A 57671-nucleotide genomic window follows, 5' to 3' on the forward strand; every position below is an offset into this window, starting at 1 on the left:
GATTTACTCGTCTCCGAGCATCGCATCCACCTGATCGCGGTTTTCTTCGATCCAGTTTTCAGCAAGCTCGTCAAACGGCGTTTCCTCTTCTTCGTATTCAAGCATCATTTCTTCCAGATCTCCCACCTCGATGCTCCATTCAGACAGAATCTCATGGGCCCGTGGATGGGTCTCGGCAATTCCGTCGTAAGACAGCACGTACACGTTATCGAGGTTGAAAATCCCTTCCTCGTCTTCAAGGAACTTCAAATCGTACTCCGCGAACATCGAATGCGGTCGCCAGCCGGTAATGATGACCGGTTCTTCGTTGTTTACGCTGTCTTCCAGCTCGGCCACCATCGCGAATTCACTGGAGGTCGTCAGCGTGTATTCCTCGTGGAAGTCGTACACATCCATAACTTCTTCAGAAAGGGAGACAATCCCCGCCCCGGGGTCAATCGAATAGATTTCCCCGTCGAACATGTCAGCATTGCCTTCGAGTTCACCAATCGTGTCGATATCGACATACTCCGGCACGACCCAGCCGAGCGGCACTTCTTCATAGCTCGTAGCGACTTGGACGAGGTCCTCTTCATATTCGGACCAGAGCTGTTCTTCCGTATACGGAAGCCAGGCGTCCATGAAGAAATCGATGTCTTCGTTGGCCATGCCTTCAAAAATGATCGGCTGGTCCAGCATGGAGAATTCCGTCTCGTAGCCGGCTTCTTCGAGGATCTGCGCAGCAATGTTTGTCGGGACCTCGGTGCTCGTCCAGCTGGTCATCCCGAAGACGATCGTCTCTCCATCCGAGTCTTCCACTGTTTCGCCGCTGTCGTCGTCCTGATTCTCCTCGTTGTCGACTTCATTCACAATGTCGTTGTTGTTCTGATCATTGTTTTCCGCGTTGTTTTCGACGTTCTGGTTCGTATCATTCCCATCCGTGTTCGTACCGGATGTTTCGTTGGTTCCATCAGCATCGTTATTTCCACAGGCGGCAAGCGTCATGGCTGTCATCACAGTGATGGATACTGCAGTGAACTTTTTCACTTGTTCAGTGCCCCTCTCTTGGTCGACTCGATCAGTCGGTTGTAAGTTTCCCGGAGTGTCTCCGGTGTGAACTGGCAGGTATCCGGACCTGCCGCGTGCCAGGCTTCATACGGCCGTCCCTCGACCCAGTTGAGTACTTCCTCTGTGCGGAAAACGGACATGTTGTAAATCCAGTTGCACATCGTCAGCACGGCGGACATGTGGGCTCCTTCGTTGGAAGCCCCGCACATATCTTCGACGAGGTTGATGTTATAATCGTAAAAATACGCGTCAAAAACGGAGGTCATGAGGCAGCCGTCGGTTACAAAGCCGCCGATCACGAGGTTTTCGATGCCGTCCCGCTGCAGCTGGTCGTGCAGCGTCGTCTGGAAAAAGCTGCTCCAGCGGAATTTATCGACGACGGGTTCGTCCGGCTCCGGCTTCAAGGCGTCGAGCACTTCATGGTTGTCTTTGTAGCTGGAGTAAAAGACCGGCTCGCCGTTATGATCCAGTGGTTCTTTGTCTGAGAGGCCGGAAGCATCGCCGCGGTTGATGTGGCGGGTGAAATACACCGGGATTCCTGCGTGACGAAACGCGCGCAGCAGGCTGGCGGCGTTGTTCGTCGCCGATTCCAGGCGGTCGATGCCGAACTGGCTTTCTTTCTGCATATCTATCAGTACGAGGGCTGTTTTTTGTTTATCCATGTTTTCCATCCTTTTTTTCCTTATTTGGCGGGAGGTAGTCAAAAATTTCTCCGGATTCCATCGCATTGGCGAGCCGCATCGTCCACTCAAAGTAGGACATGGAGCGCTCAATATTGGCGAGGTCCTGATCGGCCTGCTTTTTGGCTTCGCCTTCGCCATGCTCGGAGATTTCTTCGAGCACCGGCAGGGCCTGCTGGTTGCCTTTGACGATCAGGCTTCGTTCCTGGCGCAGCTGCTTGACGAAGAAATTGATAAAGTTCTTCATGAAGTCTTTTTCTGCGATGTAATAATCTTTCCGATCGCCTTTTTTCCATACTTTAATGACCATTTCGGTCTCGAGCAGTTCACGAAGTCCGTTGCTGACGCTCGCTTTGCTCATCGCGACCGCTTCCTGGATATCACCGAGGTTCATCGGTTCCTCTGAGAAGTAGAGGACGCCGTAGATTCTGCCGACGGATGGCGTGACACCATAAATCACCATCGTCTGTGCCAGGGCACTGATCATGACATCTCTTGCTTCTTCCAGGCGCTGTAAATCTTCCTGTTCCGACATGTTGGACCTCCCGTTCATTTAATTTATTTATTTCAATACAAATTAAACAATCTATAATTAATAAATTACACGTCTTTTCTGGAAAAGTCAACTAGCTGCGGCGTATTTCTCCTTGTAGGCAGCATCGAGGTCACTTACAATGTTTTTTAGAGGGGGACGACGGAATGACGATGGTGACAAAGACGGCCGCACTCATTCTAGCTGCGGGAGTAGCGGCCTTTGCTGCTTTTGTGGGCGCATTTCTGCTGAGCGTGTTCGAGCTGCATCCGGCCTGGATGACGATGCTGCTGACAGCTGCTGTGGTGTTTACAGCCGTTGTGGCACTGCTGCTTTTTGTGCAGATAGACAAGCCGGGACGAAAGAAAATCTACACCGCTTCGATGCTGCTGGTCCTGCTGGCTGGAGGCGGATCGGCGGCATGGGAATGGGCCACACCCGATCCGGAAATGGCGGAAGGGCGCGGGGTTGATCTACATACATATGAGCCGTTTGCAGGAAACGGCGCAATCGCACAACTCGAGGACAACGCGTCTCTTGAGATGGACGAACCGATTCGGCTTGATGGAGCCACGGCCCTCTATCCAATCTATGCGGCATTTACAGAGGCCGTTTTTCCAGAGGGGGAATATGATCCATATGAAACGCTGCAGTCGGACGTCGTGTCGACGCAGACGGATGAAGCCTATGAGCGTCTCGTTACGAATCAGACAGATATGATCTTCGCTGCAGGACCTTCCGAAGAGCAGCAGGCCTACGCGGAGGAATTCGGCGTGGAATTGCAAAAAACCCCAATAGGAAAAGAGGCCTTCGTGTTTTTCACCCATTCCGATAACAGTGTGGACGATCTAACGGTGGAAGAGATCCAGCAGATATATGCAGGAGAAATAACCAACTGGGAAGAGGTCGGTGGGAACGACGCAGAGATCCGCGCCTTTCAACGGCCGGAAGGGAGCGGCAGCCAGACAGCGCTGATCGATCTCATGGACGGCACACCGGTAATGGAGCCGCCGAGTGACGATGTTCAGCAGGGGATGGGCGGGGTTATTCAGGAGACGTCCAACTACCGGAATCACCAGAGTGCGCTCGGATATTCGTTCCGCTATTATACGAAGGAGATGGCGGAGAGCGGAGACATTGAGCTTCTCCAGCTGAATGGTGTCGAGCCGGATGAGGAGACGATACGCAGCGGCGCTTATCCGGTTACTGACTATTTTTACGCCGTGACCAGAAAAGCAGACCATGGAGAGAAGGAAGTAACCTTGATTGATTGGATCCTCTCGGAAGAAGGACAATATATAATAGAGGAGAGCGGGTATATTGCCGCTGCAGAAGAGGAGGAAGAATGATCATGGAGGGAATCGAACTAGGACCCGCGCTCATGCAGGTATTTGCAGCAGGCCTTGTAATTATTGCTGTTCTGCTCATGGTCACGATGATCCGCGCACTGAAGAAGAGGCAGGAGCAGCTGGATCGTCTGGAAAAGAAAATCGAAGCACTCGATGAGGAACTGAAGAAGAAATCATAATCGTACCTCTCACCATGCTGGAAATTTGCGGCATGGTTTTTATGTTCAATTTACAGGACCAACCTCTCAACAGAGCCCCGATCTGCCTATCCTTCCTCCCCATAGGTGTATGAAACAGACTTGGAATACATGTATATACACTTTTTTATACAGCCTCGAACGAGCGCAAAACCACCAGATTTTCCTCTTTCATCCAGTGAAATTGCACAAGATTAGCGTGGTAAAGCGTTTTGTCTTTTTATTCCATTTGTGAGCAAATCCGACATTAGAAGTGGAGAAATACGCTGTATTCGCTACAATGCATGAGTTATTTGTTAAATGAATCACCTGATACGAGATAAGCTATATTCACCTATATATATGATGACTCACGACGCTTTAAGCTGGTTGCCCTTTTTTCCAAAGGTACCTATCATTAAAAGTGTTGGAAAAACGGAAGCTTCTTTGCTGAAGAACATCTCTTCATGCAGCTTACCAATACAAACAAAGGTGGTTTTATTCAGATGAGTAGCACTGTGATGACAGCACCTGTTCTTGACACGTTCTCGTTGGAAGTACCGACGAAAGAAGACGGCCAGGGGATGTGGGAGCTAGCAAAGAAGACATCATTAGACCTGAACTCGGCCTACAAGTATATTATGATGGCTGAATATTTTGCGGAAACATGTGTCGTCGCAAAGGAAGACGACCAAGTCGTTGGTTTTATCACCGGCTTCATTCAACCTGAAAATCCGGACGTCGTGTTCGTATGGCAGGTTGGCGTTGACAGCTCCCAGCGCGGAAAAGGCCTCGCCTTTAAAATGCTGGAAGAGCTGATGGACCGGGAGAGCGTCAACGGCGTGAAATACTTGGAAGCAACCATTACGAAAGATAACAAAGCGTCCCAGTCTCTCTTTAAGAAGCTGGCGCGTGAAGAAGATACGTCATTTGAGGTACGGGAAACGTTCCCGGCGGACTGCTTTCCAGAGGACGGCGCAGCGGAGTACACGTACCGGATCGGACCTTTCTGGAAGTAATTTCTCCAGTCAGCGGCTGACATTCACTCACTGTAACCCGGACGCGGCCATTAACTTTTACAGGAGGATTTTTATCCATGGAAAATAAACTACAGCTGATCGAGGAACTTGAATCCAGTGTACGAAGCTACGTACGAAGCTTTCCGACTGTGTTCACGAAAGCACGAGGCTATAAAATCTGGGACGAAGACGGAAAAGAATATATCGACTTCTTTGCAGGCGCCGGTGCACTCAACTACGGACACAATGAACCGTGCATGAAGAAAAAGCTCGTGGAATATATTCTTGATGACGGCATTACGCACTCGCTGGACAAAGCGACGGATGCGAAAGTCGACTTTATCAGCAAATTTGATGAAGTCATCATGAAGCCGAGAAACATGGACTACAAAATCATGTTCCCTGGGCCAACCGGAACAAACACGGTGGAGAGTGCGCTGAAGATTGCGCGTAAAATGACGGGTCGTACCGATATCGTGAGCTTCACGAACGGATTCCACGGTATGACAATCGGTTCCCTTGCTGTTACCGGCAACTCCATGAAGCGTAAAGGAGCTGGAATTCCACTCAGCCACACGGTGACGATGCCGTATGATACGTTTATGGACGACGGCTACGACACACTTGACTATTTCGAGCGCTTTCTGCAGGACAACGGAAGCGGCGTTGCGATTCCAGCTGCCGTAATCTTTGAAACTGTTCAAGGCGAAGGCGGCATTAATGCTGCAAGCATGGAATGGATGCAGCGTCTGGAACGTATCTGCCGTGAATGGGGTATCCTGCTGATCGTCGACGATGTTCAGGCAGGTGTTGGACGTACAGGTACGTTCTTCTCCTTCGAACCAGCCGGCATCAAGCCGGATGTGATCTGCCTGTCCAAATCCATCGGCGGCTATGGCCTTCCGCTTGCGATCACGCTGATCAAACCGGAGCTGGACAAGTGGATTCCGGGCGAGCACAACGGAACGTTCCGCGGAAACAATATGGCTTTTGTGACGGCAACAGAATCCCTCTCCTACTGGGAGAATGACGAATTCGAAAAGAGCATTCAGGATAAAGCTGCCACAGTAACGGACTTCCTCAGCCGCATGGTCGAGGAGTATCCGGAAATGAAGGCGAAGCTGAAAGGACGCGGCCTGATGCAAGGAATTCATTCCGATGTGGAAGGATTCAGCGAAAAGGTAGCAGAGCATGCCTTTGAACGTCAGCTCATCATGGAAACAGCAGGCGGGAACGATGAAGTATTCAAGCTTTTCCCACCGCTGAACATCGATGAAGAAGGTCTCCAGCAGGGACTGGATATCATTGAACTGAGTATCCAGGATGCGCTCGTATCGATGAACCTGAAAGAAAAAGAAGCAGTCACACAATAAATCAATCCGGCAGTCAGCCAAGGAGGACAATACAGCATGAAGGTAGTAAAACTCGACGATATCATTGGATCCGATCAGCATATCGACGGTGGTAACTGGGAAAGCCGCCGCCTTATCCTCAAGAAGGACGGTATGGGCTACTCGGTACACGACACGGTCATCAAAGCAGGAACGGAAACACACATCTGGTACAAAAACCACTTGGAATCTGTCTACTGCATTGAAGGAGAAGGCGAAGTAGAGACGGTGAAAGACGGCAAAATCTGGCCGATTAAAGCCAATGAACTCTACGCGCTGGATGAGCACGACGAACACTATCTCCGTGCCAACAAAGGCGTGGACATGCGGATGGTGTGCGTATTCAATCCGGCAATCACCGGCCGGGAAGTGCACGACGAAGACGGCGCCTACAAGCTCGTCGACGACGAATAAGTTTGACTGGATCAGCCCTGCGGCATACTGCCGCAGGGCTTTCTTTTTCTTTCTTTGCATGGGAAATATAAAATGCTCCACGTCTGTTGATTACCCATTTATTAGGGAAATATGTATTGGGTGCAGCGGCTGCAGTATTTCTTTGCTTGCCGTGGAGAAAGCTTTCATCTTCCCTCGAAGAACGCCGGGGAGATCTTCCAGCTTTCTTTTTCCACAGGCGTCTCGAAAGAACACCTTGCCACTGCGACATGTTTGATCATAAGGAAGAAAGGATGCAGCACCCTCCTTCCTTACAAAGAAAGGCTCGTTTTTCCTAAGATTTTAGGAAAGCATACGTTTTCATACAAGGAGACGGCTGCATCGCACGCTGCGCGCCGTTCCGACCAAAGGGCGCTTTGCGCTTTTGTTCAGAGAAAAAGCATTGCAGCTTTTTTTAGAAAAAGAGCGGCGCGCAGCCGGCGACTCCGGGAGGATCAGGACGATTCGAAGATCCGGCTGCCGGAGGCAGACTAGCTGAGAGAGTCCCCTCCGGAAAGCGCCCGGCGGAAGCAGAGCGTCTCTCCGTATTCCAAATAAGAAGCTCTTTCGGAAGGGCTGGGGTAACCTGCCGTTAGGTGGTTGAAACGGCTGGGCCACCGGCGGTTGTTGAGTGACCGCCGGGCTCAACGTCTGCTCCGCTCCCAAACCACGAGCCCATACAAAGGACCTTCCATGATTTCAACCACGATTGCATTGCCACACTTCCAGGCATACCTGAGCGGATTACGCCGTAAATATCAAACTCTCTTTACAAACAAAAAAGGCCGACTCTAGTTTCTGTAGAGACGACCCTCTTTTCACGCGGTGCCTTATACTTTTTCAATCACGTATGCGCGCTTTTCGCGGAAATACTTTTCTCCGTCTTCAGATGAATGCTCGAAAAAGCCATTAAACGAACTTGCCACAAGGTACTCTCGCTCCGGCTCTGTGAAAAGTTGTTCTTCGTTCGTGGAGAGCAGCAGGACATCGGTTGTTGAAACGAAGCTGTCCAGCTCTCGTGCAGAATAATTTTTTCCTATTTCAAGTTCATTCAGACGATATTGAGTCATGAAAAAACCTCCTTTTGTAGTGATAATAGTCTGTTTCCCTAGGACATCCGTCAATAAACATCAGAACTGGGAAACTGAAGGAATTTCCTGTCGCTGCACTGCGCATGGTATGATGTCATAAGAAAGGGGGAGTGAGCGTTGGATATACCTTGGAAAGACAGGGGGACGGCGGCCGTCGGTTACCTCGTTCCAATTATCATGCCTATTCCAGGCTTGATTCTTCTCGTACTCTACATATACTGGCGGGTGATTCAAAAAGAATCTGCCTACGCTGCCGAACATACGAGAGAGCATTTGAATTTTCAGTTCACCTTGCAGCTGTTTACCTTCCTGCTGCTCGGTATCAATGCGTTTTTATTGTGGGGGCCTGCGCTGCCGGACTTCGGTATTCCGGCCTGGTCGGCTTATTTGACGCTGTTCGCCGGATTTGGTTTCTGGGTATTGGGCGGCGCAGCCGTGCTGATCGCGTACGTATTCATGCTCATCGGGCTGATCGCTTCTCTCAGTGGAAGCGCGTGGACGCCGCCGTCGCTGCAGCTGTTTGCCGATGTGGAAAAAGGTCCGCTCCCGGAGCGCCTGACCGCAGCGGCCGCCTGGCTGCTCCCGATGCTTGTTCCGGTACCGCTCCTGTCGCTTGGGCTCGTGTACGCAGGGAGTCTGGTGGTACCGCCTGCGATGCCGGAAGGAAAGGCTGCCTGGCGCAGCGCCGTTCGCTTTCAGCTTATTACGCAGCTGATGTTAGTTTCTCTTCTGACAGCGATGCTTGTCATGATGCAGCTGGTCGATCCGGCGGCGTTTTTCCCTTCTGTCATCACACTCATCCTGGTACTGCTGCTCGCCCTCGGCATGACCACCTGGTATGTACTCATGGGCACCGCTCTGCTCGGAGCAGCGTTCGGGTCCCGTGTCCAGCTGCCATTTACGAAAAACAGAAAGGAGGAGGATGCCCATGTGGCAGACTACTGACGAACTCGAACAACTGCTGCTGGAACTAACGAGGTGGGAAAGCCGCACCTTGACGCAGGGAGAGCGTGAATTTCCGCTGAAACTGCAGGAAAAAATCCGGCAGCTCCCCTATTTTCAACAGCATAAATCACGTATCCGCCTCCACGAAGCGGACCACGGCAGGCGCGCCTTAACCGCACTGTATCGGAGCCCCGAAGCAGCAGACCGGGAGACGGTCGTCCTGCTCAGCCATTTCGACACGGTCCAGACCGAAGAATATGGACAGCTCGAGCCCTTTGCCTGCGATCCGGAGGCTTTGACACAGAAGTTCCGCGACGCGCCGGATACTCTCCCGGCCGCCGCCCGCGAGGATCTTTTATCAGGAGAGTACTTGTTCGGCCGCGGCACGATGGACATGAAGATGGGCCTCGCGCTCCACATGCAGCTTCTCGCCCGGGCAGCCGCAGAACAATGGAAGCTCAACCTGCTGCTCGTCACTGTCCCCGATGAAGAAGTCGATTCGGCCGGCATGCGCGCCGTCGTTCCCGAGCTGCCGGTACTCGAGCAGGAAGAGGACCTCCACTACACCCTTTTTCTGAACAGCGAGCCCTCGTTTACGCAGCAGCCCGGCGATAACACGCACTACATCTACTCCGGCTCTATGGGCAAAATCATGCCCGGCGCGCTCTTCTTCGGCAAAGAAACGCATGCAGGAGAACCGCTCAGCGGTATTACCGCCGCCTTTATGTCATCCTACGTTTCCCAGGCGATGGAATGGAATCCGGCGTTCCGGGAACAGCACTTCGGCGAACAAACCCCGCTGCCTGTCGCCCTGCAGCTCCGGGATCTGAAATCCGGGTATTCGACCCAGACCCCGTACCGGGCCGCTGCTCTGTACAACGTTTTCACCCTCAAGCAGGACGCCTCCCAGGTGATGACTGCCTTCACCTCCATCGTGGAAAAGGCGATGCAGCGCTGCCAGCAGGAGTACGACACCATCTGCCGGCGCGAAGGGGCTGACGGGGTGCAGCCGATGCGTGTCCTTCGGTATGAAGAACTGGAGGCGTATGTGAGAGAGAAGTTTGAACCGGCGGAGCTCGAAGAAGAGATACGAACCGTCATGGAGAAAGAAAACTGGGATGAACGGGAGCAGTCGATCCGCATAGTCGGTGAATGGATGCTGCTCTGTCCGGAACTGGCACCGGCCGTCGTCCTGTTTTTTGCACCGCCGTATTATCCTCCGGTAAACGCCTCGGAAGATGAGCGGGTCCAGCGGGTGATGCAGCTGCTGGAGCATCCGGCGCAATCGAGCCGGAGGCCTGTCCGGCATGTGCACTATTTTAACGGCATTTGTGACCTGAGCTACGTTGGATACAGCCAGCCGCCAGAAGAGCTCGACAGTTACCGCAAGAACACGCCGGTGTGGGGACGAAGCTACACGATTCCGTTTGAAGCCATGCGGCAGCTGGATGCGCCTGTACTGAACGTCGGCCCGTTCGGCAAAGACCCGCACCAGCGGACCGAGCGGCTGCACCGGCGCAGCGCATTCGAAGAAACGCCCGGAATGCTCGCTTCCCTGCTGGCCACCTGGGGGGAGTGAGAGATTCTTTAACATCTTTTAGAGGATTCTTCACTTTTCTGAAACACGCACTTAATCTCTGTCTGCTATAGTAAGAATTGTACACGGAACAGCACATGGTTCCCCCTCTTCATGAAGATGACTCCCCCTTAAAGATTCTTCATGCAGTAAAGCCGGCCCTCGGGCCGGCTTTTTGTTTTGATAAGAATGTATACGTTCTAATACAGGGTGACGGCGCAGCAAGCTGCTCGGGAAGCAGGAAGAACCCGTGCCCTCAAAGAACCTGCGGTACACGCAGCTCCGATCAAAAGGCGCTCCGCTGCAAAGCAGAAGCACCCGGAGCTCGTGCCGCGGGTGCTTGGTCATTGCCGTATTTACTTGTCTTGATCAATCAATCTCCATGCCGGCAGGGGCATCTTTGACAACGACGAGCACCTTTCCTTCATCGAGCTTTTCTTCCAGCTCTTCGGCGTGGTATTCCTCGAATCCCAGTTCTTCCAGCTTCGCCCGGAGTTCTTCGCCTTTTTTGCGGAACACATTACGGGCGGCGGTTCCGAGGGTTTCTTCATCGAGGCCGATCGTATCAGCTTCCGCATGATCCGCAATCCGCTCAGTCCGGTCCTCGTCGTGGGTGAGAACATAAATGTTGTCTTCGTCGATGTTTTTGCGTCTCAGATCCTGAATGGCCTCCACGACTTCCTTATCTTTAGAAAATTCCTGATGAATCGGCTGCATCGCTCTCATCCTTTCAAACATGATATCAGCAGCATACTGCTGGATTACAGAAGGTGTACCACGTGCAGGGCGGTTAAAAACGTATTCCATCGAATTAGGAATATATGCTTACATTTTCCTTTTATCTCCTCTTTACAAATGTTGTAAGTGTCATATAGCCCTGCCAAAGAGGGCGCCACGCTTTCCGTGGATTTCTCACAAAATACCACAGCCGGAAACCTTGCTATTAGAGGGGTTCAGGGTGGATAATAGGGAGAACAGGCAAGCAGAAGGGGGTGTCGTGTATGGAATGGCGAGAAGAAACATTGATCCCAACGCACATCGAAGTTCTCTGGAATGTCTTTCAGGATGCAAACATCTCCGACATACTACCCAGTGTGGAAACGCATGAGCTGGTGGAGGGGAAGCCGGACAGTGAAGGAGCCCGGCATCGTCAGACGTATCGCTGCGGAAGAAAAGTGTCCACGCATATCGTGGAAACATTCAAGTATATCGACGAACCTTCCTATAAAGAAAAAGAAATTGCCTTTCAGCTGCAGGATGCCTATCAAATCCGGCTCCGTTTTCAGCTGAGGAAACTGAACGAAAATGAAACGATGTTTATATATGAGGGAGAATACGAAGCAGTAAACTTCGTAGCAAGAATCAAGCATAAATTCGTAGAAAAAGACACAGAGCGCCGGATGGTCCAGCGTTTTGTCCAGCGGGTTCGAGAAGAGACCGGCGCCTGAAAAGGGTGCCGGTCTCTTTTTTCGGGTTCTAAAAGAAATGTTGGGGTAGAGCTTCATTTCCGTGGCATCTTTTCTTCCGTTTCAGACGGACGCCTGCCAAGGGGCGCTGCCCTCCATGATCCTCGCGCTTCGGGAAGGATGTTCGGACGGCGCTTGATTCTCATAGCGTTGCCGTCCTTCCCTCCTGAAAAGGGTTCGTTGTTGTTTGTTCTTTTCAAAGAGGATCCTAGGTGCCATGTGAAAAGCGTCGGAGCATGCCTGAGCCTGTTCAAAAGGTGAATGAGAACCAGCAGGATGGTATTCGGAAGAAGACGGCGTCACGCGCTGCGCGCTTTCATGTGAGAGCCGGCAGGCAGCGTGTTGTTCGAGCTGAAACCTCATTTTCTTTTCTTCGTACAGATACAAAGGAGGGAGTTTCTGTGGAACAGACTCTAGTGGCTGTGCTGGTTGTGATTGTGCTGGCTGTAGCCTTGATCCGCGGCGGGCGGAGGCTGAAGGAGTGGCTGGACAACAACAAGCAGCCCGAAGAGCCGCATGAAGTTCGCGTCACGTCCAAGCGGAAAGAAACCACCCGCCGGAGAAGTCCGGGCAGACCGGGCGGGGGCATCTCAATCGGCAGAAGTCATACGTCAGAAACGTATTATGTCACGCTGGAACTGGAAGATGGACGCAGGCAGGAATTCAGGATCAAAGGACATCAATACGCGGAGATGGCGGAAGAGGACACAGGCACCGCCGTTCTGCAGGGAACTCGGCTCGTCTCATTTACGAGAGAAGGCGCCGGCTCCTAGCGTGGTCCGTGCAGCCGGACGGTCCTCGATGCAAACAGGGAAATCCGCGGCGGACGTCAGGAGAGAAGGCGGATGTCGATCCCTTCTCTGTCGAGCGCATACAGCAGCTGCTGTTCGAGATGGGCAGAGGCTGCGGCGAGGGTGGTACGAAGGTGGACGGTCTGCTCGGGGGTCTCGATCGAGAACAGGAGGATATCGTCCTGCCTGGCAGCATCGATGTGCCACCCGCACGCATCCGTCCGTCTTCTCCATCGCTGCAGCAGGGTGGTCGTCTGCTTCTCTGCCCTGCGTACCTCGGTCGTTTCAAGGTGGTGCTGGTTTTCGCTGAACATCGTGCATCACTCCTCGGATAGATTGTCAGCACACATCTCCTGAAACAACCGTATCCGCACGGTTGTTTTCCCTTGAGTCCAGGGAGGAGAAGGTTGTCCATTCCTCTATTATGACGAAAAAGCCCTTCGTTCATGATGAACGAAGGGCTGTCTTTCTGCCGTCATTCATCGTCCAGAGCACAACGCTCTGCTGGCGGAAGCACCTTGCCGGGGGCAGGCTGCTGTGGAGTCATCAAGCCAGATCTCTCGTCCACTCAGGATAAATGTATGCTGTTGTTCGTGAGTATACGCTCTTTGGCTCCTGCTGTCCAGTCTACAGCTGGAGTTCGCGCTTTTCTTCGTCACTAAAGACCCTGGAACGGGTGAAGAACCGCTTTCCTTCCGGTCCCTCCAGGGAAAACATCCCGCCCCGTCCATCAACGACATCGATGATCAGCTGCGTGTGTTTCCAGTATTCGTACTGGTCGCGTGACATGTAGAAGGGACTGCCGCCGATCGCGCCGAGGTGCACGTCCTGCTCTCCCACGCGGAGTTCTCCTGCCGGATAGCACATCGGGGAGCTGCCATCGCAGCAGCCGCCGGACTGATGGAACATCAAGTCACCATGGATGGACTGCAGCTTCTCGATCAGTGCCTCGGCCTCTTCTGTCGCTGTCACTCGTTCTGTCATCGGTAATGGCTCCTTTCCTGGTTCGTAATAAAGCAAAAGGTAGCAGCGGAGGAAGACGTCGGCTTTGTCCGCTGTAAGGGAAAAACGAAGGACTTGTTCTTCCCTCCAAGAACCTGCAGCGACGCGCGCAAGCTGTTCCGCTTTTGTACTGAAAGTTCCTGCCGCCGGCTTAGAAAAATCCTTTCGGCTCTTCACTGTAGCTGACGAGCATGTTTTTCGTCTGCTGGTAATGACTCAGCATCATGAGGTGGTTTTCGCGCCCGATGCCGGATTTCTTGTACCCGCCGAAGGCCGCGTGGGCCGGATAGTCGTGGAAACAGTTCGTCCAGACTCGTCCGGATTCAATCGCGCGGCCGAACCGGTAGGCGGTATTGATGTTCCGGGACCAGACGCCGGCGCCGAGGCCGTAGAGCGTGTCATTGGCAATCGACAGTGCTTCCTTATGGTCTTTAAACGACGTGACGGAGACGACCGGACCGAAAATTTCTTCTTGGAAGACCCGCATTTTATTATGTCCTTCAAAGATGGTCGGCTGCACATAGTAGCCGCCTTTCAGGTGGCCGTCCAGCTGGGCGCGCTCCCCGCCGGCGAGCACGTTGGCACCTTCCTGTTTGCCGATATCGAGGTAGGAGACGATTTTGTCCAGCTGTTCTTTGGATGCCTGAGCCCCCATCATCGTATCGGTGTCGAGAGGATCCCCGACGACAATTTTATTGACGCGGTCCACGGCCTTCTGCATAAAGTCATCGTAAATCGAAGCCTCAATGAGCGCACGGGATGGGCAGGTGCATACTTCCCCCTGGTTCAGGGCAAACATCGCAAAGCCTTCCAGTGCCTTTTCGAGAAAGCTGTCTTCATGCTGCATCACATCTGCGAAGAAAAGGTTCGGGGATTTACCGCCGAGCTCGAGCGTAACCGGGATGATGTTCTCGGATGCGTACTGCATGATCAGCCGGCCGGTCGTGGTCTCTCCGGTGAAGGCGACTTTGTTCACGCGCGGGTTCTGAGCGAGCGGCTTTCCGGCTTCGACGCCGAACCCGCTGACAATGTTGAGGACGCCGGGTGGCAGCAGGTCCTCAATTAGTTCCAGCCAGACGAAAATCGAAGACGGTGTCTGCTCTGCCGGTTTCAGCACGACACAGTTGCCGGCAGCGAGCGCCGGAGCGAGCTTCCAGGCGGCCATCAACAGCGGGAAGTTCCATGGAATGATCTGACCGACGACGCCGATCGGCTCGTGGAAATGGTAGGCGACAGTATCGTTGTCGATCTGACTGATGCCGCCCTCCTGAGCCCGGATGGCACCGGCAAAGTAACGGTAGTGGTCAATGGCGAGCGGGATATCGGCCATGAGCGTTTCACGCACGGCTTTTCCATTCTCCCATGATTCTGCTACTGCAAGCATTTCCAGATTTGCTTCCATCCGGTCTGCAATCTTATTCAGGATATTGGCACGCTCGGCGACCGAGGTCGTTCCCCAATCGTGCTTTGCTTTCTGAGCGGCATCGAGTGCCTTCTCAATATCTTCCTTGCCGGAACGGGCGAGCTCGGTGAAAACTTCGCCCGTAACGGACGTCGTATTCTCGAAATAAGATCCTCCGACGGGTGGGACGTACTCTCCCCCAATGTAGTTATCATAGCGCTTCTTGAACTGGACGAGACTATCAGGCGAATTCGGTACAGCATACTTCATAATACCGGCACACTCCTTTTTCTTTGTAGTCTGGTGACGATACAAGAGCTCTCGCTGACTGTTGATGTAAGCGTTTCCATCATACCATGTATGTGAGAATTTTCAAGTAATTTCGTTTTGGGCGATTGACTCGCGGGAATAGGAAAAACAGCACGGATAACCGGGAGGGATGCAGGATGACACAGGATATGCCGCAATCTGCTTCGCTTTGGCAGAAACGGCCCACACAGCGCTTTCCACAGCTTCAGGAAGACGTGACGACGAAGGTATGTGTAATCGGTGGAGGCATCGCCGGGGTGACAACGGCCTACATGCTCGCCCGGAAAGGTATTCCATCCGTCCTCATAGAGGCGGGGGAAATCGGTACAGGTACCACCGGTCACACCACGGCGAAAATTTCGTCCCAGCACGGTCTGAAGTACGCGGATTTATGGCAGTCGATCGGTGCAGAGAAAACGAAGCTGTACTACGAGGCAAACGAAGACGCCATCTCCTGGGTGGAGCGGACGTGCCGCCGGCTGGCTATCGACTGCAGCTTTTCCCGGCGGCCTGCCTATCTGTATGCAACGTCGGAAGAAGGGAAGACGAGGTTGGAGCGTGAGGCCGAGGCCTACCGGAGTCTCCACCTGGACGGCAGTCTGACCGATAAGCACGAACTGCCTTTTGCCGTCACGGCGGCATTGAAAATGCACGAACAGGCGCAGTTCCATCCGGTCTGCTTTCTGGCGAAACTGCTGCGGTATCTGGAAGTCGAACAGATGCCTGTTTTTGAACAGACGAGGGCAGTGGATGTGAAGCGGGGCCGGCAGCCAGTCGTCACGACCGACGGCGGCCGGCAGATCAAAGCAGATCATGTCGTCATGGCCACCCATTATCCATTCAAAGATCTGCAGTCGCTTTTTGCAGCCAGGCTGCACGTCGAACGATCCTACGCGATAGCCTTCCGGCTTCACGGGGAAGTACCGAAGGGGATGTATCTGCATGCGGAAAGCCCGGTGCAGTCGTTCCGCGAAGCAGAGGATATCGACGGGCGCCCGCTGCTGCTCGGCGGCGGCTTCGGTCACACGAGCGGCCAGGCCGGGAACACGGAATCCCATTATGAAAAGCTGCGCGATTTCGTCACGTCCCATTTTGATGTGAAAGCGATCCCGTACCGGTGGTCTTCGCAGGACATTCATACGTCCGATGGGGTGCCGTACGCCGGACCGTTGACACCGGGAAGCGAAGATGTGTACGTCCTGACTGGCTTCGGCAAATGGGGCATGAGCGCCGGCGTTGCAGCGGCACAGGTGACCGCGGACCGTCTGGAAGGAAAGTACAATCCGTATGCTTCTCTTTTCACCCCGTCCCGGTTTCATCCCCGTGCGGATATGAAGCAGATGGTCAAGGAGAACATGGATACAGCACGAGCGTTTGTCCGTGGCAAATTCCATCGGACGAAGGGCACCGTTGACGACCTCGACTTTGACGAAGGTGCTGTCCTGAAAGTGAACGGAAGCCGTACGGCGGTGTACAAGGATGAGAACGGCGAGATCAGCGCCGTCGATTCCAGCTGCACGCATCTCGGGTGTGAACTCGGCTGGAATCAGGCGGAGCGTTCGTGGGACTGCCCCTGCCACGGATCCCGTTTTGACGTAGACGGCAGTGTACTGGAAGGGCCCGCGGTCCATCCGTTGAAGAAGCGGGAGGATGTTTAACAGATGCGGAATGTGGAAAAAGCATGGATAGAACGAATATAAAAGGAGGATGTATCATGCCACTGATGGAAATTAGTATGGTGCCTGTAGGTACAGGAGATGAAAGCTTCCAGAAGGATATTGAGCGGGCCGTTGCCGTCATTGAGCAGAATGAGCTCAAGTATCAGGTTACCCCGACATCGACGATCATCGAAGGGGAAATCGACAAGCTTTTCGATGTGGCCCAGGTGATTCATCTGAACGAAATCAAAAACAACGCAAAACGTGTCGTGACGTCGATAAAAATTGACGACCGGACGGATAAGCCGCTGACGCTGGAAGGACAGCAGCAGAAGGTGGATCCTTCGTCATAAACGGGAAGGCTGCCCTTCAACCGAGGTTCGAAGCGGCAGCCTCTTTTTCTACCTTCCAGAAAAGGATCTCATCCGCCTGAAGGCACGCTGCACGCGGGCTTCTATAGAAAAACCGGCGCCTCCCGCGCGGGGAGGAGGAGAGGCTCCTTCTTTCCTTTCCGTCCGGCAGCGGCGCACACTGCGTTATCTAACAGGCACGGCGCGTTTTTGTTTTGAAAGGAGTTTCACATGGAAGAAGACAAACACCAGATCCGGGAGCGCGGCCGCTGGGCTGCGCAGTCGATGTCGGATCGGGAGAAAAACAGGATTATTTTTCACAGCGCCCGGCTTCTGAATCAGGGACGGACGGCAGAAGTCCAGCAGAAGTGGCGCGATATCTGCATTTCATCTGGTATTTCGATGCCGCCGGAGCTGACCGGCCCGCCGGAAACCACGCGGCTTCGTTCATTTTTGGAAGGGGCGTCCCAGCGTATGCCCCAGGAAAAAGAGGACGGTGGTCATGAATAAAGACGAGGGACAGATCCAGCATCTATATCAGCTGGCTGCTTCACTGCAGCAGGAGCTGCCGGATCTTCCCTATGTGCCCTGCGCTTCACCGGTGCTCTGGAACGGGGACCGGCGTGACGTGCGTCTGCTGACGGTGGGGACCAACCCGTCGCCGCGCGATTTTGCCGGAGAGCACTGGCCGGACCCGGGTCGCTATGCTGTGCTGCCGGCGGATCAGCCGCTGTCGTCGTGGGCAGCGGACGGAGACCGGACGACCGAGGCCTCGCGGCTGCTTGATGCCTATTTCCAGCGGGACACGGTCTACAGCGGGTGGTTCGGGAAACCGGGCGGGGCCGGCCTGGAAGCGGTAGTGAATGGCTTCGGCGCTTCCTTCTATGAAGGGTCAGCCCTCCACATGGACCTGTTTCCGTTCGCGCTGAACAAGCAGATGGGAAAGCTGCGTCGAGCGGACCGGGATGCTGTTTTTCAGCATCCACGGACAGAGCAGCTGCTGCGCGAGCGGATTGCGTGGCTGGACCCTCCGGCTGTTCTGCTTCTCGGAAGGAGGCATGCACGGTTTCTTGACGAAGGCGGAGAGAGGCTGTCCTGGCCTGCCTATCCTATGCTGCAGTGGCAGCGGGGACGTATCGGTGAGGCAGCGGCGGTGCAGCTGGATGCTAAACCGTCCGAACCCTTCCTGGCTCTTGGAAGCCGTCGGGATGCACACGGAATACATACCGGCAGTTATGCTGTGAGAGAAGTGCTGCTCGGCCTTGGCGGCCAATTGCGTCATACGCTGCATGCCTGAGGAGGTTGCTGCTCCTGCTTTTCGTTGATCCTGTGCCGTTAGTGGACAGAGCTTCTCTCCTGGTGAAATAATAGAAGGATCTCGTACAGTAGAGGTTGCTGTACGGACACGAGAAAGCAACCATGTAGAAGGAGGCAGCTGCTGTGAGTGGCGAACATCCAGAATTTGAAAAGGAACAACGCCGGCTGGAGTGGACGAAGACGTATTTGAAGCAGGTGATCGAGGCGGCGGAAATCAAACGCGGCGAATTTCAGGGGAATATCAAGCAGGCACTGGTCGACCTTGACCATCTTGACAGCTCCAACAGCTATGTGAATATTCTTGCGAACGCAAACCTGATGGACGCGGCGGACAGGGATCTGCGTCAACTGAAGGCGGTGCGGGACCGCCCGTATTTTGCCAGGCTGGATTTTCGGGCTGACGGAGAAGAACAGAAAGAATCCTTTTATATAGGTAAAACGTCGTTATTTAAAAAAGACACGAACGAACCGATCATGATCGACTGGCGCTCTCCGATGGCGAACGTCTATTATGAAGAACAGCCCGGACGCGTCTCTTATGAAGCAGAAGGAGGCACGTATCAGGGCGAAGTAGACGTGAAGCGGCAGTACCGCATCGACCAGGGCGGACTGCAGGATATCCGGGACATTGATATCACCACGAGGGATGATATGCTGCAGGCCTCGCTCGAAGAAGGGTCCGGGAATCGCCTGAAAGAGATTGTCGCGACCATTCAACAGGATCAAAACCGCATTATTCGGGCGGAACTGCAGCAGCCGCTGCTTGTGCAGGGGGCTGCCGGGAGTGGGAAAACCACCATCGCGCTGCACCGTATGGCGTATGTCATCTATACCCATGGAGAGAACTTCGATCCGGCTCAGATGATGGTGCTCGCTCCGAACCGGCTGTTTCTCGACTATATCTCCGATGTGCTGCCGGAGCTGGGAGTCGATGAAGTGAAGCAGACGACGTTCGCAGACTACGTTCAGGGAGCTCTCGGCGAGCAGATGGCCTTTGATGAGAAGGAAGACAAATTAAAAAAGCTTCTGACAGAAGACGAATGGAATGAAGACCGGGCGTTCGCCGCTGCGTGGAAAGGATCGTTCGATTTCCGGAGCGTGCTGGATTCGTGGATCAAAGCACAGCAGGCTGCGTTTCTGCCACAGGCGGATGTTCAACTCGACCGCTTTCTGATTTTTTCCGCGGAACGGATGCAGGAGCTGTATGAACAAGAGTATACGTACCTCCCGCCCTACCGGCGCGCCGAAAAAATATACGAGGTCGTAAAAGGGTACGTCAAGCCGAGGGTGAAAGAAATCCTCGATCAAGTGAAAGAGATCTATGAGAACAAAATCGAAAAAATACGTCATTCCGTCCGCGGGGAAGAAGAGCGCAGATCCCGCATTGTTCAAGTAATGGACCAGCAGGAAGCGTATACGAAGCAGCTGGAGGCAGAGGCGAAAACACTGCTGCCGGCTTTCCGTAAGCAGCTGCCGAAAACGACGCCGCTGAAACTGTATAAAAAGCTGATGACGACTTCCGAAGTGTTCCACCGCCATGCTTCGGAAGTATTGGAGGAAAAAGACCGCGAGCGCCTGCTGCGCTGGAACCGGCGCTGCCAGAAGCAGAAAGTATGGGATGCAGAAGATGCGGGAGCCATGCTGTACTTGAAACAGGCGCTGTTCGGCATTGAACCGGAGCATCAGTTCATGCATGTCTTCGTTGATGAGGCACAAGACTATTCTCCTCTGGAGATGCTCGCGCTGCGGCAGGCTGCGAATACGAACACCTTCACTGTGCTCGGAGATCTGGCACAAGGGATCTACCGCTATCGGTCGCTGCATGACTGGACGCCGCTCACAGAGGAAATCTTCTCCAAAATGGACTATGTCCCGCTTCGACAGAGCTATCGTTCCACACGGGAAATCATCCATGCCGCCAATGCCGTCCTATCCCAGCTGCCCGAAGCGCTGGAGCTGGCGGAACCGGTGGTGAGAACCGGATCTCATCCGGAGAGACTGGAAGCGGCCTCGGTCTCAGAGGCGGTGCAGACTACAGCAGATCTTCTGCATGCGGAGTGGGATACGACAGCCGTGATCAGCCGGACACCGGAAGACTGCCGCCGCCTGTACGAAGCGCTGGCAGAGGCAGTGGATGCACCGGTGACCTTGATTGATGAGAGTGTAGAAACATTTCCGGACGGCGTAGTGGTTGTCCCAGCCTACCTGGCGAAAGGATTGGAGTTTGACCAAGTCTTTCTTGTGACACTCGAGACTCCTTTTTCCCGGACTGGAATGGATATCCGCCTGCTGTATACCGGGATGACGAGGGCGCTGCATGAGCTGTACCTGATCCATCTGCCGGAACAAGCGGGAGCGATGGACGCGTTGGAGCTCCGGGGCGTGCAGGGATAACGCAGAGGAGCGGTCGTCTTTGTGCACCGCGGCTCCGGGTGCATCATAAAAGCCATGAAACTGCAGGGGGGAATGCCGTTTGTCTCGACAGCCGGATGCGGTCATGCGCCGCATCCCTTTTTACTACGGATGGGTGATTGTTGTGATGGCCGCGCTTGCGGTATTTTTATCCGGTCCGGGCCAGACCTACTCCGTCTCGATTTTTATTGATGCATACATAGAAGATTTCGGCTGGAGCCGCTCTCTCGTCTCCAGTCTGTATTCGGCAGCGACGCTGCTCTCCGCATGCCTCATGATCGTGTTCGGACGAATGATTGATCGAAAAGGTCAGCGGTCGGTGTCTATTTTTGCCGGAGTGATGCTCGCTGCAGCGTGTCTCTTTAACAGCATGCTGCTCGGACCGTGGATGCTGTTCGCCGGCTTCTTTCTGATTCGGCTGTTCGGCCAGGGACTGATGGAGATGGTGCCGAACACGCTGGTTCCGCGCTGGTTCGAGCAGAAGCAGGGCCGGGCTTTTGCCTTCATGGAAGTCGGCGGCTTCCTGAGCGCTGCTGCGCTGCCACCGTTGAATGTGTGGCTGATTGCTTCTGCAGGCTGGCAGGGGGCCTGGCAGTTCTGGGCAGCCGTGCTGTTGTTTTTCTACGTTCCGCTGGTCGTGCTGTTTGTCCGGAACAGTCCATGGACATACGGGCTGGAGCGGGATGGAGGGAGCCGCCCGGCGAGGGAGAGGAGCGAAAGCAGAAGCGAATGGGGTTGGACGCCCCGGGAAGCGCTGCGGTCCCCTCTGTTCTGGGGAGCGATCTTCTGTATCGCCGTCCCGGCCATGGTGAATACGGGACTGACGTTCCACCTTGTTTCCATTCTGAGTGAGGCCGGCTTAACCCGGGCGGAGTCTTCCTTTGTGCTGAGTCTGATAGCCATGACCGCTTTTCCCGTCTCGTTTCTGGCGGGATTTCTGTTAGAGCGGCTGTCGCTGCATCAAGTATTCGCGGCTTCGTTTCTCGTCGAGGCGGCGGCTGTGCTGGTACTGCTGCTGTTTGATTCCTATGCTGCCGGATTGTTGTTTGGACTATTGCGCGGCGTGGCAGCCGGATTAGGCACGATCTGCCTGGCTATGCTGATTCCGACGTTTTTCGGTACCGCACACCTCGGCACCCTCAAAAGCATGGGAGTTACGGCCACCGTCTTCGCCTCGGCTGTCGGTCCGCTGCCATTCGGTCTGGCCTTTGACTGGTTCGGAGGCTATACGGAAGTGCTGATCCTGATGCTTTTCTTTCCTCTCGCAGCCATGGTGACTGCCTGGTACAACCGGCCCGCCGCGCCGTTGAGCTGATGCAGCGAGTGTAATCACCTGCACCGTTTTGACTGCTGATGAACCCGTCTTCCACTTTAGGAAGGCGGGTTTTTGGATGGGGTGCACATGTAGAGATTCGTGTGTGGTGGGTAGTCTTGGTTGAAGACACGTGCAACGATAGGGCACTTAATGCAGCCGTTGTCCGGGGAAGTCCCTCATTAGTTGGAGAGAGGCTGTTCCTTTTATGAACGCAGTATTGTCGCTGTCGATGCTGAAGGCACATGGTTCCTGCATTGAAAAACCACCGAAACAGTCCACGCTCCTGGATAAAACAAAATTTCAAATAAATGTTTATCTTTCCTTTAAGCGGGTAGTGAAACTCAAAGAGGAAGGAGGAGATGGAGAAAATGGAACAATGGTTTTCTGCAGATACGATGTTTGCTGATTTGGTCGGAGCGGCGAGTGATCTCATTTGGACTTACATATTGATTGCTTTTCTTCTCGGTCTGGGACTATATTTCACGCTGAGAATGAAATTCGTCCAGTTCCGCTTGTTCCCGCTGATGGTTAAAGAGCTGATTCGCGGTATGAACCGAGATGGGTTCAAAGAAAGAAAAGGAACCTCTCCTTTCCAGGCGTTCGCGATCAGCACGGCTGCGAGGGTAGGAACAGGAAATCTCGCCGGCGTTGCGATTGCGATTTCAGCTGGCGGCCCGGGAGCGATTTTCTGGATGTGGATCGTTGCATTGATCGGGGCTGCGACAGGATTCGTCGAGAGTACGCTCGCGCAGGTGTATAAAGTGAGGGATAAGGATGGATTCCGCGGCGGACCGGCCTATTACATGCAGCGTGGAATGAATTCACGCGGGATGGGCCTGTTATTCGCGTTTCTCATGATTTTCTGCTTCGGGTTGATTTTCAACGGTGTTCAGTCCAATACGATTTCAGATGCCTTCAGCGGCGCATTCACGATTGAACCGTGGATGGTCGGTATCGTGATTGCCGTGTTGATGTCTTTCATTATCTTTGGAGGCATCCGACGAATTGCGGTGGTAGCCGAAGTAATCGTACCGGTTTTTGCTATTACTTACGTTATCGCAGCGTTGGTGATTATGGTGATGAACATAGAAGCCGTTCCCGCAGTTATGTCGCTCATTTTCCTGAGTGCTTTTGGATTGGAAGAGGCCGTTGGCGGAACGATTGGTGCAGCAATCATGCTGGGTGTACAGCGGGGGCTGTTTTCCAATGAGGCCGGTATGGGTAGTGCACCAAACGCGGCTGCTACGGTTTATGTAGACCATCCGGCTAAACAAGGACTGATTCAGTCACTGGCAGTGCTGATTGATACGATCATCATCTGTTCTGCGACCGCCTTTATCATTCTTCTTACCGATGTTTATCAGACGGGTGGGGACATGGAAGGCATTCAGCTTACACAGAATGCGCTTGCCGTCCATATGGGAGAATGGGCCGCTCCGATCATCGCCATCGCTGTCTTCTTCTTCGCGTTCAGCTCCCTGCTCGGCAACTATTACTATGGACAGGCCAACGTGGAGTTCATTTCGGAGAAGCCGCAGCTGCTGATGGCGTTCCGCATTGCTTTCCTTGCTATGGTCGTCATCGGTTCAGCTATGGACCTGGAGGTCATCTGGGCTCTTGCTGATCTGTTCATGGGATCGATGGCCATTGTCAATCTGGTTGCGATTGCTATCCTCGGACCGATCGCGTTTCGCGTGCTGCGTCATTTCCAGGACCAGCGGCGCCGTGGACTCAATCCCGTTTTTTACAAAAACAGCATCAAAGAATTAAAAAACCTGGATGGATGGGAAGATCGTCCGTAAATCGAACGTGCTTTCATCCGGTGACAGCTTCATGGAGAGAGAGTTTTTGTTATATCCCTATCCGGAGAGAGTTCCTGCTAACCGGATGCAGGCTTGAACATCGCGTCGAGAACGTTTCTTCGGCGCGATTTCTCCATGTGCGGCGTCTGCTCATTAAAAGCTGAAAACGATACTGTGACCGGGATCAGCATCTACTACTCACATGTGGCGGTGACGAGAAGGAGGATCCTTTGTTCCTGCAGCCCGTCGACCCGATACTCCAAGTGACATACCAGGTAAACAGGGTATGCTCCGCCGTTTTTTTCGGCGGCTGCAGCAGTTCCAGTGCTTTGTATGAATATTCACTTTCTATTCATTCTTTTTCATAAAATGTTTCCCTGGAAAGAATAAACCTTCATCGTAGTGTCAGTAAATTCCTTTTATTGTCGGTGAAGTGTGCGAAAATTGAATATTTTATTATTATACTTGCATCATGCAGATTTCATGATAAAATACAAAACATGAATAAAAATTAATTGTGTATTATAAACATAAAGAGAGGGAGAGACATTCATGAAAAAAGCGGGATTTTTGATTGCAGGTGCGATGCTGTTTACTGCTGCGTGCGGTGCGGAAGAGAATGCACCGGAGCTGAATGAGACAGGCGGAAACAATGGAGACAACAACGTGGAAAACAACGCCGACACCAATGAAGCGGCAGACAATGAAGACACGGACGAGAACAATAACGAAGAAAACGGCGCCGAAAACGAGGAAGACGCGTATGAAGAAGGCGACACGCTGATCATGGGCACCTCGGCTGACTATCCGCCGTTTGAATACATTGAGACCGGCGAGAGCGAAGAAATCGTCGGATTTGATATCGATCTGGCCAACCGCATCACGGAAGAGCTCGGCTATGAGCTGGAAGTAGAAGACATGGACTTCGGGAGCCTGATTCCTGCGCTGGATACAGACCGTGTCGATTTCGTCATGGCAGGGATGCGTCCGACCGAAGAGCGCCGGGAGAATGCGGACTTCTCCGATATCTACTTCCGCAGCGCCCACTCGATCGTGACAGCAGCGGACAGCGGCATTGAAGACGTCGATGATCTGGAAGGCATGACGCTCGGTGTCCAGCTTGGTTCCATTCAGGAAGGCCAGGCAGAAGAGCTGCAGGAAGATGTGGAGGGCATTGAAGTAGAAACACGCGACCGCATTCCGGAAATGATTCAGGAAATTCATACGAACCGTTTCGACGCGGTGATTCTCGCGGATACCGTAGCGGATAACTACACGGATGATAACGACGATCTGACAAGCTTCACCCTGCCGAACGAAGCAGAAGAAGACGGCAACGCGATCGCATTCCAGCTGGACAGCCAGCTGACTGAAGAGTTCAACGGTGTCCTGGCTGAGCTGGAAGAGAGTGGCGAGCTGGATGAGCTGATCCTCGAATGGTTCGACGGCGATGTCGCAGATGCCGCAGGAGCAGGCGAAGACGAGGAAGAGACAGAAGAAGACAACGATGCCGAAAACAACGAAGAAGCAGATGAGGATAACAACAACACGAACGAAGACTAAGAGAGGATGACTGCCGTTTATGGGTTTAGATTTTGCCGCCCTTGCCCCGAGTTATCCATTTATACTCCGGGGCATCTGGGTGACACTCCAAATTGTAGCCGTAGCCGCCGTGCTCGGCTTTCTTTTTGGTGTCATCCTGAGTCTTATGAAAATCGGACGATTCACCTTTCTCCGCTGGATTGCGGATGCCTATACTTCGGTTTTCCGCGGAACGCCGCTCGTCCTGCAGCTGATGATCATTTACTTCGGTCTGCCGCAGGTGCTCGGGATTGAGATTGCTCCGTTCGTCGCGGCTTTCTCGGCGTTTGCCCTTAACTCTGCCGCCTACGTTTCCGAAATTATCCGGGCCGGCATCAATGCCGTCGACCAGGGCCAGAAGGAAGCCGCCCAGGCTCTCGGCATTTCCTACGGGGAAATGATGAAAGACATTATTCTGCCGCAGGCGATGAAAAATATTCTGCCTGCGTTGATGAACGAATTTATTACATTGACGAAGGAATCCGCCATTGTCACCACGATCGGGGTTATGGATATCATGCGCCGCGCCTACATTGTCGGGGGAGAGACATTCTCTTATTTCGAACCACTTTTGTTTGCCGGCTTTATCTACTACTGCCTCGTGATGGTGCTGACAGTACTCGGACGTCTTGTTGAGAGGAGGCTGCGTCAGAGTGATTAAAGCTGAACACCTGCACAAATCGTTTGGTGATAACGAAGTGCTCTCCGATATAACGACAACGATCGAAGACGGGGAGGTCGTGACCGTCATCGGTCCGTCCGGTTCCGGTAAATCGACGTACCTCCGCTGTCTGAACCTGCTGGAAACGCCGACGAAGGGAAAGATCTGGATTGACGATGTGGAAGTAACGGATCCAAAGTCTGATATCATGAAGGTCCGCGAGAACATCGGGATGGTCTTCCAGCACTTTCATCTCTTCCCGCATTTAACGGTCCGTGAGAACATTACGTATGCTCCGATGAAAGTGAAAGGGAAATCGAAGGCGGAAGCCAATCAGATTGCAGATCGTCTGCTCGAGCAGGTAGGTCTGTCGGATAAAGCGGATGCATATCCGAGCCGTCTTTCCGGCGGCCAGAAGCAGCGTGTGGCGATCGCACGCGCACTTGCGATGGAACCGACGGCCATGCTGTTTGACGAGCCGACGTCGGCACTGGACCCGGAAATGGTCAAAGAGGTGCTGGACGTCATGAAGTCGCTCGCCGATTCCGGTATGACGATGATCATCGTCACTCATGAAATGGGCTTTGCCCGTGAAGTGGCCGACCGGGTGCTGTTTTTGGATGAAGGAAAGCTGGTGGAGGAAGCCTCTCCGGTCACATTTTTCGAAAATCCGAAAACAGAGCGGGCGCAGGACTTTCTCAGCAAAATTTTATAACAGCGGTCCGGAAACGAGCCGCTGCAGAAAAGCCCGTACAGAAGCAGCCATCTTCTGTACGGGCTTTTTAAAAGTATAAGACTGTATACGTTCTCATACAGGGTGACGGCGTAGCCGGCTGCTCGGGAAGCAGGAAGCCCCCCAGCTTCCCTCAAAGAACCTGTGGTACACGCCGTTCCGAACAAAAGGCGCTCCGCGCTTTTGTTCCGTGATCAGAATGGTAGATGTTTTCATCGAAGGAGACGGCGCCGGACGCTTTTGGTGCATGGGAAAAAGAAGAACAGCGGCGCGTGGCCCAATTTTCGGAACCAAGCGTCCCTATGGCAGGAGAAGCTTGCTCAAAGCAGCTGCGTACTGGCTCAAAACAAGCGAGGTGGCTCAAAAAAATCCGAGAGCGACCTGCCTCCGACGCCGAACGACCGTAAGCGTCAAAGAATACGTACCTGTCGAGACACGTGCGCTTTATCTATACTGAAAGCAAGCCAGTAGATAAGGTGGCATGATGTATGAGTAACGTTACTTATGGGCAGGAGGACCGGAAACCGACATCCCATTCCTATATGTAGGCCTATGCTTCGGCAGTGGAAGAGGTGCCATGCGTCGTCTTTGACTACCTGCCACGCTTCCCGAAAACACGAGGCGCCGCTCGCCTTTTTAGAAGGGTTCGAGGGAACCCTGTTCGCTGATGCCCATGTCACTTATCGAAAGGTGGCGGAGAAGCAGCCGGGGATCTCCCTTGCCGGCTGCTGGGCGCACGCCCGCCGAAAGTTTGTGGAGGCCACACACGGAAATAGCGGTTCGGGGATCAGTCATGATGGCGTTGCTTGGATTGGGAAGATCTACGATCTTCATCATGCGTACCTGCGCTATCTGTTGGAAACCCTGCCGAACCTGCCCTCCCTGGAGCCCGATGTTCTAAAGGAGTACCTGCCGTGGGCGCCGGCCATGCAGGAAGCCTTTGTGTTCAGGCCGGAATAAGCGTTACCAGCGGCCGATGGGCCGTATGCCGTTCTTCAAAAAGAGAAAGGGATACGGATTTTTGGCGTGCCCGAGCAGAAGGCGACGACTCCGACAGGATGAGCGCCGTCTGAAAATCCCTTCTTCCCCGGAGAGGGGAAGAAGTAGTTGAAGACAAGCCCTGCGGAAAGCGTTCGCCTGGAGCGGCAGGCACGCCGTGCCTGATTTCCGTAGGTATTCTTTAACGCTTACGAACGACCCGCCTGTTGCAGGAAAGCAGCTCAAACATTCAGCGGACCCGACCTGCTTCAACCATGTGTCCGTCAGAGAGGGGGCGACCGCCCCTTCCTGCAGCAGTTTTAAAAGCGGATTCGGCGGGTAGAGGATGGTAAACACGGGACGTCAGGAGGATAAACGTGAAGAAGACCCTGCTCTATGCTGCGCCGCTGCTGCTGCTTGCCGCCTGCGGTGACGAAAACAACGTGAACAACCATGATGGAGAAGAGAACAACATCAACAACGTCGAGCCTGAGAATGAGAGTGAAGAGAATGAACAGGCCGCGGATTCAGATGATCCTCTGGCAGCCATGGAAGCCCATCTGGAAGGGGAGGAAGGCTTTGATATCGGGGAGACGTCCGACCGGGACTACGAATCGATCGGAGCAGAACAAGGCTATGGCCTGGAACTGGATGGAGAAGAGATCGATCTCTACTTGTTTGAGCCGGACCATGACACGCTTTCAGACGTGGAAGACAGCGGTATGATCGACACCGAAGACGGAGAACAGGAAGCGGAAGTGAACGGAGAAATCGTGCTGACCGGCTATGAAGACCATCCGGAAGCAGACCGTATCTCGACTGCTTTCCACACGTATTAAGAGGAGGATGACCATGTATAAAAACGAAGTTTATCTGAAAAATTATTTTCTCTCGCACCGCCTCGTGACTAGAGATCTGATCAGCTACATCAACGAAGGGTCGTACAGCTACCGGCCGACGGAAACGTCGATGACGGCCGCGGAACTTGTGGAGCATATGCTGACGACAGCTTATCAGTTCGCCGCAATGGCCGCGGAAAAGGATCCGGCGCCGCTGCACGAGGAAAGGGAGCAGCTGTCTCTGGAGGCTATGGCGGAACGGTACACGTCAGAAACCGTCCGGCTCATTGAAACGATGGATACCGAGCACCTCGAGAAGGAAATTGATCTGAGCAGCACCCTCGGCGTAAAAGCACCAGCCTGGAAAGTGGTTGAAATGATGATCGATCATGAGATCAACCACAAAGGTAATCTGTTCGTCTATATCCGCGAGCTCGGCCACACCGAGCTGCCGATGTTTGTCAAAGCCTGATAGAAAAGCGTGAAATACAAAGCCGGCGGGAAGCAGTGATGCCTCCCGCCGGCTTTTTTTCTATGGAGGTTGATCGTCTTCCAACAGAAAACCAAAGCTGGTGTCGTCCGCTTCGGGCGTTCAGTCCAAAAGGTTACACGATCGACAGGAGGAATGTGATCGTGAAAATGCTGAGCAGCGTGGAGACGAGCGTCACGGCGGAGACGTAGCGCGGCTGGCTGTCAAACTGGACAGCGAACATGACAATCGTCGCGGCAGACGGCATGGCTGCAGAGACAATCAGCACTTGAGCGAGGAGGGGATCCATCGGCATCAGCAGGGTCAGTCCGTACGCAAGCGCAGGAGAAACGAACAGCCGGACGAGAACGCCGTAGGTGACATGGCCCCATTCAAAGCTTTCCACGTCCATGTTGGCGAGCTGCATCCCGAGAATAATCATGACGAGCGGAATCGCTGCAGCGGCTACGATATCCACCCCGCCCATCAGATTTTCCGGCATGGTAAGCGGCGTACTCTGCATCATGACAGCGAGCAGCAGTGCATACGTCACCGGCATAGACAGCACGCTTTTGACAGCATACCGGGCGCCGGCATGGCCTTTCGCGGCATAGTAGACGCCGAAAATATTCATGATAATCGCCTGAATGACCATAAAGGAGACGGCATAGGCAAACCCGTCCTGTCCGTAGGCAAACAAAATAATCGGGGCGCCGTAGTTTCCGGCGTTCATGAATGCCGTCGCGAGAATCCAGCCGCTCTCCCGTTCTTCCGGCTGCCGGGCAAGAAAAGCAGCCGCTTTATTAAAGAGGATCAGCACAAACAGGAGCGCCGCAGCAAAAATCAGCATGTACATATACTGGGCGTCGATGTCTGCCTCATAAAACGTCTGAAACACAAGCGCCGGTGTCGCGACGTACAATGCTACGACCGAGACCGGCTTCACATCGAGTTTTTTCCATTTCTGAACCGCATAGCCGGCCGCAAATACGCATAAAACTGGTAACACTACGTCGACAAAAATCGTCATATAGATAAGGCCTCCTGTTTTACCCAACTGAACAGGCAGAAAGAAAGGATGCTTGCTCCGACCTGGGTAGGATGAAGATGGTTTTCTAATATAGGTATCAGGGTATATTTGATTAGATATTCATTTCGCATTACAATGTATGTACAACGAACGTAGGAGAGGATGCACATCATGACACAACGGAAAAACGCGATCATGCTCGGTTTTGCCTTTTTTGTTCTTGCCCTGTCGTTTCTTATTCACTTTCTTCACCGGGAGATTGGATGGCTGGATACATACCTGCTGCTGTCACAGACCCAGGCTTCGCAGCCCGCCCATTTCGCCCCGATTCTGAATGTGCTGCTGTTTGTACCATTTCTGTTGTTTGCTGCCGCTGTTTTTTTCTACTGGAAGCAGCGGGATCACGCTGCGGTACCTGCGCTGGTGATGCTGACGCTCACGTTCGGCAGCATCTCGATCATTGCAGGCGGAGACGGCATGGTGGAATACCACTTTTCCATCTTTATGGTGCTGGCAGGGCTCGCCTACTATGAGAGCATCCGGCTTGTCACGATCAGTACAGCGATCTTTGCTGTCCAGCACCTCGCCGGCTATTTCACCGTGCCGGAACTGATCTGCGGTACGGCGGATTATCCGTTTGCGCTGTTGATGATACATGCGGTGTTTCTTCTATTTACAGCCGCAGTTATCATTATACAGATTTCTGCCAGACATCGGTACTACGCCATCGTAGACCGGAATCAGGAAACAAGCCGGCAGACGATCGCCGGCCTGAGCACCCGCCTGCAGGAGAGTGCAGAACAGCTGACGACGAGCGTGCGGGAAATGAAAGATGGGATGACGGATGCCGCGGCGAAGAGCGATCAGATTTCCACCGCGGTCATGGATACGTCAGCGGGAGCGGAGGAGCAGCTGGCGTCGATGGAAGAGTCGGCGTCGATTATTGAAGAAGTGAAAAAAGAAAGCCGGCAGCTCAGCTCGCAGATCAACGCGAGCAGCGAAGCGGCGGCCGAAACGGAAGGAAAAGTGACGGAAGGACTCCGAAGCATGGAACGCGCCGGTGCTGCGATGACCTCGATTGAAACGAGCACAGCCGCCATGGATACGGCATCCAAGCAGCTGGAATACCGCGCTGCGGAAATGAAGAAAACACTCGGCATGATCTCCAGCATCTCGGAGCAGACGAACCTGCTCGCCTTAAACGCTGCCATTGAAGCGGCGAGAGCAGGAGAAGCAGGCAGAGGGTTTGCCGTGGTCGCCGATGAAGTGAGAAAACTGGCGGATGCCTCCCATGGCTATGCAGAGCAGATTGCGGCCACGCTGGAAGAGTTGACGAAGGACTCGGAAAACATGGATCAGGTGATGCATCAGAGCCGACGTGCCGTCGAGGAAGGCAGCAGGGAAGTAACCGACGCCGGGGAGCTGTTCCGAGGCATTCAGGCTTATGCCCAGGAGGTCCGGGAAGAAACGAAGCAGGCTGCCGCGATTGCAGCTTCGCTGGATCAGCAGATGACCGACATGCAGGCCGCTACCAAAGAAGTGACGGCAACCGCGGAAGCCAGCCAGGAACAGGCAGCGCGGGCTGCTGCCGGTACAGAGGAGCAGCGGGCCGCATTCACCCAGCTGCAGCGCGCAGCGGATACCTTGACCGCGCTGGCAGAAGACTTGGAAGTGCGTGTTGCTGACGTCCGGCGCGACCAGCATGTGCAGCATAACCAATAAGCAGAGCAGGATTGTGAAGAGGCGTGCTTGGCGGCGCCTCTTTCTTTTTGTATGATAAAAGGACGCCCATCCGCTGGGAAAAAGCGTTGGCGTGACCCGCGGTGCAGGCAGAGCGTGAGACATGCTGCCCATCGTCAGAAACGAAGGAGGCCTGAACATGGAGAAGGTCATTGATATTCAAGATGCGACGGTGCAGAAAAACGGCCGGAAGCTGATCGAACATATTGACTGGCAGGTAAACCAAGGCGAACACTGGGCGGTGCTCGGGTTAAATGGATCGGGAAAAACGACGCTGCTGAAGGTGGCAGCCGGCATTCTCTGGCCGAAAGCCGGAAGCGGGCCGGTCGATGTGCTCGGTCATCGGTATGGGAAAACGTATATGCCCGAGCTGAAAAAGTCGATTGGCTGGGTGAGCCAGGCACTGGACCAGCAGTATCAGGCCCATGCACAGGCCGATGCGCTCGATATCGTGCTGAGCGGCAGGCACGCCTCGGTCGGCTTATATGAACCGGTCACAGAAGACGATGTAGAACGTGCCCGGGAGCTGCTGGATCGTTTCCGCATCCGTCATCTGGAGGAGGCACCATTCGCCCAGTTCTCGCAGGGAGAGCGTAAAAAAACACTGCTCGCCCGCGCGTGGATGGCAGACTTGAAGCTGCTGATTCTCGACGAGCCCTGCGCCGGTCTCGATGTCTATGCCCGGGAAGAGCTGCTGGATACACTCGAAGAAGTGACGAGCCCTGGAGGCCCGACCCTCTTGTACGTCACGCATCATCTGGAAGAGGTGATCCCATCGATCACCCACGCGCTGCTTATGAAAAATGGCCGGCGTTATGATGCGGGAAAAAAAGAGGACGTCCTGCAGACACCACATCTGCGTGACGTCTTCCAGGTTCCGATGGATATCTCTTGGCGTGACGGCCGCCCATGGGTGCAGGTGCATAAGCGGCGCAGCGGCTCGTCCTGAGGAAAAAGGGAGTGTTGTCTCCCGGTGGACATAGAGAGAGACGCGGGCGGCACTGGCGGGTTTCTGCCCAGGATAAGACAACAGACCGTACGTCTGAAAACGTCGTGCGGGGATGCTGCACGAAAAAAGAGCCCGCCTCCGTAAAGCAGCAGACGGGCTTTTTTCTATGGGGATCAGCCCCCGATATTTTTAGCGACGTACTTTTTCTCCAGATAATCTTCGATGCCTTCGATGCCGCCTTCACGTCCGAATCCGGATTCTTTCATTCCTCCGAACGGCGCCTGGGCCGCGGACGGAACGCCATCGTTCCAGCCGATGACACCAAAATCAAGTGCTTCCGTGATCCGGGTGCCGGTACGCATGCTGTCCGTGAAGACATAGGCAGCAAGTCCGAATGGGGTATCGTTGGCCAGTTCAATGGCTTCTTCTTCCGTATCGAAAACGGCCATCGGAGCAACCGGTCCGAATGTTTCCTCCTGCATGATCACCATGTCCTGCGTCACGCCGGTAAGCACCGTCGGCTCATAGAAGAAGGCACCGTTATCCTTCGTCCCTTTTCCACCGGCTGCGATTACAGCTCCGTTGTCAGAAGCATTCTTCACGTGGCGGTCGATTTTGTCCCAGCCGTCTTCATCAATCACGGCTCCAATGTCATGGCCTTCTTCAAGGCCGTAGCCTGCAGACATCTTCTGGACTTCTTCCGTAAACCGCTTTGTGAACGCATCGTAAACGTCCCGCTGAATGTAAAAGCGGTTGGCGGCGATACAGGACTGGCCGCCGTTTCGGAATTTGGCACGCAGGGATTCCCGGACCGCTGTATCGATGTCCGCGTCGTTCATGACGATGAGCGGGCCGTGGCCGCCGAGTTCGAGCGAGAGGTTTTTGACTTGTGCAGCGCTCTGTTCAATCAGCATTTTTCCGACTTCGGTAGAGCCTGTGAAAGACACTTTCTTCACACGGCGGTCTTCCATGAAGACTTTCGTGATATCCGAGGCACTCCCCGTAATCAGGTTGACGACCCCTTTCGGAATGCCGGCCTGTTCGCAGTATTCCATGATTTTCATGGCTGTCAGTGGGGTGGCGGTCGCCGGTTTGACAATAACAGGGCACCCCGCTGCCAGGGCCGGGGCAATTTTTCGTGTAATCATCGCCGCTGGGAAGTTCCACGGGGTGATGGCAGCAGAAATACCGACAGGGTCATGAATGACATCAATGCGGTGGTCGGCATGTTTACCGGGAACATTCCGGCCGTAAATACGTTTCGCTTCATCGGCAAACCAGTCGAAGAAGGAAGCGGCGTACGCAACCTCCTGCTTGGAGTCGGTGAGTGTTTTCCCGTTTTCCTTTGTCATCAGTTCAGCGAGGTTGTCCGCATCCTCCTGCATCAGGTGGAAAGCTTTGCGGAGCATGCCGGCGCGTTCCGCAGCAGTCGTTCTTTTCCAGTCTGCAAAAGCGGCTTCTGCTGCATCGACAGCCCGGCTCGTCTCGTTAGAACCGCCTTTTGGAATGGTGGCAATCACCTCACCGGAGCCTGGGTCCGTTACGTCTATCTGCTCCAGGTCCGATCCGGTCCATTCTCCGTTGATATAAAGTTCTGTTTTCATACATATCCCTCCTATATCACGAGTTACCTGAATCCGCCCGGGTTCAAACCCGCCTGGAGGAATAACGGAAGGATAAAACAGGAAAGAGAGGCTGCAGATGGGCAGGTACCGCATGGTAAAACCGTGAATCATTTGTATAATTATTGTACATAGGTTTAACAAAAGACGAAAAGGGCAATAGACGAACCAGCGGTGCAGCCGCACAAAATTTCTCCAAAAGGGGTAGAGGTTATGAAAAAAGCAATGGTATTGTCACTTGCAGGCGCAGTTGGTTTCGCTGGTGCAGCAGGTACAGTCGCAGCAGACTCACATGACCACGACGATGGTACAATGTTTGAAGCCGAGATGACGCCGGATCAGGAAGTACATGATGTCGACAGTGATGCCCATGGCGAAGCCTCCTTCACGTTAAATGACGATCAGGATGAAGTAAGCTACACGCTGGAAGTGCACGATTTGACAGATGTCACGATGGCCCACATTCACAGCGGTGCTGAAGGGGAAGATGGTCCGGTCGAAGTGGATTTCCTCGGAGAAGATTATGAAGTACAGGATGTAGATGGAGAGTTGGCATCCGGCACATTTGGAGAAGATGACCTGGCCGGTGACATGAGCTGGGATGAGCTGCTTGAAGCGATGACAGACGATATGCTGTATGTAAACGTACACACAGAAGAATACCCGGATGGGGAAATTCGTGGACAGATCATGGCAGCAGCAGATCATGAAGGTGAAGATGACTACAATAACGAGATGAACAACAATCATGATGACAATAACTACAATAACGAGATGAATAACAATCATGATGAGGACAACTACAACAACGAAATGAATAATCATAACAATGCTGACAACAACCATGACGAAGAAGGAAACGAAATGGCGGCCACGGCTTCCAACGGGCCTCTTTACACGATGCTCGGTATGCTTGCTGCTATGGCCGGCGGAGCGATGATGTTTGTCCGCCGACGCACGGGACAGGTACAGTAAAGCAGTCAACCACCTGCTGCGTTAAACAGCAGACCGCTCTCTTCCGTTATTCGGAGGGGAGCGGTTTTTGGCTGTAGAGGAGCATTTTCCTAAGGGCAGGGACGGAGGCGGAAGGAGCTGTGAGGTGACGGGGTTTCGGCGTGAGTCGACAGGGCTGCGTGCATACCTCGACGTACCTTTCGCCTCGTATGGCGGGGTTGAAACCGTTTGGCGCGCTTTTCCTCCGGGGCGACGGGCTTTTGCCGTGGGGCGACGATGTTTAGGGGCCGGGCGGCGGACTTTCCCTGTCGAGTCGACACGGTTTCTTCCGGCCGAGAGGTAGAGACAACATAGCGGCAGGCCAAGAGCCTGATCCTCTTTCGTATGCTTGAACGTTTTCGTCTTTCTGCAAAAGGCTTGGCGTCGCAGAGGGTGGTTTGTGTAAAAAAACGGGAAAATGTGGTTTCCTGCAGAAAAGTGATACACAAGATTCGGATTATTCCCGCGATATGCAGAAGAACGCTTTCCATCATCCCATCTTTAATTCTATTATTATTCCTTTTATATCCATATATAAAATATTTTTCTAATTACTTATTCTGAATCATGCGAATTTGTTGACAAAAGTACCTTTCCTTCTTTAAATATTCGGTTATAATAGTAATTAGACAATCGGACGAATTAATCAAAATCCAGTGACAGGGACGTGGTGGAAGGAGCCGGAGCTGATCATCAACTCAAGCCAGGGGGAAATACTTATGGAGAGGATACATGCCGGCTATACGGTGCATCATGGACTTCTGGAACGGGAAGAACTGCGGAGGAGCTTTGATGCAGTAGGAGAGAACAGTGTCAGCATTGTCACGGCCCCGACAGGCTACGGAAAAACAACGATGCTCCGCCAGTGGAGTGAAGAAGCCGTAGAATGGAAAACGGTCTGGCTGACGCTGAGCGACAGGGACCAGGATCCGGTCTCGTTTCTCCGTCGTTTTTTTCAGACGCTGAAAGAAGCGGGAGTCAATGTAACGGAGAGCGTCGAGGATGCCTTGGTCATGTCCTATCAGCGACGGCATACGGTGCCCGTCACTCCGCTGATGGAAGTACTCCAGCTGATGAAAGAACCTGTCGTCCTTCTCGTCGATGAAGCGGACCATCTAAGCCATCCGGTGCTCGTCAGCTGGCTGGAACAGCTTCTGCTGGAACGAAACCATCAGTTAAAACTATGCTTGATCTCCAGAGCCGCCCTCCCGCTGAAACTGCACCGTTTGAAATTGCATGGAGGGGTGAAGCACTGGTCACGGCAGGATTTCCAATTTTCCCTGGAAGAAACGAAACAGTTTCTGCTTCAGGAAGGAGCAGGGCTGTCGGAAGAAGACCTGGAGAGGGTTCATCACTTTCTGGAAGGCTGGCCGGCGGGCGTCAAGCTGTCTTCGCTGTATTTTCAGCATGAACCGGAGGCCACAGCAGCCTCTTTTCTGCAGGATGATACGACCGATGTGTCCTACTATCTTGTGGAAGAAGTCGTGATGAGCCAGAGCATTGATGTGCAGAAGTTTATGATTTACACCGCCCGGCTGTTCCCGAAAATGAACGCGGAGCTTTGTGATTATGTGCTTGAACGTGAGGACAGCTATTATATGATCCGCTACCTGCGTGAGATCAATGCGTTTCTGCACCGCATCCCCGAGGAGCACGGATGGTACCGGTATCATCAGCTCATGAAAGCAGCCGTAACGAGCCGCTGCTCGGTTTCTGAAGAGACGGAACGCGCATTTCACTACAGAGCTTTTGAATGGTATGAAAGCCGGGACATGATGGGAGAAGCGGTCGAACACCTGCTGCAGGGGCAGTGGTGGGACGCTGCGGAAGCATACATGCAGAAAGTGTCGCTTTTGCTGCTGAAAAGTGGGGAGGTGGAAACCCTACTCCGCTGGACCAAAGCGTTTCCGCTCTCCTATCAAAAAAACAGCGCTCCGGTCCTGCTGATCCAGGCCTGGTCTGCTGCTCTTCATCATATGAACCGGCGCGCCAGAGAAATTCTTGCCGCCATCGAGGCTTCCTTTTCAGATGATATTGAAACGATGGCGGAGGTCCACGTCATTCGTATTTATATGGCTTTTCTGGATAACGAGCCGAGGCATTCGCTCGACCGCTTCCGCCAGGCCGTGGAAGAAGGTATTGAAGAAACCAGCTATCTGCAGGAGAGTGTCGTGCTGAATTTCGGCGAAACGTGTCTGCTCCGCAGCAGACTCGGGTGCCGGGGGAATTTGTTCTTAACCTATGATATTTTTACGCAGCTCCGATGGATGTTTACTTCGCGGCAGATGATCCTGCTCGGCTATGGCTCTGCCATGCTCGGCGAAATCATGTATGAGTGGAACCAGCGCCATCTGGTAAACTATTACGTTCACCGCGGCATCGATCTCGGCGTGAGGCACTACCACCTCGGCGTGCTCTTCCCGACCTGCTGGCTCGGCGTCCGGCAGGCGCTCGCCGTCAATAATCTTGAGGAAGCTTACGGCATTGTGGATCTGCTTGAGGATACGATGGAAAACAGCGAGGAAGTATCTGCACATTGGCGTGATCTCTGCGCCTGCATCCGCATCCGGGTTGCAGAGCACAGCGGCGACGACACGATGCTGGAAACGTGGTACGAGCAGAAAGTATTCGTCCAGTCCTATGTGGCAGCGAAAGAGTTTGAACAAATTACGGGAGTGCGCGTCCTCCTTCATATGGGAAGGTACCGGGAAGCGGTCGAATGGATTGGCAAACTGCTTGCCGGTGCCTATAGAGAAAGGCGCTACGCTTCTGTCATTGAGCTGGAGATGCTGCTTGCATCGGCGAGGGTCCGGCTGAATGAACCGGCTGAAGCCTCTCTTCACTTCCGGCGGGCGCTGAAGCAGGGAATGGAGTACGGCTATACGCGTACGATTCTGGATGCCGCGCCGCTGGAACCGCTGCTCCGGACCTTATCAGATCAGGACAGAGCGTACATCTCTCCTTCGTACATTCAGATGCTCCGCACCGCTGCCGGCATACAGCCGGAGCAGGCGGTCGCTGCTCAGGCGGCTGGCAGAACCGCCGACGTCACGGAAGAAGCGATGGCACCGCCGACGACGGTGTCGGGTCAGCTTTCCTACCGGGAACAGCAGGTGCTGTTCCATATGGCGAAAGGGCTGACGAACAAGCAGATCGCAGATGTTCTTCAGGTGGCCGTCGGTACCGTGAAGAGCTACAGTCATCACATTTACGACAAGCTCGGTGTAAGGAACCGGGGAGAAGCAGTGAAGATCTGGTTTTTAAAAGAATAGCTGCTAGCTTCTTCCGCGTCTGTCGGAGAGGCTGTGCTCCTCGACCAGACCAGAAAGCTCCGCGCTTCTGGTCTGACGTTCGTTCTCAAGGACGATCGGCTGCTTCAGTGAGGCGATGCCCGTGCATGCATAAACACTTCGTTGTAAACGCATACATAAAAACGTACAACAAAGTGTATGGAAAATGTTTAGTAAGGAAATTATTTGTAATAATACTTTTATATGCCATGCGTGTTCAAAAAGTATTCAAATTTTCACTGGTTTTAAATATGAAGAAACACGGCTGAAATGGCTTTAACGGCTGCCCTGCGTAGAAAATCTACGGAGGGCGAATGATCGAAAAATGCTGATGCAGCAAGGCTTTGCAAACGTTTGTTGTCTGAAAATAGCGACAAAGTGTTAAATAATGCCTTTGTAAATTCGAAAAAAGATGGTATTATTCAATGATATGAAGGAAAAATTACTCGAATTCTGAATTTTTCTTTGTGGGGGCTTGTGCAGCATTTCTAACGAAGACTGCAAACAAGTCTGCATAAAAATGTGTGTAAATGATTATATATTCGCTGGTGCAGCTAATATTTTCTCATTTGCGCATATTTTGAATTTTCAAGGAGGGACGTTATCATGATGAAACACGGATATCCTGAGGCGCAGGGCCTCTATGACCCAAGAGAAGAGCATGAAGCCTGCGGAATAGGGATGATTGCGAATATCAACGGAACGAAATCCCATGATATCGTTCAAAATGCGGTGACAATCCTATGTAACCTCGAGCATCGGGGTGGACAGTCCGCCGACGTCAGTTCCGGTGATGGAGCCGGCATTTTGACCCAGATTCCGCACCGTTTTTTTGAAAAGCAGTTTCATAAAGAAGATATTGCGCTGCCGGAAGAAGGCCGCTACGGGATCGGAATGATTTTCTTTCCGCAGGAGCAGAAAGAAAGAAAAGAATCCCGTCAAATCTTTGAGAAGATTATAGAAGAAGAAGGCCAGCGTATTCTCGGGTGGCGTACGGTTCCTGTAAACGATTCCTTCGTCGGGGACGAAGCGAAAAAGACAGAGCCGTTCATCCGCCAAGTCGTTATCGGCCCGTCCGATCAAATGGCTGATCAGGATGAATTCGAGCGCCGTCTCTACATTATCCGTAAGCGTACCGAGATTGAAATTGCCAAAACGATGCAGAATCAGGATTTCTACATCTGCAGTCTCTCCACGCGTACGATCATTTATAAAGGCATGCTCATTCCGGAACAGCTCGATTCGTTCTTTATCGACCTGAATCACCCGGACTTCAAAACAGCGGTCGCATTCGTGCATTCCAGATTCAGTACGAATACCTTCCCAAGCTGGAAGCGGGCGCACCCGAACCGCTACACTATCCATAACGGGGAATTCAACACGATCCGCGGGAACGTAAACTGGATGAAAGCGCGCGAAAAGCTCTGTCAGTCCGAGCATTTCGAAGCAGAAGACCTGGATAAACTCCTGCCGGTTATTGATAAAAACGGCAGTGACTCCTCCATGTTCGACAACGCGTTTGAATTCCTGCACCTCTCCGGTCGATCCCTCGCACATACAGCGATGATGATGATTCCTGAACCATGGGCCAACGACGATTCCATTGCACCTGAAAAACGGGATTTCTATGAATATCACAGCACGCTGATCGAGCCGTGGGACGGACCAGCAGCGGTCGGTTTCACAGACGGTCGTCATGTCGGAGCGACACTGGACCGGAACGGCCTGCGTCCGGCGCGCTATTACGTGACAAACAGCGGCATGATTGTACTTGGTTCCGAAGTTGGTGCCCTGGATATTTTTGCTGATGACATTGCCTACAAGGAACGTCTGCACCCGGGTAAAATGCTGCTTGTTGACCTGGAGGAAGGGAAAATCATCCCGGATGAAGAGATCAAGACAGCGATTGCCAAAGAGCATCCGTACCGGGAGTGGATCGATGAGAACATGATCGACCTCGATGAAGTGCCGAAAGTGAAAGGGAACAAGCTTCCGGATGACCGCGAAGAGCTCGTAGAAAAGCAGATGGCGTTCGGTTATACAAACGAAGAAATGAACAAGATCCTGAAGCCGCTCGTGGCGGATAAAAAGGATCCGGTCGGCTCCATGGGCTACGATTCGCCGCTCGCGGTGCTCTCCAAAAAACCGCAGCTGCTCTACAACTACTTTAAGCAGCTGTTCGCTCAGGTGACGAACCCGGCGATCGATGCAATCCGGGAGGAAATCGTCACCCAGATCAGCACGACGATAGGAGCGGAAGGCAGCCTTGTGAATCCGAAGCCGGACAGCTGTAAGCATATTCGTCTGAACAAGCCGGTGCTCAGCAACGAACAGCTGGAAACCCTGCGTCAGTCGGAGATGGATGGCTTCACCGCTGAAACGCTCTCGATCCTTTTCCCTGCAGCGGATGGGAAAGAAGCCCTTGAGCCGGCGCTGGAGCATCTGTTTGCAGAAGCAGACCGCGTCGTCGAGGAAGGCAGACAGCTGATCATCCTTTCGGATAGGGGTGTAGACAAAGATCACGCAGCGATGCCGGCCCTGCTGGCGGTATCCGCACTTCACCACCACCTGATCCGTCAAGGGACAAGAACGAAAGTGAGCCTCCTTGTGGAAACAGGTGAAGCCCGTGAAGTGCATCATTTCGCTGTCCTGCTCGGGTACGGTGCAGAAGCGATCAATCCGTATCTCGCTTTCGCTTCTCTGGGAGAACTGCGGGACCGCGGCGAAATCGATAAAGCCTACACGATGCATGACCTTGTCTATCAATACATTGATTCTGTCACAGACGGCATCGTCAAGGTGATGTCGAAGATGGGGATCTCGACGATTCAAAGTTACCGTGGAGCGCAGATCTTTGAAGCTGTCGGCATTGCGACGGACGTCATTGACCGTCACTTTACCCGTACCTCCTCCAAACTCGACGGCATCGGCCTGGAGACGATGGCAGAAGAAGTGCTTCTTCGTCATGGGCCTGCTTATGAAGAAGACCGAGGCAAGCCGAAGCGTCTGGAGGCAGGCGATGAGTTTCAGTACCGTCAGAACGGGGAGGACCATCAGTATAATCCGCAGACCATTCATCTGCTGCAGCACTCGACACGAACCAACGACTACGAGTCGTTCAAAGAATATTCCCGTCTGCTCACAGACGAGAAGAGCAACCTGCAGTCGCTGCGCGGCTTGATTAAGTTCAAGAAGAACGACCCGGTGCCGATCGAAGAAGTCGAGTCGGTGGAATCGATCTGTAAACGATTCAAGACGGGGGCGATGTCGCTTGGTGCGATCAGCCAGGAAGCACACGAGGCGCTGGCTATTGCCATGAACCGCATTGGCGGCAGCAGCAACAGCGGCGAGGGCGGCGAGTATCCGGAGCGCTTCACACCGGACGAGAACGGCGATTCGCGCCGAAGCTCGATCAAACAGGTGGCATCCGGCCGTTTCGGCGTGAAGAGCCATTACCTCGTCAATTCTGATGAAATTCAGATTAAGGTGGCTCAGGGAGCGAAGCCGGGCGAAGGTGGACACCTTCCAGGCAAGAAAGTCTACCCTTGGATTGCCGAAGTGCGCGGATCGACGCCAGGTGTCGAGCTCATTTCACCTCCGCCGCACCATGATATTTATTCGATCGAGGATCTGGCAGAGCTGATCCATAACTTGAAAAACGCCAATCCGCGTGCCCGTATTTCCGTCAAGCTGGTCTCTTCCGGCGGCGTCGGTACGATCGCAGCGGGTGTGGCCAAAGGCCGTGCGGACCTTGTTCTCATCAGCGGCTATGACGGCGGTACCGGTGCTGCACCGCGTACAAGCTTGAAGCATGCGGGACTTCCGTGGGAAATCGGCCTGGCGGAAACCCATCAGACGCTGCTCCTCAACGGGCTCCGTGACCGCATCGTCGTCGAAACCGACGGCAAAATGATGACCGGACGGGACGTGGTTGTCGCGACCCTGCTCGGCGCAGAAGAATACGGTTTCTCTACAGCACCGCTGGCGGTGCTCGGCTGTATTATGATGCGCGTCTGCCACCTGGATACGTGTCCAGTCGGTGTCGCTACACAGAACCCGGAACTCCGGAAGAAGTTTATGGGTACAGCCGATGCGGTTGAGAACTTCATGCGCTTTGTGGCGCAGGAAACCCGTGAACTGATGGCCGATCTCGGCTTCCGTACCGTCAACGAAATGGTAGGACGTACGGACATGCTGGAAGTGAACGAAGAGCTCGACCACTGGAAAGGGAAGCATCTGAATCTTGGTCAGCTGCTGTATCAACCGGAGCTTAAGCCGGGACAGACAGCATACGCGAGCCGGAAACAGGATCATGCGCTCGAGAAATCACTGGATCACCAGGAACTTCTTCCGTTCTGTGAAGATGCGTTGGAAAACGGGACACCAGTGAAAGGGACGTCGTCGATCCGCAACATCCACCGGGTGGTCGGCACGATTCTCGGAAGCGAAGTCAGCCGCCGGTACGGACTGGACGGTCTGCCGGAAGATACCATCCGTCTGACGTTCAAAGGATCTGCGGGACAGAGCTTCGGTGCCTTTGTACCGAACGGCATTACACTGAAACTCATCGGGGATGCGAACGACTTTATCGGGAAAGGACTCTCCGGCGGAAAGATCATCGCCCGTCCGTCCCGCAAGTCTCCGTTTAAATGGGAAGACAATATCATCATCGGAAACGTGGCTTTCTATGGAGCATCCGGCGGCGAAGCGTATATCAGCGGCCATGCCGGAGAACGATTCTGCGTGCGTAACAGCGGCGTCAATGTCGTCGTAGAAGGAATCGGAGACCACGGTTGTGAATACATGACCGGTGGACGCGTCGTCATCCTTGGCGGCACTGGACGCAACTTCGCAGCAGGTATGTCCGGCGGAATCGCCTACGTACTCGATGAAAAGAACGAATTCGAAGATAAGTGCAACCAGGAGCTTGTTCATCTTCAGTCGCTCGGGGATCAAAAAGAAATCGAGCAGGTAAAGCGGATGATTGAAAAGCACGTTGAGAACACGCTCAGCCGTAAAGGCCAGCGCATCCTCGACAACTGGAGCAAATACGTCGGCCAGTTCGTGAAAGTGATTCCGGGCAGCTTCATGGAAATGCAGGAGCGCATCGAGCATCACCTCAACCGCGGACTCAGCCAGTATGATGCGGAAATGGCAGCCTTTGAAGACAGCAAAAAGCCGAAGATTGCAGCGAAGTAATCGTGCAGCCATAAGCAGGTTCGGAGCGGAAAGACCGCCTTTTTGCCCGACGCCTGCGGGCTGCCGTTCTGCCTGAGCAGAACAGAACAAGGAGGGAAAACGATGGGAAAAGCGACAGGATTTATGGAATACAGCCGCCAGACAATACCCGAGCGTGACCCTTCGGAACGGACGAAGGACTGGGATGAATATACCCTGCCGATGTCAGATGAAGAAGCCCAGCGCCAGGGTGCCCGCTGTATGGACTGCGGCGTGCCAACCTGCCACACAGGAATGGAAATCGGCGGTGTGACAACCGGGTGCCCGGTCTATCATATGATTCCGGAATGGAATGACATGGTTTACCGCGGCCAGTGGCATGAAGCGCTGCAAAAAGAGCACGAAATGAATAACTTCCCGGAATTCACCGGTTTTGCCTGTCCGGCTCCGTGTGAGGGCGCCTGCGTGCTCGGCATCAACGAGCCGCCGGTTGCTATCCGTTCGGTAGAGAAATCCATCATTGAGAAAGGCTTCGCAGAAGGCTGGGTCAAGCCGGAACCACCGAAGCAGCGCACCGGCAAACGGGTCGCTGTCGTCGGATCGGGTCCTGCGGGTCTCGCGGCTGCCGATCAGCTGAATAAAGCCGGCCACCAGGTCACCGTCTTTGAACGGGCGGACCGCCTCGGCGGGCTGCTGACCTACGGCATTCCGGAGATGAAGCTTCCTTACCATATCGTCACGCGACGTACGGATATTCTCGAGCAGGAAGGCATTGAGTTCATTACGAACACGGAAGTTGGGAAGGATATTTCTTCTGATCAGCTGCAGGCGGATTTCGATGCGACGATCCTCTGCGGAGGCGCTACCGTCCACCGCGATGTGCCGGCAGAAAACACGGACCTGGAAGGAATCCATTATGCAATGGACTTCCTCCATGCCAACACAAAGAGCCTGCTGGACTCGAATCTCGAAGACGGCAGCTACATTTCTGCAGAAGACAAAAACGTCCTCGTCATCGGCGGTGGGGATACCGGTACGGACTGCCTGGCAACCTCCGTCCGGCATAACTGCAAGAGCCTGGTCCAGTTTGACATTTACGATAAAAAAGGCGACACGCGTGACATGATGACAAACCCGTGGCCGCAGTTCCCGACCATCCATCGTATTGAATACGGGCAGAAGGAAGCGGGCGCGGTCTTCGGTGACGATCCTCGTGCCTATGCCGTCATGACGAAAAAATTCGTCGGAGACGAGAACAATCACGTGAAGGAAGTCCACACCGTCAACGTGTCACTTCGATACGACGAAAAGGGTAATAAAATCCGGGAAGAGATTCCAGGATCCGAAAAAGTATGGCCGGTCGATCTCGTACTGGTTGCGATCGGTTTTAAAGGTCCCGACCAGGGGCTGCTGGAGCAGCTGAACGTGGAGACGAAAACGAACTCGACGGTACGGGCAGCCTACGACGATTACCAGACGAACGTGGAAGGTGTCTTTGCAGCTGGTGACATGCGCCGCGGACAAAGCCTGATCGTCTGGGCGATCAACGAAGGGCGCGGTGCAGCGCGTGAATGTGACCGCTTCTTGATGGGCCACACGCAGCTGCCGTAAGGAAAAACAGCACGACAAGAATATCGCCGGGGGCACCTCACAGCAGTGGAGGTGCCCTTTCGCTATGTTGGAAGCAGCTCTGTTTTTGGAGTTTAAGCGGGATGTATGAAGGAAATAGAAGAATAGGCAAAAGACGGATGATCGATAGAGGAGGCATGAATCATGGCAGCAGACGAACCTAACCAATCTGGACCTGTTTTTATTAAGTACGCGTTTATTACCATTATTGTGATTATTATTCTATTCTTCCTCATGAATTTCCTTCCGTTCGGCGGTGGAGGCGACGAGGACGACGGCGGCAATAACGATGCTGACATCGAAATCGATGTGGATGGCGACGACCTCGATCCTTCCAACAACGAAGAAGAATAAAAACGGCCGGCAGGGCCTGCGGGTGCTGTTGGTACTGAAAAAAAGCCTTGCTCTTCCACTGGGGAGAACAAGGCTTTTTGTGCATCATGATAAGAATGTATCAGTTTTCATAGAGGCAGATGGTGGCTTTGACGGCTGCGCTGGAGAAACGAAGGCCCTTTGCTTCCGAAGAAAAGCCTGCGGCACGCGCCGTTCTAAACAAAAGATGCACCGCGCTTCTGTTCTACCAGCTCCAAAGCTGGTTGTTGGGTGAACGAGAAGAGACGCCTGCGGGTAAAGCAAGAGCGGAAGATCCACCGTCGAGGTTCGTCCCACGATCAGCTGAAGCCTTTCACGCGGCAAGCGATTGTCTAGTGGATTCATGCACCCGCTTGATCCGGGAGACCTTCAACAAAAAAGGCGGAGGCGTCTTTCACTTTTGTTTTCGTTCCAGCCTCAGCTTTGTTCATCGGCATGCCATGCTGTGGGAATCTCGAAAGAAAGGCGGAAGATGCCTCAAGAAAAAACTCCTGCCTCAGCAGGAGTCGAGCTGTTCTTTGATTTGATCTGCGTCGATCAGCAGTGCTTTTTCGCGGCCGAACAAGTTCCGCTCTTTTTTCACGAGGCCTTCTTTGGTCAGACGGCTCATCGCCGCGCTGGTCGTTTCTCTCGTGGAGCCGATCATGTTGGCGAGGTCCTGATGGGTCAGCTTGAAGTCGATGGTCTGCCATTCATTCACCCGGCGGCCGTTCTTGCAGCTCAGGTGGTAGAGCAGATAAAGCAGGCGGTGCCGGACATCCTGCAGCGCCAGCGTCTCCCCGAGCTTGTACACATCCGAGAGCCGGGCGGACAGCACGTCGATCAGCTTCATCGCAATCGATGGGTTCTGCTCGATGAGTTTTTCAAACTGCTCCCGGCTGATGATACATACATACGTATCCGTCATCGTTTCTGCTGTTACGGTATCATCGGTGAGCACGACCGAGCTCGTCTCCCCGAAAATGTTTCCGTCCGTCAGAATATCGACGGTGAACTCCCGGCCCTGGCTGTTCAGCCGGTAGAGGCGTACCTGCCCCTGCTTCAGGAGAAACAGCGCCGGGATCGGCTTTTCGGGGGAGAAGATGGTCTGTCCTCTCGGAAACGGCTGCATGTCACTCATGGCGTCGATCAACTCCAGCTCCTGCATAGGGAGCTCCTCAAAGATATTGATCTGCGAGAGGAGTGTTAATTTGTCCATCCGATTCTCTCCTTTGTAAGAAAGATTACTGCTGAACGAAGCTCACAGCCGGTAAGATAAAATCAGGTCATATCAAAAGGAGCAGCGATATGTATGAATTGTACGTGATGCCGGGGTGTATGCACTGCCGGTATGCGGAAACTCTGCTTCAACAGCATCGGGCAGCTTTTGTCATTAAAAATGTCTATGCCTCTTCAGCCTATTGGGAGGAATGGAAGCATCTTGCGGAAGATGGGATGCTTCCCCTGCTCGTTCGCGGAGACCGGAAGTGGTCCAGAGAGGAGATCGAGCCCTGGATAGAGGAAACCGACGCGGGATTATAGTAAACTTCAGGATGGGCTGTTCTCATCCCACGGTTTCAGATCGGATAAAATCTCGGCTAGATCTTTGCTGTGACGGCGGCGTTCTTTCCGGGCGGCGACGCGCCCCGGTGCCGTATCAAATAAGTATTTCTCTTCCGGGGTCTCCGGCTGCACTTGTGGGACAGGAGCAGGCTTTCCGTCATCTCCGAGCGCAACAAACGTCAAAAAGCTGGTTGCAGCCAGACGGCGGTCGCCGGTCAGCAGATCTTCTGCAATCACTTTGACGAAGACTTCCATCGAGCTCTTGCCGGTGGAAGTGACGTGTGATTCGAGGCAGACCGAGTCTGTCTGTCGGATGGCATGCAGGAAATCGACGGAGTCCGTCGAGGCTGTTACGCACTCGGTGCGGCAGTGACGGGCGGCGGAAATTGACGCCACATCATCAATGTCGCGCATCAGCTTTCCGCCGAACAGCGTGTTATGATTATTGGTATCCTGAGGGAAGACTCTTCCCGTTTTGATCACTTTGGAATCGCGGCATGTTTTCGTCTGCATAAAAACGCTCCTTCATCTGCATCATCATGGAGTTCCGTCGGACGGAGCCGACCGGTCCATAGCCGTATTATATCATTTTCAGAAGAAAGAGGGGGAAACGATGGACATCCCGGGAGCGGTCGATCAACAAACGCGCTGCCGCCATTACCACGGGCCGACCGATGTGATCGCCTTAAAGTGCGGTTGCTGCAGCGTGTATTATCCGTGTGTTTCGTGCCATCTGGAGAGGACCGGCAGGCCTTTTCAGCGGCGCCGTCTCTCCGATCCCTCCCCGGCCGTGCTGTGCGGGGTGTGCGGAGAGGAAATGAGCGCTGCTGCCTATTTGAACGCCGGAAACGCCTGTCCATCCTGCCGTGCCGGTTTTAACCCCGGCTGTGCAGCCCACTACCACCTGTATTTTGAAATGGAGGAATCTTAAATGAAACGATACGTACCCCTGCCTCTGCTCCTGGCTGCTGCCGCCTGTGCGGATGGCGAAGGCGGAGCCGAAGACGCAGACACCCTCTCGGAAGCACCTTGGGAGGAAATCGAAGAAGCCGCTTCCGGAGCGGAGATCAGCATGTACATGTGGGGCGGGGACGAAGGCATTAACGCCTACATGGATGAGGTGGTCGCCCCGCACCTGGAAGAAGAATATGACATCACGTTCAGCCGGCAGCCGATGGATGCACCGGAGTTTCTGTCCCGTCTGATGACCGAGCGGGAAGCAGACAGCATGGACGGATCCGGAGATATCCTCTGGATCAACGGGGAAAACTTCCGGACGGCGAAAGAAAACGAGCTCCTCTACGGCTCATTTGCGGATATGCTGCCGAACATGGACTACATCAACGAGGAAGCACCGTATGTTGAAAACGACATGGGGACAGCAGTGGAAGGCATGCAGGTGCCATGGGGGAACGTCCAGTATGCCTTCCAGTTCCAAGGGGCGGAGGACCCGCCGGAGACGATGGAAGAGCTGCTCGACTGGGCAGAAGAAAATCCCGGCAGTATGACGTACCCGGATGTTTCCAACGACACAGGAAACGGCTTCGTGAGGCATATTCTCCACCATGTGGCGGAGAGCCCGGAGGACCTCGCAGAATACGATGAAGCCTGGCTTGAAGAGAACGGAGATGACGTGTGGGAGACGCTGCGGGAGCTGGCGCCTCACTTGTGGCGGGAAGGAGAGACGTACCCGGATTCTCTCTCCCAGCAGGATCAGCTGTTTGCAGACGGGGAAGTGTCTATGACGCTCGGCTTTAACGAGCACCGTGCCGAGAGCCTGATTGAACAGGGGACTTTTCCGGAGGACACCGAGACAATCGGCCTTACCTCCGGCTCGATCAGCAGCGTCCATTATTTGAGCATGCCCTTTAATACGACAGAACCGGAGGCAGCGCTGGTAGCGATCAACTACATGCTCTCACCGGAAGCACAGATTGCGAAGCTGGAGCCTTCCCGCTGGGGGGAAGGTCATATTCTTGACCTGGATGCAGTGAGCAGCGGAGAGCGTGACGAGATCGAGGCGATGGTAGGGGAAGAAGTCGTGCCGCAGGAGGACGCCCTGCCGGAGCTGGATGCCCGCTATGTCGACTGGATTCAGGATAACTGGGAGCAGGAAGTTGTCCAGCAGCGTTAAGTCGTGGCTGCTGCTCCTGCCGCTGCTCGTGTTCATGATTCTCTTTGTCGGGCAGGGCATGTTCCGTGCCTTTCAGGAGAGTCTCGATGTCGGCGGCAGCAGCGGCATCTTCGCCAATTACGAGGCGCTTGCCGCGGATGGCACATTCCATGCCGCGCTCGGCGTCAGTGTGTATGTCGCTTTCGTCTCGACGATGCTGTCCCTGCTGCTCGGCCTGCTCGTGACGAGAACGCTCACTTCCTGGATGAAGAGCGATACATGGAAGCTCGGCGCCTGGTTTCCGATGCTCATCCCCCATTTCGTGGGAGCCTACCTCATCCTGCTGTTTTTCGCGCCGACCGGATGGTTTGCGTCTGCAGCAGCTTCTGCCGGTCTTGGCTTTCCCGTGATGGTCCAGGATACGGCCTATATCGGCGTCATCCTGACGTACGTCTGGAAGGAAATCCCGTTCGTTGTGCTGATGCTGCTGCCGGTGTACCAGGAGATGGACGGCCGCATGCAGGAAGTCAGCAGAAGCCTCGGGGCAGGCAGGTGGACCGGCTTCCGCTTCACCGAATGGCCGTGGGTGCGGCCGGTACTGCTGGAAACCGGGCTGATTTTGTTCGTGTTCGTCATCGGAGCCTTTGAAGTACCGGCTCTGCTCGGTGTCACGTACCCATCCATGGTGCCGGTGCTCGCGTTTGACTGGTTCTATCAGTCCGGATGGAGCACCCGGCCGCTCGCCCAGGCGATGATGGTGCTGCTCATGCTCGGGTCGATCCTGCTTGCGCTGCTGCTGCTCACCACCGCCTACCGCTGGCGGGAAAGGGGGCGGTCGCATGCGTAGCATCCTCGGCTGGAGCATGCTCCTGCTCGTGTTCGTGGTGCCGGTCCTGTTCCTTTTTCTCCGCAGCATCACCTTCGGCTGGCGCTATCCGGACCTCTTTCCTTCCGACTGGAGCATGCGGGCCTGGCATGTCATCGCGGGAGATCCCCAGATCCTGCAGGCACTGCTGACAACGATGCTCGTCGGCATCACCGTCGTTGCCTTGAACCTGCTGCTCGGCATCCCGGCAGCCTATGCGCTCAGCCACGGCCGGCTGAAAGGCGTCGTCTGGCTGGAGACGATTCTGTTTCTGCCGATTCTGGTGCCCGTCCTCGCGATCGCCATGGGGCTGCACATCACGATGATCCGTTTAGGCCTGGCGGATCACATCAGCGGGGTCATCCTGATTCATCTGCTGCCGACGCTGCCGTACACCATCCGGGTGCTCCGCTCCGGATTCGACCGGATTGCCCCCGGCTGGCGCCGGCTCGGGGACACCCTCGGAGCGCCGCGGATAACGCTGTTTGTCACCGGCCTGCTCCCGATGATGCGCCCGAGCCTCCGCAGCGCGGCTGTGCTCGCCTTCGTCATTTCCTTGAGTCAGTACGTCCTCACCGCGATCATCGGCGGCGGTCAGGTCACCACGCTCCCGCTTTTATACTACCCGTTCTTTGACAGTGCCGATCAGGCTGTCATCGCCGGATTTTCCGTCGTCTTTGCAGCACTGCCGGCCGTCTTTCTCCTGCTGTGGGAAAGCCTCATGGCCGGCTTCACCTACCTGCTCAGGCGCACATAGAAAGGAGACCGCCCATGCTTACCATTCATCAGGCAGAAAAACAATTTGATCAGCTCCCCGTGTTCCGCGGCGTCTCCTTCACGGTGAAGGCGGGGGAGACAGCGAGTCTTGTCGGTCCTTCGGGGTGCGGGAAGACGACCCTGCTCCGGACGATCGCCGGACTGGAACGGCTGAGCAGCGGGACGATGCAGCTGCACGGCAGGGACATGACGTCCGTACCGCCGGAGAAGAGGCCCGTCGTCCTGCTCTTTCAGGATGCGCTTCTCTTCCCCCATTTGACGGTGCTGGAGAACGTCCTCTACGGACTGAAGTACGGCAAACGCCGGCTCAGCCGGAAAAAAAGAAACGAAGAAGCTGAGACGATGCTGGCTAAAGTAGAGATGACCGGCTGGAAAGACCATTATCCAGCCCAGCTCTCCGGCGGCCAGCAGCAGCGGGTTTCGCTTGCGAGAGCGCTGCTGCTGCAGCCGGAACTGCTGCTTCTCGACGAACCATTTTCGAGCCTCGATGCCCACCTGCGCCAGCAGCTGCGCCTCTGGGTCCGCCGGTTTTTGAAGCAGGAGGGCGTGACCGCTCTCTTCGTCACGCACGACAGAGAAGAAGCGGTCATGATGGGGGACCACCTTCTCGTCATGAAAGACGGCCTCCTGCAGCAGGAAGGCGCGCCGGAGGACGTCTATACAGCTCCTGTCAACGAAGCCGTCGCAGACGTCATCAGCGATGGGCTCTACTGCGAAGAGGGCTTTATCGGGGCAGATCGTCTGCAGGTAGATCCGGAAGGAGAGCTGGAGGCTGTCGTGGAGCACGCGCTGTATGCGTATGGATGGCGCTTTTACCGGCTGACGGTGCACACCCTTTCCCAGACCGTGGTTGTGCATACAGAGGAGGAGCTGACCGAGGGGACTTCTGTAAAGCTGTCGGTAAAGGAGGTGCCGGAGCATGATTGATACGAAGGCGCGCCGCTACGTGCAGCCGGTAATCGAAACGACAGCTGGAGGTGCCTTGCGGCTCGGGCTGACGCCGAATCAAGTGACGGTGGCTGGTTTTCTCGTCGGTATCGGAGCGGCGGTCAGCGTCTATGCAGGTGTCTACTGGCTTGGACTGGTGCTGCTCTGGGTGTCTGGCTTTGTGGACGCGGTCGATGGTACGATGGCAAGGCAGACGAAGAGCTCCAAGTTTGGAACGGTGCTGGATATCAGCTTTGACCGGCTGGTCGAGTTCGGCATCATTTTTGCGCTCGCACTCCGGTTTCCGGATGTGATGTGGGCGCTGCTGCTGCTGACGGGGACGATCCTGTACACGTTCTCGATATTTATCAGTGTCGGGGCGGTGGCGGATGAGGAGGCGGAAAAATCGTTCTACTATCAGCCGGCGCTTGCCGAACGGACGGAAGGGTTCATTCTTTTGTCGCTCATGATTCTGTTCACGGATTATCTGCTGTACATGGCGCTGTTGTTTATTGCCGTTCAGCTCATCACAGCGGTGCAGCGCCTCTATCTGGCGCGCCGGATGCTCGATTAGAAGAGGAGGATGTTGATGCGAATACTGCTGGCTTCAGCCAACCCGAAAGAAGAGCAGCGCTCCTGTGGGTTGCGGCTCGCTCAGTTCTTTCAGGAAGAAGTGGCACGGGAACTGCCGGAAACGGTACTGACAATAAGGGACTTGTATGAAGAACCGAGCCCTTTCTTGGGGGGCGACGTTCTGGATGCTTGGGAGCGGGAGACGGATAAGCCGGTGACGACCGAGGAAGTGGAGCAGCTGCTGGAGCAGGACGTGCTCGTGCTGGTCACTCCCCTCTGGAACATGGGAATCCCTGCGGCAGCCAAAGCGTATATAGATCGGCTCATTCTGCCGGAGAAGACGTTTACATTCGGCGATAAGGGGATTGAAGGCTTGATGCAGAAGCTGACCGTCGTCCATCTCCAGTCGCGCGGCGGCATCTATTCGGAAGGAAAGCTGGCTGCTTTTGAACACGGAGAGAGCTACATGCGGACGATCTGGTCGCTGACAGGCGTTCAGGACTATCACCACATCGTCGTGGAAGGGACAAGCACGTATCCCGATGAAGTCGACACGCGACTGGCGGCGGCTGAAAAAGAGATCCGCGCACTCGTCGCCTCGTGGAAAGCAGAGAATGGATAACGAAGGACAGCCCGAAGCAGCCGGAAGACGGCCCTGCTCCGGGCTTTTTTGTTATCAGTTTTTTCCTTCGAGAGGGCGCTGTGTCCGACCACGGGAAGGCGGACGTGTTCCGTGCGGTTGAACTTCTGCGGTCCTCCTGCAGGGCCGGACATCGCGGCTCAAAATCCGGGCGAAGCGTCGGCATTGAGGCGCAAAGCGTCCCAAAGCCGTCGCGAGGTGGCTCAAAAACAGCGGCGTGGCTCAAAAATGTCGGGAGGCGACCCGCATGCATCGTCAGGCCGCCCGCTCGGCAGGCCGAGGCGACTCAAACGTTGGCCGAAGCGACCCGCTTTTGAACCAAGCACGGAAAAAAGCTCGATGAGTTGGTTTCCGCCGGCTGGCGTGGCAGCCGGGGGCTGGAAGTAGTGAGGTGGATGAAGGGCTGGTGTTCCGTGTGGTTCAAAACCCGGGCGAAGCGTCGGCATTGAGGCGCAAAGCGTCCCAAAGCCGTCGCAAGGTGGCTCAAAACCAGCGACGTGGCTCAAAAATGTCGGGAGGCGACCCGCATGCGGCGTCAGGCCGCCCGCTCGGCTGGCCGAGGCGACTCAAACGTTGGCCGAAGCGACCCGCTTTTGAACCAAGCACGGAAAAAAGCTCGATGAGTTGGTTTCCGCCGGCTGGCGTTCCCCTCTTGGTGGGAAGGGTCCCCCGGTCTTCCCTCGATCTCGATCAAGGCAGATCCCGGTACTTCCCGGGAGGGACATGCATCATGCGGTGGAAATTGCGGTGAAACGAGCGGAGGTTCTGATAGCCGCAGGCAGCGGCAATATCCCCCACCGGCTGCTCCGTGTTTTTCAGCTGGTAGCAGGCCTGCGAGATGCGGTAATGATTCAAGTACTGCGTGAACGTCATGTTTGTCATCTGCAGAAACAGTTTGGAGAGGTAGGCATAGTCATACTGCAGCTCCTCCGCAGCCGCCTGCAGCGTGCACGTTTCATGGAAGTGGGCATCGACAAACAGCAGCATGCGGTGGATGGTTCTCGTTTTCGGAGAATATTTCACCTCGGTGAAGCCGGTCTCCTGGACCAGCGTGCTGCACAAGTCATACAGAAACGCTTTCTGCGCATAGACAGCGTCCTGCTCGTCAGGTCCAGGCAGCCGCCGGAAGGACACTTTGTTCTGTTCCGGGACAACGCCTTTGTAATTCATGTAAAAATGTCCGATCAATTCTGGAGAAAACAACACGATGGTCACAGCAGCCTCCGGAGACGTGGTGATCGCGTGCAGCTGATGGGGAAAGACAAACACTGCTTCTCCCGGCGATACCTCGTATTCTTTCTGATCCACGAGGACGTCCGCCGTTCCTTCCCGGACGAAGATGATCTCGTACGCCCGGTGCAGGTGCAGCGGAAAATGGGTGTAGCGGAGCGGAAATACTTGAAAATACTCGCTCTCCTCCATTCCGTGATGTTCGAAAAAAATCATGACGCAGCCCTCCTTTGAAAAAACACGAATATTGTCTCCTATTGTACTAGAATTTCAGTCGTCCTGCCTGCGCTCTCTATTCTAAAATAAGGAAGAAGCACATCGTGACACGAGAAGGAATGGACAGAAGGAGGAATGGGCAATGGGAATGGAATATCACGTAGCCAAACATGGCTCCGACGCTGGACTGGGGACGAAACAGGATCCGTTTTTGACGATCAACCGGGCCGCAGCCGCCGCAGAAGCAGGAGACACCGTCACGGTTCATGAAGGGGTGTACCGGGAATGGGTGAAGCCGAAGTATCCCGGGCGGAGTCACTGGAGAAGGATTACTTACCAGGCGGCAGAAGGGGAAAAGGTCGTCATCAAAGGGTCGGAAGAAGTCAGCGGCTGGGAGAACGTCGAGGGGACCGTATGGAAAGTGGTCGTGCCAAACGCCCTGTTTCCAGAAGAGAATCCGTTTGACGAAGCGCTGTTTGGAGACTGGCTGCTGTACAATCCAGGACGCCACCTCGGCGAAGTGTACATGAACGGCCGGTCTTTTTATGAAGCTGAAACGTATCAGCAGGTCGCAGCGCCTGTTGTCGAAACGGAAGTGCTGGACCGCTGGACGGAGACCACCGTTCCAGCGCATGATCCCGAGCAGCAGCAGTATACCTGGTATGCAGAAGTGGAGGAACAGCATACAACGATCTATGCAAATTTTCATGAAGCTGATCCGAATGCCGAAGTCACGGAAATCCATGTGCGGAAGTGCTGTTTTTTTCCGGAGACAACGGGCATCGATTACATCACGGTCCGGGGTTTTGAGATGGCGCAGGCTGCAACCCCATGGACGCCGCCGACTGCCGACCAGCCAGGGCTGATCGGACCGCATTGGAGTAAAGGGTGGATCATTGAAGACAATGTGATTCATGACTCCAAATGCAGCGGCATCAGCCTCGGGAAAGAAATCTCTACGGGAGATAACCATGCGACGAAGCGGAAAGATAAGCCCGGCTATCACTATCAGCTGGAGACGGTCTTTGCCGCAGAGAAAATCGGATGGAGCAGGGAGCATGTTGGGTCTCACGTCGTCCGCGGCAACACGATTTATGACTGTGGACAGAATGGCATCGTCGGGCATCTTGGCTGCATTTTCAGCGAGATAGCCGATAACCACATTTACAATATTGCTGTAAAGCGGGAGTTTTATGGACACGAAATTGCCGGCATTAAGCTGCATGCGCCGATTGATACCCAGGTCCTTCATAACCGGATTCATGACTGTTCGCTTGGGATCTGGCTGGACTGGCAGCTGCAGGGTACGCGGGTCAGCCGCAACATCAGTTACCGGAATAACCGTGATCTTTTCGTCGAAGTCAGCAGCGGGCCGTGTCTCGTGGATCATAATATCTTCACGGCGGATTACGCGATCGACAACCGGGCTCAGGGCGGTGCCTACGTGAATAACCTGATCCGCGGGGCGATGAAACACCGGAAGCTGCTCGACCGCGCGACACCGTATCACGAGCCGCACAGCACCGATGTGAAAGGCGTCGCGGTCGTTTACGGCGGCGATGACCGCTGGATCAACAATCTTTTCATCGGAGACGGCAGGATGGAAGACGTCGGAACAGCCCACTACAACGGCTATACAGCTTCGCTGGAAGAATATATCGACGCCGTGCAGGAGATTCGGGAGAGGACGGGCAGCGACCATGAAGCGTTTACCATGGTCGATGAGCCGGTCTGCATCCACAGCAATGCCTACCTGCACGGAGCTGTCCCGTTTGAGCGGGAAGAAAAGCACGTGCAGGTGGAGCAGGATCCGTCTTTCCGCATTGTCGAAGAGGGAGAAGCAGTTTTCATGGACATGGATCTTCCGGAAGAAGCGGCCAATCTGTCAGTCCATGTCCAATCCACTCATACGCTGCCGCGTGTCCGCATGGTGGACGTCGAATTTGAGCAGCCGGATGGCAGTGCCTTGTTCCTGGACGAAGACCTAGTCGGAAAGAAGAAAGAAGGGGAAGCCGTCGCAGGACCGCTGGCCCAGCTGAAGGCAGGAAAGAACCGCATCAAAATCTGGGGATAGCACGGGCTGACCTTCCGTAAGCAGCAACAAATACCAACAGAGAGAAAGTGCTACTCCTGCCGCGCCGAAGTCCTTGGCACGTTCGCCTTCAGAACATGGCCGGTTCGGCGGGGTTTCCATTCTTCATTTGGAGCGGGTTGTTCATCGTCACGTTAAAAAAACAGACCGGCAGCAGGATACGTATGATCCTGCTGCCGGTCTGTTTTTCGTTCGTAAGAAAGAGGGAGTATACGATGTGATCGGAAGACACCCGCTGTTCCGACCACAAAGAGCTCCGCGTTCTCGTTCTTATACTAAACGAGGCTTCAGAAAAGCGAGCGGCCTGCTTCCCGGTTCCACGAGGAGAATCAGCGCCGGATGGAGCGTCCCATCCGCAGCATCGTATGGCGTCTGCCGCGGATGGTCGTGGAATAATGCAGGATGTTCTCCGGCTCCGCGATGCCCATCAGCCCGGCATCGCCGATGTGGTGGATGTCAGCACCGGCCATTTTGTTCCAGAGGCCGATCTGCCTGATGGCTGCGGGATCGGCGCCTTCCTGGCTCGTGCCGATGGTCATCATGACGAGTGCCTCCTGTTCCGCAGCTGCT

Annotated in this window: 53 protein-coding genes and 1 riboswitch (1 of these 54 only partly in view); of the genes, 39 read left to right on the plus strand and 14 right to left on the minus strand. The window is 54.3% G+C overall.

Going from position 1 to position 57671, the window contains the following annotated elements:
* Positions 1 to 3: 3 nt before the first annotated feature.
* Genes G477_RS0115130 through G477_RS0115140 form a run of 3 tightly spaced genes read right to left on the minus strand, consistent with a single transcriptional unit; the run spans position 4 to position 2262 of the window.
* A complete protein-coding gene (locus G477_RS0115130; protein WP_026698640.1) occupies positions 4 to 1026 on the minus strand; it encodes a glycine betaine ABC transporter substrate-binding protein in 1023 nt (340 codons plus the stop codon).
* On the minus strand, positions 1023 to 1709 hold the full coding sequence (locus tag G477_RS0115135) for a cysteine hydrolase family protein (RefSeq protein ID WP_026698641.1): 687 nt from the start codon (positions 1707 to 1709) through the stop codon (positions 1023 to 1025). Before G477_RS0115135 ends, G477_RS0115130 begins: the two co-directional genes overlap by 4 nt.
* Positions 1702 to 2262, minus strand: coding sequence for a GbsR/MarR family transcriptional regulator (locus G477_RS0115140; RefSeq protein ID WP_026698642.1), 561 nt, complete (start codon positions 2260 to 2262; stop codon positions 1702 to 1704). Before G477_RS0115140 ends, G477_RS0115135 begins: the two co-directional genes overlap by 8 nt.
* Positions 2263 to 2426: 164 nt before the next feature.
* Here G477_RS0115140 and G477_RS0115145 point away from each other — a divergent pair, with 164 nt between their 5' ends.
* The 5 genes from G477_RS0115145 (at position 2427) to G477_RS0115165 (ending at position 6608) form a co-directional block, all read left to right on the plus strand.
* Entirely contained in the window at positions 2427 to 3608 is a 1182-nt protein-coding gene (locus G477_RS0115145) for a PstS family phosphate ABC transporter substrate-binding protein (protein WP_051288095.1), read from the plus strand.
* A gap of 2 nt (positions 3609 to 3610) precedes the next feature.
* Positions 3611 to 3787, plus strand: a complete 177-nt coding sequence (locus G477_RS21265) for a DUF4083 domain-containing protein (RefSeq protein WP_170203893.1) — start codon at positions 3611 to 3613, stop codon at positions 3785 to 3787.
* 503 nt (positions 3788 to 4290) lie between these two features.
* Complete coding sequence (gene ectA / locus G477_RS0115155; protein WP_035212239.1) at positions 4291 to 4803, plus strand: diaminobutyrate acetyltransferase; 513 nt, start codon at positions 4291 to 4293, stop codon at positions 4801 to 4803.
* A 77-nt stretch (positions 4804 to 4880) separates the two neighbouring features.
* Positions 4881 to 6176: a diaminobutyrate--2-oxoglutarate transaminase gene (gene ectB, locus G477_RS0115160; protein ID WP_026698645.1), complete on the plus strand. Its 1296-nt coding sequence runs from the start codon at positions 4881 to 4883 to the stop codon at positions 6174 to 6176.
* A 36-nt stretch (positions 6177 to 6212) separates the two neighbouring features.
* Positions 6213 to 6608: an ectoine synthase gene (locus G477_RS0115165; RefSeq protein ID WP_026698646.1), complete on the plus strand. Its 396-nt coding sequence runs from the start codon at positions 6213 to 6215 to the stop codon at positions 6606 to 6608.
* Between the two features lie 848 nt (positions 6609 to 7456).
* Here G477_RS0115165 and G477_RS0115175 read toward each other — a convergent pair.
* Positions 7457 to 7696, minus strand: a complete 240-nt coding sequence (locus G477_RS0115175; RefSeq protein WP_026698648.1) for a hypothetical protein — start codon at positions 7694 to 7696, stop codon at positions 7457 to 7459.
* Positions 7697 to 7834: 138 nt separating this feature from the next.
* Between G477_RS0115175 and G477_RS0115180 the strand changes: the two genes are divergently transcribed.
* Complete coding sequence (locus tag G477_RS0115180; protein ID WP_026698649.1) at positions 7835 to 8662, plus strand: magnetosome magnetite crystal formation protein family; 828 nt, start codon at positions 7835 to 7837, stop codon at positions 8660 to 8662.
* Positions 8646 to 10241 (plus strand): M20/M25/M40 family metallo-hydrolase, encoded by a 1596-nt coding sequence (locus G477_RS0115185; RefSeq protein ID WP_026698650.1) that lies wholly within the window; start codon positions 8646 to 8648, stop codon positions 10239 to 10241. The genes G477_RS0115180 and G477_RS0115185 overlap by 17 nt, the downstream gene beginning before the upstream one ends.
* Before the next feature lie 366 nt (positions 10242 to 10607).
* On the opposite strand, the gene G477_RS0115190 is transcribed toward G477_RS0115185, so the two are convergent.
* Positions 10608 to 10955 (minus strand): YflT domain-containing protein, encoded by a 348-nt coding sequence (locus G477_RS0115190; RefSeq protein WP_026698651.1) that lies wholly within the window; start codon positions 10953 to 10955, stop codon positions 10608 to 10610.
* Between the two features lie 284 nt (positions 10956 to 11239).
* Between G477_RS0115190 and G477_RS0115195 the strand changes: the two genes are divergently transcribed.
* Positions 11240 to 11686 (plus strand): SRPBCC family protein, encoded by a 447-nt coding sequence (locus G477_RS0115195; RefSeq protein ID WP_026698652.1) that lies wholly within the window; start codon positions 11240 to 11242, stop codon positions 11684 to 11686.
* Between the two features lie 419 nt (positions 11687 to 12105).
* Positions 12106 to 12477 carry a DUF2500 domain-containing protein gene (locus G477_RS19835; protein ID WP_035212179.1) on the plus strand — a complete coding sequence of 124 codons (372 nt, stop codon included), beginning with the start codon at positions 12106 to 12108 and terminating at the stop codon, positions 12475 to 12477.
* A 56-nt stretch (positions 12478 to 12533) separates the two neighbouring features.
* Here G477_RS19835 and G477_RS20630 read toward each other — a convergent pair whose 3' ends face one another.
* The 3 genes from G477_RS20630 to exaC form a co-directional block, all read right to left on the minus strand.
* Positions 12534 to 12809 (minus strand): hypothetical protein, encoded by a 276-nt coding sequence (locus G477_RS20630; protein ID WP_026698653.1) that lies wholly within the window; start codon positions 12807 to 12809, stop codon positions 12534 to 12536.
* 162 nt (positions 12810 to 12971) lie between these two features.
* Positions 12972 to 13075, minus strand: a riboswitch (SAM riboswitch).
* A gap of 47 nt (positions 13076 to 13122) precedes the next feature.
* Positions 13123 to 13479 carry a DUF779 domain-containing protein gene (locus G477_RS0115210; RefSeq protein ID WP_026698654.1) on the minus strand — a complete coding sequence of 119 codons (357 nt, stop codon included), beginning with the start codon at positions 13477 to 13479 and terminating at the stop codon, positions 13123 to 13125.
* 169 nt (positions 13480 to 13648) lie between these two features.
* A complete protein-coding gene (gene exaC, locus G477_RS0115215; RefSeq protein ID WP_026698655.1) occupies positions 13649 to 15169 on the minus strand; it encodes an acetaldehyde dehydrogenase ExaC in 1521 nt (506 codons plus the stop codon).
* A gap of 176 nt (positions 15170 to 15345) precedes the next feature.
* Between exaC and G477_RS0115220 the strand changes: the two genes are divergently transcribed.
* The 13 genes from G477_RS0115220 (at position 15346) to G477_RS0115280 (ending at position 29326) form a co-directional block, all read left to right on the plus strand.
* A complete protein-coding gene (locus tag G477_RS0115220; protein WP_026698656.1) occupies positions 15346 to 16866 on the plus strand; it encodes an FAD-dependent oxidoreductase in 1521 nt (506 codons plus the stop codon).
* 56 nt (positions 16867 to 16922) lie between these two features.
* Positions 16923 to 17219, plus strand: coding sequence for an MTH1187 family thiamine-binding protein (locus G477_RS0115225; RefSeq protein ID WP_035212183.1), 297 nt, complete (start codon positions 16923 to 16925; stop codon positions 17217 to 17219).
* Between the two features lie 228 nt (positions 17220 to 17447).
* On the plus strand, positions 17448 to 17726 hold the full coding sequence (locus G477_RS0115230; RefSeq protein ID WP_026698658.1) for a hypothetical protein: 279 nt from the start codon (positions 17448 to 17450) through the stop codon (positions 17724 to 17726).
* Positions 17719 to 18513, plus strand: a complete 795-nt coding sequence (locus G477_RS0115235; protein WP_026698659.1) for a hypothetical protein — start codon at positions 17719 to 17721, stop codon at positions 18511 to 18513. The genes G477_RS0115230 and G477_RS0115235 overlap by 8 nt, the downstream gene beginning before the upstream one ends.
* 143 nt (positions 18514 to 18656) lie before the next feature.
* Positions 18657 to 20927 (plus strand): RNA polymerase recycling motor HelD, encoded by a 2271-nt coding sequence (helD, locus tag G477_RS19845; protein WP_051288097.1) that lies wholly within the window; start codon positions 18657 to 18659, stop codon positions 20925 to 20927.
* A 79-nt stretch (positions 20928 to 21006) separates the two neighbouring features.
* Entirely contained in the window at positions 21007 to 22260 is a 1254-nt protein-coding gene (locus tag G477_RS0115245) for an MFS transporter (protein WP_026698660.1), read from the plus strand.
* A gap of 368 nt (positions 22261 to 22628) precedes the next feature.
* Complete coding sequence (locus G477_RS0115250; RefSeq protein WP_084406317.1) at positions 22629 to 24062, plus strand: alanine/glycine:cation symporter family protein; 1434 nt, start codon at positions 22629 to 22631, stop codon at positions 24060 to 24062.
* A 552-nt stretch (positions 24063 to 24614) separates the two neighbouring features.
* Complete coding sequence (locus G477_RS19850; RefSeq protein WP_051288099.1) at positions 24615 to 25625, plus strand: transporter substrate-binding domain-containing protein; 1011 nt, start codon at positions 24615 to 24617, stop codon at positions 25623 to 25625.
* 19 nt (positions 25626 to 25644) lie between these two features.
* Positions 25645 to 26304 (plus strand): amino acid ABC transporter permease, encoded by a 660-nt coding sequence (locus G477_RS0115260; protein ID WP_026698662.1) that lies wholly within the window; start codon positions 25645 to 25647, stop codon positions 26302 to 26304.
* Positions 26297 to 27019 carry an amino acid ABC transporter ATP-binding protein gene (locus G477_RS0115265; protein ID WP_026698663.1) on the plus strand — a complete coding sequence of 241 codons (723 nt, stop codon included), beginning with the start codon at positions 26297 to 26299 and terminating at the stop codon, positions 27017 to 27019. The genes G477_RS0115260 and G477_RS0115265 overlap by 8 nt, the downstream gene beginning before the upstream one ends.
* Positions 27020 to 27625: 606 nt before the next feature.
* Positions 27626 to 27997 (plus strand): IS66 family transposase, encoded by a 372-nt coding sequence (locus G477_RS0115270; RefSeq protein WP_026698664.1) that lies wholly within the window; start codon positions 27626 to 27628, stop codon positions 27995 to 27997.
* 395 nt (positions 27998 to 28392) lie between these two features.
* Complete coding sequence (locus tag G477_RS0115275; RefSeq protein WP_026698665.1) at positions 28393 to 28854, plus strand: hypothetical protein; 462 nt, start codon at positions 28393 to 28395, stop codon at positions 28852 to 28854.
* Positions 28855 to 28867: 13 nt separating this feature from the next.
* Positions 28868 to 29326 carry a DinB family protein gene (locus tag G477_RS0115280; RefSeq protein WP_026698666.1) on the plus strand — a complete coding sequence of 153 codons (459 nt, stop codon included), beginning with the start codon at positions 28868 to 28870 and terminating at the stop codon, positions 29324 to 29326.
* 133 nt (positions 29327 to 29459) lie between these two features.
* On the opposite strand, the gene G477_RS0115285 is transcribed toward G477_RS0115280, so the two are convergent.
* Complete coding sequence (locus tag G477_RS0115285) at positions 29460 to 30353, minus strand: AEC family transporter (RefSeq protein WP_026698667.1); 894 nt, start codon at positions 30351 to 30353, stop codon at positions 29460 to 29462.
* A 171-nt stretch (positions 30354 to 30524) separates the two neighbouring features.
* On the opposite strand from G477_RS0115285, the gene G477_RS0115290 reads away from it, so the two are divergent.
* Both G477_RS0115290 and G477_RS0115295 read left to right on the plus strand, forming a co-directional pair.
* Positions 30525 to 32075 (plus strand): methyl-accepting chemotaxis protein, encoded by a 1551-nt coding sequence (locus G477_RS0115290; RefSeq protein ID WP_026698668.1) that lies wholly within the window; start codon positions 30525 to 30527, stop codon positions 32073 to 32075.
* Positions 32076 to 32232: 157 nt separating this feature from the next.
* Positions 32233 to 33042, plus strand: a complete 810-nt coding sequence (locus G477_RS0115295; protein ID WP_026698669.1) for an ABC transporter ATP-binding protein — start codon at positions 32233 to 32235, stop codon at positions 33040 to 33042.
* Between the two features lie 173 nt (positions 33043 to 33215).
* Here the strand turns inward: G477_RS0115295 and G477_RS0115300 are convergent, their stop codons facing one another.
* Positions 33216 to 34646: an NAD-dependent succinate-semialdehyde dehydrogenase gene (locus G477_RS0115300; protein ID WP_026698670.1), complete on the minus strand. Its 1431-nt coding sequence runs from the start codon at positions 34644 to 34646 to the stop codon at positions 33216 to 33218.
* A 231-nt stretch (positions 34647 to 34877) separates the two neighbouring features.
* Between G477_RS0115300 and G477_RS20635 the strand changes: the two genes are divergently transcribed.
* From G477_RS20635 to G477_RS21270, 6 genes are all read left to right on the plus strand, one after another.
* Complete coding sequence (locus G477_RS20635) at positions 34878 to 35639, plus strand: CHRD domain-containing protein (RefSeq protein ID WP_051288101.1); 762 nt, start codon at positions 34878 to 34880, stop codon at positions 35637 to 35639.
* Between the two features lie 737 nt (positions 35640 to 36376).
* A complete protein-coding gene (locus tag G477_RS0115310) occupies positions 36377 to 38929 on the plus strand; it encodes a winged helix-turn-helix domain-containing protein (protein ID WP_026698671.1) in 2553 nt (850 codons plus the stop codon).
* A gap of 624 nt (positions 38930 to 39553) precedes the next feature.
* Positions 39554 to 44146 (plus strand): glutamate synthase large subunit, encoded by a 4593-nt coding sequence (gene gltB, locus G477_RS0115315; protein ID WP_026698672.1) that lies wholly within the window; start codon positions 39554 to 39556, stop codon positions 44144 to 44146.
* Positions 44147 to 44248: 102 nt separating this feature from the next.
* Entirely contained in the window at positions 44249 to 45736 is a 1488-nt protein-coding gene (locus tag G477_RS0115320; RefSeq protein ID WP_026698673.1) for a glutamate synthase subunit beta, read from the plus strand.
* Positions 45737 to 45898: 162 nt separating this feature from the next.
* Positions 45899 to 46108: a hypothetical protein gene (locus G477_RS0115325; RefSeq protein ID WP_026698674.1), complete on the plus strand. Its 210-nt coding sequence runs from the start codon at positions 45899 to 45901 to the stop codon at positions 46106 to 46108.
* Entirely contained in the window at positions 46044 to 46361 is a 318-nt protein-coding gene (locus G477_RS21270; RefSeq protein ID WP_156897377.1) for a hypothetical protein, read from the plus strand. Before G477_RS0115325 ends, G477_RS21270 begins: the two co-directional genes overlap by 65 nt.
* A 261-nt stretch (positions 46362 to 46622) precedes the next feature.
* On the opposite strand, the gene G477_RS0115335 is transcribed toward G477_RS21270, so the two are convergent.
* A complete protein-coding gene (locus G477_RS0115335; RefSeq protein ID WP_026698675.1) occupies positions 46623 to 47324 on the minus strand; it encodes a Crp/Fnr family transcriptional regulator in 702 nt (233 codons plus the stop codon).
* Between the two features lie 89 nt (positions 47325 to 47413).
* Here G477_RS0115335 and G477_RS0115340 point away from each other — a divergent pair, with 89 nt between their 5' ends.
* Complete coding sequence (locus tag G477_RS0115340; protein WP_026698676.1) at positions 47414 to 47647, plus strand: thioredoxin domain-containing protein; 234 nt, start codon at positions 47414 to 47416, stop codon at positions 47645 to 47647.
* A gap of 6 nt (positions 47648 to 47653) precedes the next feature.
* Here the strand turns inward: G477_RS0115340 and G477_RS0115345 are convergent, their stop codons facing one another.
* Positions 47654 to 48181 carry an acyl-CoA thioesterase gene (locus G477_RS0115345; RefSeq protein WP_026698677.1) on the minus strand — a complete coding sequence of 176 codons (528 nt, stop codon included), beginning with the start codon at positions 48179 to 48181 and terminating at the stop codon, positions 47654 to 47656.
* Between the two features lie 100 nt (positions 48182 to 48281).
* Between G477_RS0115345 and G477_RS21025 the strand changes: the two genes are divergently transcribed.
* The 7 genes from G477_RS21025 to G477_RS19860 are packed head-to-tail and all read left to right on the plus strand — an operon-like array spanning position 48282 to position 53545.
* Positions 48282 to 48599, plus strand: coding sequence for a CHY zinc finger protein (locus tag G477_RS21025; protein ID WP_084406292.1), 318 nt, complete (start codon positions 48282 to 48284; stop codon positions 48597 to 48599).
* On the plus strand, positions 48600 to 49802 hold the full coding sequence (locus tag G477_RS0115350) for an ABC transporter substrate-binding protein (protein WP_026698678.1): 1203 nt from the start codon (positions 48600 to 48602) through the stop codon (positions 49800 to 49802).
* Positions 49786 to 50628, plus strand: coding sequence for an ABC transporter permease (locus G477_RS0115355; RefSeq protein WP_035212187.1), 843 nt, complete (start codon positions 49786 to 49788; stop codon positions 50626 to 50628). Before G477_RS0115350 ends, G477_RS0115355 begins: the two co-directional genes overlap by 17 nt.
* The gene (locus G477_RS0115360) at positions 50621 to 51403 is read left to right on the plus strand and encodes an ABC transporter permease (protein WP_026698680.1); all 783 of its coding nucleotides are present in this window, start codon (positions 50621 to 50623) and stop codon (positions 51401 to 51403) included. The genes G477_RS0115355 and G477_RS0115360 overlap by 8 nt, the downstream gene beginning before the upstream one ends.
* A 14-nt stretch (positions 51404 to 51417) precedes the next feature.
* Positions 51418 to 52350, plus strand: coding sequence for an ABC transporter ATP-binding protein (locus G477_RS0115365; protein ID WP_035212189.1), 933 nt, complete (start codon positions 51418 to 51420; stop codon positions 52348 to 52350).
* Entirely contained in the window at positions 52343 to 52924 is a 582-nt protein-coding gene (locus G477_RS0115370; RefSeq protein WP_026698682.1) for a CDP-alcohol phosphatidyltransferase family protein, read from the plus strand. The genes G477_RS0115365 and G477_RS0115370 overlap by 8 nt, the downstream gene beginning before the upstream one ends.
* A gap of 15 nt (positions 52925 to 52939) precedes the next feature.
* On the plus strand, positions 52940 to 53545 hold the full coding sequence (locus G477_RS19860; RefSeq protein ID WP_051288106.1) for an FMN-dependent NADH-azoreductase: 606 nt from the start codon (positions 52940 to 52942) through the stop codon (positions 53543 to 53545).
* A gap of 708 nt (positions 53546 to 54253) precedes the next feature.
* Here G477_RS19860 and G477_RS0115380 read toward each other — a convergent pair.
* Positions 54254 to 55009: a helix-turn-helix transcriptional regulator gene (locus G477_RS0115380; RefSeq protein WP_026698683.1), complete on the minus strand. Its 756-nt coding sequence runs from the start codon at positions 55007 to 55009 to the stop codon at positions 54254 to 54256.
* A gap of 142 nt (positions 55010 to 55151) precedes the next feature.
* Here G477_RS0115380 and G477_RS0115385 point away from each other — a divergent pair, with 142 nt between their 5' ends.
* On the plus strand, positions 55152 to 57083 hold the full coding sequence (locus G477_RS0115385) for a right-handed parallel beta-helix repeat-containing protein (protein WP_026698684.1): 1932 nt from the start codon (positions 55152 to 55154) through the stop codon (positions 57081 to 57083).
* 347 nt (positions 57084 to 57430) lie between these two features.
* Here the strand turns inward: G477_RS0115385 and G477_RS0115395 are convergent, their stop codons facing one another.
* Positions 57431 to 57671 carry the final stretch of a DUF7916 family protein gene (locus tag G477_RS0115395; protein ID WP_026698686.1) on the minus strand. It continues 662 nt past the right edge of the window, so the window shows 241 of its 903 coding nt (coding positions 663-903); the start codon falls outside the window, past its right edge — the gene reads right to left on this strand; the stop codon is at positions 57431 to 57433.

Source organism: Alkalicoccus chagannorensis DSM 18086 (assembly GCF_000429725.1).
GTDB classification, from domain to species: Bacteria; Bacillota; Bacilli; order Bacillales; family Salisediminibacteriaceae; genus Alkalicoccus; species Alkalicoccus chagannorensis.

What these genes read in the sequence shown, in the direction of transcription:
- G477_RS0115135 (WP_026698641.1), bottom strand. Translation starts at nt 1,709, where the DNA reads ATGGATAAACAAAAAACAGCCCTCGTACTGATAGATATGCAGAAAGAA.
- G477_RS0115140 (WP_026698642.1), bottom strand. Translation starts at nt 2,262, where the DNA reads ATGTCGGAACAGGAAGATTTACAGCGCCTGGAAGAAGCAAGAGATGTC.
- G477_RS0115145 (WP_051288095.1), top strand. Translation starts at nt 2,427, where the DNA reads ATGACGATGGTGACAAAGACGGCCGCACTCATTCTAGCTGCGGGAGTA.
- G477_RS21265 (WP_170203893.1), top strand. Translation starts at nt 3,611, where the DNA reads ATGGAGGGAATCGAACTAGGACCCGCGCTCATGCAGGTATTTGCAGCA.
- ectA (WP_035212239.1), top strand. Translation starts at nt 4,291, where the DNA reads ATGAGTAGCACTGTGATGACAGCACCTGTTCTTGACACGTTCTCGTTG.
- ectB (WP_026698645.1), top strand. Translation starts at nt 4,881, where the DNA reads ATGGAAAATAAACTACAGCTGATCGAGGAACTTGAATCCAGTGTACGA.
- G477_RS0115165 (WP_026698646.1), top strand. Translation starts at nt 6,213, where the DNA reads ATGAAGGTAGTAAAACTCGACGATATCATTGGATCCGATCAGCATATC.
- G477_RS0115175 (WP_026698648.1), bottom strand. Translation starts at nt 7,696, where the DNA reads ATGACTCAATATCGTCTGAATGAACTTGAAATAGGAAAAAATTATTCT.
- G477_RS0115185 (WP_026698650.1), top strand. Translation starts at nt 8,646, where the DNA reads ATGTGGCAGACTACTGACGAACTCGAACAACTGCTGCTGGAACTAACG.
- G477_RS0115190 (WP_026698651.1), bottom strand. Translation starts at nt 10,955, where the DNA reads ATGCAGCCGATTCATCAGGAATTTTCTAAAGATAAGGAAGTCGTGGAG.
- G477_RS0115195 (WP_026698652.1), top strand. Translation starts at nt 11,240, where the DNA reads ATGGAATGGCGAGAAGAAACATTGATCCCAACGCACATCGAAGTTCTC.
- G477_RS20630 (WP_026698653.1), bottom strand. Translation starts at nt 12,809, where the DNA reads ATGTTCAGCGAAAACCAGCACCACCTTGAAACGACCGAGGTACGCAGG.
- G477_RS0115210 (WP_026698654.1), bottom strand. Translation starts at nt 13,479, where the DNA reads ATGACAGAACGAGTGACAGCGACAGAAGAGGCCGAGGCACTGATCGAG.
- exaC (WP_026698655.1), bottom strand. Translation starts at nt 15,169, where the DNA reads ATGAAGTATGCTGTACCGAATTCGCCTGATAGTCTCGTCCAGTTCAAG.
- G477_RS0115220 (WP_026698656.1), top strand. Translation starts at nt 15,346, where the DNA reads ATGACACAGGATATGCCGCAATCTGCTTCGCTTTGGCAGAAACGGCCC.
- G477_RS0115225 (WP_035212183.1), top strand. Translation starts at nt 16,923, where the DNA reads ATGCCACTGATGGAAATTAGTATGGTGCCTGTAGGTACAGGAGATGAA.
- G477_RS0115230 (WP_026698658.1), top strand. Translation starts at nt 17,448, where the DNA reads ATGGAAGAAGACAAACACCAGATCCGGGAGCGCGGCCGCTGGGCTGCG.
- G477_RS0115235 (WP_026698659.1), top strand. Translation starts at nt 17,719, where the DNA reads ATGAATAAAGACGAGGGACAGATCCAGCATCTATATCAGCTGGCTGCT.
- G477_RS0115250 (WP_084406317.1), top strand. Translation starts at nt 22,629, where the DNA reads ATGGAACAATGGTTTTCTGCAGATACGATGTTTGCTGATTTGGTCGGA.
- G477_RS19850 (WP_051288099.1), top strand. Translation starts at nt 24,615, where the DNA reads ATGAAAAAAGCGGGATTTTTGATTGCAGGTGCGATGCTGTTTACTGCT.
- G477_RS0115260 (WP_026698662.1), top strand. Translation starts at nt 25,645, where the DNA reads ATGGGTTTAGATTTTGCCGCCCTTGCCCCGAGTTATCCATTTATACTC.
- G477_RS0115280 (WP_026698666.1), top strand. Translation starts at nt 28,868, where the DNA reads ATGTATAAAAACGAAGTTTATCTGAAAAATTATTTTCTCTCGCACCGC.
- G477_RS0115285 (WP_026698667.1), bottom strand. Translation starts at nt 30,353, where the DNA reads ATGACGATTTTTGTCGACGTAGTGTTACCAGTTTTATGCGTATTTGCG.
- G477_RS0115290 (WP_026698668.1), top strand. Translation starts at nt 30,525, where the DNA reads ATGACACAACGGAAAAACGCGATCATGCTCGGTTTTGCCTTTTTTGTT.
- G477_RS0115295 (WP_026698669.1), top strand. Translation starts at nt 32,233, where the DNA reads ATGGAGAAGGTCATTGATATTCAAGATGCGACGGTGCAGAAAAACGGC.
- G477_RS0115300 (WP_026698670.1), bottom strand. Translation starts at nt 34,646, where the DNA reads ATGAAAACAGAACTTTATATCAACGGAGAATGGACCGGATCGGACCTG.
- G477_RS20635 (WP_051288101.1), top strand. Translation starts at nt 34,878, where the DNA reads ATGAAAAAAGCAATGGTATTGTCACTTGCAGGCGCAGTTGGTTTCGCT.
- G477_RS0115310 (WP_026698671.1), top strand. Translation starts at nt 36,377, where the DNA reads ATGGAGAGGATACATGCCGGCTATACGGTGCATCATGGACTTCTGGAA.
- gltB (WP_026698672.1), top strand. Translation starts at nt 39,554, where the DNA reads ATGATGAAACACGGATATCCTGAGGCGCAGGGCCTCTATGACCCAAGA.
- G477_RS0115320 (WP_026698673.1), top strand. Translation starts at nt 44,249, where the DNA reads ATGGGAAAAGCGACAGGATTTATGGAATACAGCCGCCAGACAATACCC.
- G477_RS0115325 (WP_026698674.1), top strand. Translation starts at nt 45,899, where the DNA reads ATGGCAGCAGACGAACCTAACCAATCTGGACCTGTTTTTATTAAGTAC.
- G477_RS21270 (WP_156897377.1), top strand. Translation starts at nt 46,044, where the DNA reads ATGCTGACATCGAAATCGATGTGGATGGCGACGACCTCGATCCTTCCA.
- G477_RS0115335 (WP_026698675.1), bottom strand. Translation starts at nt 47,324, where the DNA reads ATGGACAAATTAACACTCCTCTCGCAGATCAATATCTTTGAGGAGCTC.
- G477_RS0115340 (WP_026698676.1), top strand. Translation starts at nt 47,414, where the DNA reads ATGTATGAATTGTACGTGATGCCGGGGTGTATGCACTGCCGGTATGCG.
- G477_RS0115345 (WP_026698677.1), bottom strand. Translation starts at nt 48,181, where the DNA reads ATGCAGACGAAAACATGCCGCGATTCCAAAGTGATCAAAACGGGAAGA.
- G477_RS21025 (WP_084406292.1), top strand. Translation starts at nt 48,282, where the DNA reads ATGGACATCCCGGGAGCGGTCGATCAACAAACGCGCTGCCGCCATTAC.
- G477_RS0115350 (WP_026698678.1), top strand. Translation starts at nt 48,600, where the DNA reads ATGAAACGATACGTACCCCTGCCTCTGCTCCTGGCTGCTGCCGCCTGT.
- G477_RS0115360 (WP_026698680.1), top strand. Translation starts at nt 50,621, where the DNA reads ATGCGTAGCATCCTCGGCTGGAGCATGCTCCTGCTCGTGTTCGTGGTG.
- G477_RS0115365 (WP_035212189.1), top strand. Translation starts at nt 51,418, where the DNA reads ATGCTTACCATTCATCAGGCAGAAAAACAATTTGATCAGCTCCCCGTG.
- G477_RS0115370 (WP_026698682.1), top strand. Translation starts at nt 52,343, where the DNA reads ATGATTGATACGAAGGCGCGCCGCTACGTGCAGCCGGTAATCGAAACG.
- G477_RS19860 (WP_051288106.1), top strand. Translation starts at nt 52,940, where the DNA reads ATGCGAATACTGCTGGCTTCAGCCAACCCGAAAGAAGAGCAGCGCTCC.
- G477_RS0115380 (WP_026698683.1), bottom strand. Translation starts at nt 55,009, where the DNA reads ATGATTTTTTTCGAACATCACGGAATGGAGGAGAGCGAGTATTTTCAA.
- G477_RS0115385 (WP_026698684.1), top strand. Translation starts at nt 55,152, where the DNA reads ATGGGAATGGAATATCACGTAGCCAAACATGGCTCCGACGCTGGACTG.